47 protein-coding genes (2 of these 47 only partly in view) are annotated in these 57,671 nt (G+C 37.2%); 20 read left to right on the top strand and 27 right to left on the bottom strand.

Translation table 11 applies throughout. The annotated features are described in order from the left end of the window. From BLP81_RS07875 to BLP81_RS07850, 6 genes are all read right to left on the bottom strand, one after another. Nucleotides 1–240 carry the start of an RNA polymerase sigma factor gene (locus BLP81_RS07875; RefSeq protein WP_093367903.1) on the bottom strand. It extends 300 nt beyond the left edge of the window, so only the first 240 of its 540 coding nucleotides appear in the window; its start codon is at nucleotides 238–240; its stop codon lies beyond the left edge, outside the window. Nucleotides 241–248: 8 nt separating this feature from the next. Further along, nucleotides 249–2,078: an ABC transporter ATP-binding protein gene (locus BLP81_RS07870; RefSeq protein WP_093367902.1), complete on the bottom strand. Its 1,830-nt coding sequence runs from the start codon at nucleotides 2,076–2,078 to the stop codon at nucleotides 249–251. 8 nt (nucleotides 2,079–2,086) lie between these two features. Further along, nucleotides 2,087–3,808 (bottom strand): phospho-sugar mutase, encoded by a 1,722-nt coding sequence (locus BLP81_RS07865; protein ID WP_093367901.1) that lies wholly within the window; start codon nucleotides 3,806–3,808, stop codon nucleotides 2,087–2,089. 11 nt (nucleotides 3,809–3,819) lie between these two features. Beyond that, complete coding sequence (locus tag BLP81_RS07860) at nucleotides 3,820–4,770, bottom strand: glycosyltransferase family 2 protein (RefSeq protein ID WP_093367900.1); 951 nt, start codon at nucleotides 4,768–4,770, stop codon at nucleotides 3,820–3,822. A 4-nt stretch (nucleotides 4,771–4,774) separates the two neighbouring features. Beyond that, nucleotides 4,775–5,275 carry a DUF4199 domain-containing protein gene (locus tag BLP81_RS07855; RefSeq protein ID WP_093367899.1) on the bottom strand — a complete coding sequence of 167 codons (501 nt, stop codon included), beginning with the start codon at nucleotides 5,273–5,275 and terminating at the stop codon, nucleotides 4,775–4,777. Nucleotides 5,276–5,346: 71 nt separating this feature from the next. Then, complete coding sequence (locus BLP81_RS07850) at nucleotides 5,347–6,276, bottom strand: DUF302 domain-containing protein (protein WP_093367898.1); 930 nt, start codon at nucleotides 6,274–6,276, stop codon at nucleotides 5,347–5,349. Between the two features lie 117 nt (nucleotides 6,277–6,393). On the opposite strand from BLP81_RS07850, the gene BLP81_RS07845 reads away from it, so the two are divergent. The 3 genes from BLP81_RS07845 to BLP81_RS07835 are packed head-to-tail and all read left to right on the top strand — an operon-like array spanning nucleotide 6,394 to nucleotide 9,891. Next, nucleotides 6,394–6,879 (top strand): acyl-CoA carboxylase biotin carboxyl carrier protein subunit, encoded by a 486-nt coding sequence (locus tag BLP81_RS07845; RefSeq protein ID WP_093367934.1) that lies wholly within the window; start codon nucleotides 6,394–6,396, stop codon nucleotides 6,877–6,879. Nucleotides 6,880–6,890: 11 nt separating this feature from the next. Next, nucleotides 6,891–8,357 (top strand): acetyl-CoA carboxylase biotin carboxylase subunit, encoded by a 1,467-nt coding sequence (gene accC, locus BLP81_RS07840; RefSeq protein ID WP_093367897.1) that lies wholly within the window; start codon nucleotides 6,891–6,893, stop codon nucleotides 8,355–8,357. Continuing rightward, on the top strand, nucleotides 8,350–9,891 hold the full coding sequence (locus tag BLP81_RS07835; protein ID WP_093367896.1) for an acyl-CoA carboxylase subunit beta: 1,542 nt from the start codon (nucleotides 8,350–8,352) through the stop codon (nucleotides 9,889–9,891). The genes accC and BLP81_RS07835 overlap by 8 nt, the downstream gene beginning before the upstream one ends. An 85-nt stretch (nucleotides 9,892–9,976) precedes the next feature. Here the strand turns inward: BLP81_RS07835 and argS are convergent, their stop codons facing one another. Then, a complete protein-coding gene (gene argS, locus BLP81_RS07830) occupies nucleotides 9,977–11,755 on the bottom strand; it encodes an arginine--tRNA ligase (protein ID WP_093367895.1) in 1,779 nt (592 codons plus the stop codon). Nucleotides 11,756–11,844: 89 nt separating this feature from the next. Here argS and BLP81_RS07825 point away from each other — a divergent pair, with 89 nt between their 5' ends. Next, nucleotides 11,845–12,270 (top strand): hypothetical protein, encoded by a 426-nt coding sequence (locus tag BLP81_RS07825; RefSeq protein ID WP_093367894.1) that lies wholly within the window; start codon nucleotides 11,845–11,847, stop codon nucleotides 12,268–12,270. 3 nt (nucleotides 12,271–12,273) lie between these two features. Further along, a complete protein-coding gene (locus BLP81_RS07820; protein ID WP_093367893.1) occupies nucleotides 12,274–13,710 on the top strand; it encodes an SDR family oxidoreductase in 1,437 nt (478 codons plus the stop codon). On the opposite strand, the gene BLP81_RS07815 is transcribed toward BLP81_RS07820, so the two are convergent. Continuing rightward, a complete protein-coding gene (locus BLP81_RS07815) occupies nucleotides 13,703–14,674 on the bottom strand; it encodes a hypothetical protein (protein WP_093367892.1) in 972 nt (323 codons plus the stop codon). The genes BLP81_RS07820 and BLP81_RS07815 overlap by 8 nt on opposite strands. A gap of 82 nt (nucleotides 14,675–14,756) precedes the next feature. Between BLP81_RS07815 and BLP81_RS07810 the strand changes: the two genes are divergently transcribed. Continuing rightward, nucleotides 14,757–15,914, top strand: coding sequence for a cysteine desulfurase family protein (locus BLP81_RS07810; protein WP_093367891.1), 1,158 nt, complete (start codon nucleotides 14,757–14,759; stop codon nucleotides 15,912–15,914). Here the strand turns inward: BLP81_RS07810 and BLP81_RS07805 are convergent. The 5 genes from BLP81_RS07805 to BLP81_RS07785 form a co-directional block, all read right to left on the bottom strand. Then, the gene (locus BLP81_RS07805; protein ID WP_093367890.1) at nucleotides 15,900–18,356 is read right to left on the bottom strand and encodes a TonB-dependent receptor; all 2,457 of its coding nucleotides are present in this window, start codon (nucleotides 18,354–18,356) and stop codon (nucleotides 15,900–15,902) included. The genes BLP81_RS07810 and BLP81_RS07805 overlap by 15 nt on opposite strands. Before the next feature lie 11 nt (nucleotides 18,357–18,367). Continuing rightward, nucleotides 18,368–20,068 carry a M23 family metallopeptidase gene (locus BLP81_RS07800; protein ID WP_093367889.1) on the bottom strand — a complete coding sequence of 567 codons (1,701 nt, stop codon included), beginning with the start codon at nucleotides 20,066–20,068 and terminating at the stop codon, nucleotides 18,368–18,370. Between the two features lie 27 nt (nucleotides 20,069–20,095). Beyond that, nucleotides 20,096–20,887 (bottom strand): TrmH family RNA methyltransferase, encoded by a 792-nt coding sequence (locus tag BLP81_RS07795; RefSeq protein WP_093367888.1) that lies wholly within the window; start codon nucleotides 20,885–20,887, stop codon nucleotides 20,096–20,098. 68 nt (nucleotides 20,888–20,955) lie between these two features. Further along, nucleotides 20,956–22,347, bottom strand: a complete 1,392-nt coding sequence (gene lpdA, locus BLP81_RS07790; RefSeq protein WP_093367887.1) for a dihydrolipoyl dehydrogenase — start codon at nucleotides 22,345–22,347, stop codon at nucleotides 20,956–20,958. Between the two features lie 80 nt (nucleotides 22,348–22,427). Next, nucleotides 22,428–23,093, bottom strand: a complete 666-nt coding sequence (locus BLP81_RS07785; RefSeq protein ID WP_093367886.1) for a ZIP family metal transporter — start codon at nucleotides 23,091–23,093, stop codon at nucleotides 22,428–22,430. A gap of 95 nt (nucleotides 23,094–23,188) precedes the next feature. Between BLP81_RS07785 and BLP81_RS07780 the strand changes: the two genes are divergently transcribed. Continuing rightward, the gene (locus BLP81_RS07780) at nucleotides 23,189–24,343 is read left to right on the top strand and encodes a THUMP domain-containing class I SAM-dependent RNA methyltransferase (RefSeq protein WP_093367885.1); all 1,155 of its coding nucleotides are present in this window, start codon (nucleotides 23,189–23,191) and stop codon (nucleotides 24,341–24,343) included. Between the two features lies 1 nt (nucleotide 24,344). Here BLP81_RS07780 and BLP81_RS07775 read toward each other — a convergent pair whose 3' ends face one another. Genes BLP81_RS07775 through rlmD form a run of 3 tightly spaced genes read right to left on the bottom strand, consistent with a single transcriptional unit; the run spans nucleotide 24,345 to nucleotide 26,969 of the window. Next, on the bottom strand, nucleotides 24,345–25,046 hold the full coding sequence (locus BLP81_RS07775) for a DUF6048 family protein (protein WP_245686431.1): 702 nt from the start codon (nucleotides 25,044–25,046) through the stop codon (nucleotides 24,345–24,347). Between the two features lie 10 nt (nucleotides 25,047–25,056). Further along, nucleotides 25,057–25,557 (bottom strand): DUF6452 family protein, encoded by a 501-nt coding sequence (locus tag BLP81_RS07770; RefSeq protein WP_093367883.1) that lies wholly within the window; start codon nucleotides 25,555–25,557, stop codon nucleotides 25,057–25,059. Further along, entirely contained in the window at nucleotides 25,554–26,969 is a 1,416-nt protein-coding gene (rlmD, locus tag BLP81_RS07765; protein ID WP_093367882.1) for a 23S rRNA (uracil(1939)-C(5))-methyltransferase RlmD, read from the bottom strand. The genes BLP81_RS07770 and rlmD overlap by 4 nt, the downstream gene beginning before the upstream one ends. Before the next feature lie 184 nt (nucleotides 26,970–27,153). Here rlmD and rocD point away from each other — a divergent pair, with 184 nt between their 5' ends. After that, the gene (gene rocD, locus BLP81_RS07760) at nucleotides 27,154–28,458 is read left to right on the top strand and encodes an ornithine--oxo-acid transaminase (RefSeq protein WP_093367881.1); all 1,305 of its coding nucleotides are present in this window, start codon (nucleotides 27,154–27,156) and stop codon (nucleotides 28,456–28,458) included. A 73-nt stretch (nucleotides 28,459–28,531) separates the two neighbouring features. On the opposite strand, the gene BLP81_RS07755 is transcribed toward rocD, so the two are convergent. Then, on the bottom strand, nucleotides 28,532–29,494 hold the full coding sequence (locus BLP81_RS07755; RefSeq protein ID WP_093367880.1) for a transporter: 963 nt from the start codon (nucleotides 29,492–29,494) through the stop codon (nucleotides 28,532–28,534). A 102-nt stretch (nucleotides 29,495–29,596) separates the two neighbouring features. Between BLP81_RS07755 and BLP81_RS07750 the strand changes: the two genes are divergently transcribed. From BLP81_RS07750 to BLP81_RS07735, 4 genes are read left to right on the top strand one after another with little or no spacing between them, the layout of a single operon-like run. After that, nucleotides 29,597–29,842, top strand: coding sequence for a DUF4834 domain-containing protein (locus BLP81_RS07750; protein ID WP_093367879.1), 246 nt, complete (start codon nucleotides 29,597–29,599; stop codon nucleotides 29,840–29,842). A gap of 30 nt (nucleotides 29,843–29,872) precedes the next feature. Next, on the top strand, nucleotides 29,873–32,293 hold the full coding sequence (locus BLP81_RS07745) for a YfhO family protein (RefSeq protein ID WP_093367878.1): 2,421 nt from the start codon (nucleotides 29,873–29,875) through the stop codon (nucleotides 32,291–32,293). 3 nt (nucleotides 32,294–32,296) lie between these two features. Continuing rightward, nucleotides 32,297–33,568, top strand: coding sequence for a glycosyltransferase family protein (locus tag BLP81_RS07740; RefSeq protein WP_093367877.1), 1,272 nt, complete (start codon nucleotides 32,297–32,299; stop codon nucleotides 33,566–33,568). 4 nt (nucleotides 33,569–33,572) lie between these two features. Continuing rightward, nucleotides 33,573–35,039 (top strand): oligosaccharide flippase family protein, encoded by a 1,467-nt coding sequence (locus tag BLP81_RS07735; RefSeq protein ID WP_093367876.1) that lies wholly within the window; start codon nucleotides 33,573–33,575, stop codon nucleotides 35,037–35,039. Between the two features lie 181 nt (nucleotides 35,040–35,220). Here BLP81_RS07735 and uvrA read toward each other — a convergent pair whose 3' ends face one another. Beyond that, the gene (gene uvrA, locus BLP81_RS07730; RefSeq protein ID WP_093367875.1) at nucleotides 35,221–38,013 is read right to left on the bottom strand and encodes an excinuclease ABC subunit UvrA; all 2,793 of its coding nucleotides are present in this window, start codon (nucleotides 38,011–38,013) and stop codon (nucleotides 35,221–35,223) included. 215 nt (nucleotides 38,014–38,228) lie between these two features. Between uvrA and BLP81_RS07725 the strand changes: the two genes are divergently transcribed. Further along, the gene (locus tag BLP81_RS07725) at nucleotides 38,229–38,816 is read left to right on the top strand and encodes an RNA polymerase sigma factor (RefSeq protein WP_093367874.1); all 588 of its coding nucleotides are present in this window, start codon (nucleotides 38,229–38,231) and stop codon (nucleotides 38,814–38,816) included. A gap of 67 nt (nucleotides 38,817–38,883) precedes the next feature. Here BLP81_RS07725 and BLP81_RS13780 read toward each other — a convergent pair whose 3' ends face one another. Beyond that, complete coding sequence (locus BLP81_RS13780; protein WP_262501430.1) at nucleotides 38,884–39,012, bottom strand: hypothetical protein; 129 nt, start codon at nucleotides 39,010–39,012, stop codon at nucleotides 38,884–38,886. A gap of 45 nt (nucleotides 39,013–39,057) precedes the next feature. Further along, entirely contained in the window at nucleotides 39,058–39,726 is a 669-nt protein-coding gene (locus BLP81_RS07720; protein ID WP_093367873.1) for an endonuclease III domain-containing protein, read from the bottom strand. Between the two features lie 30 nt (nucleotides 39,727–39,756). On the opposite strand from BLP81_RS07720, the gene bcp reads away from it, so the two are divergent. Beyond that, nucleotides 39,757–40,206, top strand: a complete 450-nt coding sequence (bcp, locus tag BLP81_RS07715) for a thioredoxin-dependent thiol peroxidase (RefSeq protein ID WP_093367872.1) — start codon at nucleotides 39,757–39,759, stop codon at nucleotides 40,204–40,206. Between the two features lie 123 nt (nucleotides 40,207–40,329). Next, entirely contained in the window at nucleotides 40,330–41,226 is an 897-nt protein-coding gene (gene xerD, locus BLP81_RS07710; RefSeq protein WP_093367933.1) for a site-specific tyrosine recombinase XerD, read from the top strand. Here the strand turns inward: xerD and BLP81_RS07705 are convergent, their stop codons facing one another. Further along, entirely contained in the window at nucleotides 41,227–41,832 is a 606-nt protein-coding gene (locus BLP81_RS07705; RefSeq protein ID WP_093367871.1) for a hypothetical protein, read from the bottom strand. 2 nt (nucleotides 41,833–41,834) lie between these two features. Beyond that, entirely contained in the window at nucleotides 41,835–42,329 is a 495-nt protein-coding gene (locus BLP81_RS07700; protein WP_093367870.1) for an RNA polymerase sigma factor, read from the bottom strand. Nucleotides 42,330–42,420: 91 nt separating this feature from the next. Here BLP81_RS07700 and BLP81_RS07695 point away from each other — a divergent pair, with 91 nt between their 5' ends. After that, the gene (locus BLP81_RS07695) at nucleotides 42,421–43,716 is read left to right on the top strand and encodes an NAD(P)/FAD-dependent oxidoreductase (RefSeq protein WP_093367869.1); all 1,296 of its coding nucleotides are present in this window, start codon (nucleotides 42,421–42,423) and stop codon (nucleotides 43,714–43,716) included. Between the two features lie 71 nt (nucleotides 43,717–43,787). On the opposite strand, the gene BLP81_RS07690 is transcribed toward BLP81_RS07695, so the two are convergent. After that, a complete protein-coding gene (locus BLP81_RS07690; protein ID WP_093367868.1) occupies nucleotides 43,788–44,894 on the bottom strand; it encodes a TlpA disulfide reductase family protein in 1,107 nt (368 codons plus the stop codon). A 147-nt stretch (nucleotides 44,895–45,041) separates the two neighbouring features. On the opposite strand from BLP81_RS07690, the gene BLP81_RS07685 reads away from it, so the two are divergent. Further along, a complete protein-coding gene (locus BLP81_RS07685) occupies nucleotides 45,042–47,420 on the top strand; it encodes a GAF domain-containing protein (protein WP_093367867.1) in 2,379 nt (792 codons plus the stop codon). Between the two features lie 33 nt (nucleotides 47,421–47,453). Here BLP81_RS07685 and BLP81_RS07680 read toward each other — a convergent pair whose 3' ends face one another. Next, nucleotides 47,454–48,635, bottom strand: a complete 1,182-nt coding sequence (locus BLP81_RS07680) for a Pycsar system effector family protein (RefSeq protein ID WP_093367866.1) — start codon at nucleotides 48,633–48,635, stop codon at nucleotides 47,454–47,456. A 39-nt stretch (nucleotides 48,636–48,674) separates the two neighbouring features. Here BLP81_RS07680 and BLP81_RS07675 point away from each other — a divergent pair, with 39 nt between their 5' ends. Further along, nucleotides 48,675–52,403 carry a BamA/TamA family outer membrane protein gene (locus BLP81_RS07675; protein ID WP_093367865.1) on the top strand — a complete coding sequence of 1,243 codons (3,729 nt, stop codon included), beginning with the start codon at nucleotides 48,675–48,677 and terminating at the stop codon, nucleotides 52,401–52,403. Here the strand turns inward: BLP81_RS07675 and BLP81_RS07670 are convergent. Both BLP81_RS07670 and BLP81_RS07665 read right to left on the bottom strand, forming a co-directional pair. Then, nucleotides 52,400–53,143, bottom strand: coding sequence for a C40 family peptidase (locus BLP81_RS07670; protein ID WP_093367864.1), 744 nt, complete (start codon nucleotides 53,141–53,143; stop codon nucleotides 52,400–52,402). The genes BLP81_RS07675 and BLP81_RS07670 overlap by 4 nt on opposite strands. 17 nt (nucleotides 53,144–53,160) lie before the next feature. Then, nucleotides 53,161–54,336, bottom strand: a complete 1,176-nt coding sequence (locus BLP81_RS07665; protein WP_093367863.1) for an acetyl-CoA C-acyltransferase — start codon at nucleotides 54,334–54,336, stop codon at nucleotides 53,161–53,163. A 184-nt stretch (nucleotides 54,337–54,520) separates the two neighbouring features. On the opposite strand from BLP81_RS07665, the gene BLP81_RS07660 reads away from it, so the two are divergent. Both BLP81_RS07660 and cmk read left to right on the top strand, forming a co-directional pair. Continuing rightward, a complete protein-coding gene (locus BLP81_RS07660) occupies nucleotides 54,521–56,563 on the top strand; it encodes an HD family phosphohydrolase (RefSeq protein WP_093367862.1) in 2,043 nt (680 codons plus the stop codon). A 1-nt stretch (nucleotide 56,564) separates the two neighbouring features. Continuing rightward, on the top strand, nucleotides 56,565–57,254 hold the full coding sequence (cmk, locus tag BLP81_RS07655; RefSeq protein ID WP_093367932.1) for a (d)CMP kinase: 690 nt from the start codon (nucleotides 56,565–56,567) through the stop codon (nucleotides 57,252–57,254). Nucleotides 57,255–57,373: 119 nt separating this feature from the next. On the opposite strand, the gene gap is transcribed toward cmk, so the two are convergent. Next, on the bottom strand, nucleotides 57,374–57,671 hold the 3' end of the coding sequence (gene gap / locus BLP81_RS07650) for a type I glyceraldehyde-3-phosphate dehydrogenase (RefSeq protein ID WP_093367861.1). The gene runs 704 nt beyond the window's last position; only the last 298 of its 1,002 coding nucleotides appear in the window; its start codon lies beyond the right edge, outside the window — the gene reads right to left on this strand; the stop codon is at nucleotides 57,374–57,376.

The following is a 57,671-nucleotide window of genomic DNA, read 5'->3' as shown; positions in this document are numbered from 1 at the left end:
CTCGTTGGTGGCTATCCTGTACATCCAGCTGAAAAGTTTGCTATCTCCTTTAAAGGATTTGATGTTTTTAAACACCTTTATAAATGTGTTTTGCAGCACATCATCGGCATCTTCGTGTAGTTTCACTATGGTTCTAATATGCCAATAGAGTCGTACTTTATGTTCAGATATAAGAGCCTGAAAGGCCTCATCAGTTTTGATGCCTTTTTGTAAATTCTCAATGATATCCTCTTCTTTCAATGCTTTTGTTATTCAAAGGATTGCATATCGACAAGCTTTTTGTATATACCCTTGCTTGTCATCAGTTCATCATGTTTTCCCTGTTCTACGATTTCACCCTGGTGTAAAACAAGAATTGTATCCGCATTTCTAATAGTAGACAGTCGGTGAGCGATGACAATAGAGGTTCTGTTTTGCATCATATTTTCCAGTGCTTTTTGAACCAGCTGTTCACTTTCTGTATCCAGTGCTGAAGTAGCTTCATCTAAAATCATAATGGGTGGATTTTTTAATACTGCGCGAGCTATAGAAATTCTCTGCTTCTGACCCCCACTTAATTTACCGCCACTATCGCCAATGTTGCTGTCGATTCCTTTAGGAAATGCATTCACAAAATCATGTGCATTGGCTATTTTGAGGGCCTCAACCAGTTCTTCATCCGAAGCATCCGGCTTTGCGATTTTGAGATTTTCTTTGATGGTGTCATTAAATAAAATTGAATCTTGTGTCACCAAGCCCATCAAGTCTCTTAAGGAATTCTGGGTTATTTGTTTGATGTTGACCCCATCGATTTTAATTTCGCCTTCCTCGATATCATAAAATCGAGTGACTAGATTGGCGATGGTCGATTTTCCGCTTCCGGACTGTCCAACCAATGCAATAGTTTTTCCTTTTTTTACAGTTGCACTAAAATTTTTGAGCACGTATTCTTTTTCATACCTGAAAGAAACCTGCTCAAAGGTCAGTTCTGAAGTAAATGCGTCTTTAGTGACTGCGTCTTCCTTATCCTGGATCGTGTTGTCAGTTTCAAGAATTTCCAATACTCGCTCCGCAGCAGCATTTCCTTTTTTAACATTATAAAGTGCTTTAGAAATGCCCTTAGCAGGAGTCAGGACATTATAAGCTAGACCCATGTAGACGATAAATGTACTCCCGTCCAAAGTTCCATCGATCAAAACCATTCTACCACCGTACCATAATAAAACTGCAATCACACTGATTCCTAAAAACTCACTGGCAGGTGAAGCTAAGTTCTGCCGATTCAAGAGTTTATTGGAAAAGTCATAAAAATTTTGAGTGGAAGCTTTGAATTTTTTGTAGAAAATAGATTCAGCATTAAAGCCTTTGATGATTTTTAACCCCCCCAGGGTTTCTTCCAAAATGGATAAAAACTGGCCTTGTTCTTCCTGGACTTTATCCGATTTTTTTTTGAGGGATTTCCCTATCAAAGAAATAATAAAGCCTGAAATTGGAATAAAAATGAAGACAAAAATGGTCAATTCCCAACTGAGGACAAGCATGGCTCCAATGGTGAATAAAATCGTGAGCGGTTCCCTTACAATCAATTCTAAAATGGATAAAAACGAGTGCTGTATTTCCAAAACATCACTGGTTATCCTGGCAATGGTATCGCCTTTACGCTTTTCAGAATAATGGGAAAGCGGTAATTCTATGGTTTTTTTATAGAGTGCATTTCTTAAGTCTTTCAAAACTCCATTTCTCAAGAACGTGATAAAATACATCGCAATGTAGTTGGAGATGTTTTTGAGAAAAAATAAGATGATAACTAAGCTGATAACAAGTATTAAAGCTAAGGAAGCATCATCCTGAGCATATTCATTCACCTGAAAGGACAGGTAGTCTTTAAAGTAATCTTTAGCTTTGCCTATACCCTTATATACGGGGGGCTCTGTAACTATTTCGGCGTCTTTTCCTTTAAACAGCACATCCAGCATGGGAATAAGCGCTATAAAGGATAAGGCACTGAAGAGGGCATAAAAAGCATTGGCAATAATATTGAGTATGGCGTACTTCTTATAGGGCTTCGCAAAGCGAAGTATTTTTTTAAAATATGTCATAATTTTTTCTAGTCCGTAAGTCCTAAATCAGTTTTTATAGCCTTAATTTTCAAATCCAATTCTTTATCAACGGTTTCAAAGTTTGAAACCTCTTCCAAAGTTGTATTCACACTGATGTAAAATTTGATTTTAGGCTCGGTCCCGCTGGGTCTGGCTGCAACTTTGGTTCCGTTTTCGGTATAGTAAATGAGAACATTGGACTTTGGTATGTCTATCTCGTGAGATTCGTGCGATTGTAAGTTTTTAGCTTTAGAAGTTTGGTAATCTTCTATTAAAACGACCTGTTCACCAGCAATTTCCTTCAGTGGATGCTCTCTCAAATCTATCATTTTCTGTTTGATTTCTTCAGCACCTTCGAGTCCGCGTTTTACCAGGGAGACTAAGTTTTCTTTGAAAAACCCATGCGCTTTATAAATTTTGATGAGCTGTTCATATACAGAAGTTCCCTGAGACTTCAACTCAGCAGCCATTTCGCATACCAGTAAAATTGCCGTATTGGCATCTTTATCTCTTACAAAATCACCTACCATGTAGCCAAAACTCTCTTCACCACCGCCTATATAATCCAATTCCGGATGGTCTTTAATCAGTTTAGCAATCCACTTAAAGCCTGTCAGACTTTCCATGTATTTCACTCCGTAAGCTTCGGTAAGCACTTGCATAAGCGGAGTGGAAACAATGGTTGAGGCCACAAAATGAGAATCTTTAAGGTTTCCGCTTTGCTTCATTTTATCGAGCAAATACCAGGTCATCAGTACCATGGTCTGATTGCCGTTAAGCAGTGTCAATTCGCCTTGCTTATTTCTTACGGCAATGCCAAGCCTGTCCCCATCAGGGTCTGTGCCAATGGCAAGATCACTGTCTTGCTTGTCAGCAAGTTTGATAGCCATTTCTAAAGCTTCCGGCTCTTCCGGGTTGGGAGATTTTACAGTTGGGAACTCCGGATCCGGTTCAGACTGAGCCTCTACCAGCTGGAGATTTTGGTAGCCTGCCTTTTCCAAAAGTGCCGGAACGGTTGTAATCGAGGTTCCATGTAAAGCGGTGAATGTGATGTTTAGATTTTTTTTGACTTCAGCAGAAAGATTAAAATTGACATTTTTCACTGCTTCGTCTAAATAGGCATTTTCAACAGATGCGTCGAGTGTTTTTATCAATTTTGAATTTCCGTTGAAATTGATATCTGTAAAATCTAAACCATTAATTTCCGAAATGATTTCCCTGTCCTGTGGAGGTACAAGTTGTCCTCCATCTTTCCAATAGACTTTGTAGCCATTATATTCTGGCGGATTGTGACTTGCTGTTAACATAATTCCACAGTGGCAGTCCAGATGTCGTACAGAGTAGGATAGGAGCGGAGTCGGTCTTAATTCTGGAAAGATATACACCTGTATTCCGTTGGCAGAAAACACATCGGCAACATGGTGGGCAAAAGCTTTGCTGTTGTGCCTGCAGTCATAGGCTATGACTACTTTAAGTGTTTCATCAGGGAACGCAGATTTCATATAATTTGAAATTCCCTGGGTGTTTTTACCTAAGGTATATTTGTTGATTCGATTGGTGCCAACCCCCATGATTCCACGCATGCCGCCAGTTCCAAAACTCAGGTTCTGGAAAAAGCTTTCCTCCAGAAGTTTTTGGTCGGTATCCATAAGTTTTTGTACCTCTTTTACGGTATCCTTATCAAAAGTATCTGTTAGCCAGGATTTAGCCTTATCTAATATGTTACGCATAATCTTTTAAATTATATTTTTTCAGAAATTGAATACTGTTTTTGTTTATGTTTTGTCCTCAGAAATAATTCCCCCAGAAAACCCGCTAAAAACATTTGCACACCTATAATCATAGATGACAAAGCTATATAAAACCAAGGATTATCTACTACTAGAATATTAGGTAAACCATTCCAAAGCTTGTAAAGTTTGGAAGCGCCAATCCATACCGCAGAAAGAAATCCTACAAAAAACATCAAAACACCGATGGCGCCAAATAAATGCATGGGGCGTTTTCCGAATTTTGAAAAGAACCATAAAGTGACAAGATCCAGAAATCCATTGATGAAGCGTTCTGCGCCAAATTTGGTTTTCCCGTATTTTCTAGCCTGGTGTTGAACGATTTTCTCATCGATTTTTGTAAACCCGGCCTGCTTGGCAAGGACAGGAATATAGCGATGCATTTCTCCGTTGACATTGATATTCTTGACGACATCAAGCTTGTAAGCTTTTAACCCACAATTGAAATCATGTAGTTTTAAGCCGGAAGTCATTCGTGCAGCCTTATTGAAAAGCTTAGAAGGTAAATTTTTAAAAAGCACAGAGTCATATCTCTTTTTTTTCCAGCCTGAAATGAGATCGTAATCTTCCGTTTTGATAAGATGAAATAACTCTGGAATTTCTTCAGGATTGTCTTGGAGATCTGCATCCATAGTAATGACTACATCCCCTTTTGCTTCTATGAAACCGGCGTGTAGGGCTTGAGATTTTCCGTAGTTTTTTCTAAAATTGATACCTCTTACGGTTTCAAATTCAGAAGAGAGTTTTTTTATTATTTCCCAGGAGCCGTCTGTACTTCCGTCGTTGATAAAAATAATTTCATAAGTGAACTTGTTGTTCTGCATCACGTCTCTAATCCAACTATGAAGCTCTTTTAGGGATTCAGATTCATTAAGCAAAGGAATGACAATCGATAAATCCATAGGATCAATTGTTTCGTTTTATCATCCCAACGATAAGACCAACCAAAAAGGTTTTAAAAATAATGGAGATCAGGCCAAATGTGGCAAGCACAAAGGGGGATGTAAAAATACCAGATAAACCTTTTGTCATTTCAGCTTCTTCTTCACTCATTTGTTGTTGCTGGATTTCAGCTTCCATACTGGCTTTCATGTCTGCAATAAATTCGGGTTGAATAAATTCATAATGAATATAGGTATAGAAGGCATAGATTAAACCGCCAATGACTCCAATGGATAAGCCTAATTTAATAGAGGTTGTTAGGTCTATAAGACCCTCATTATCTATTTTATAAAGATGAATGGCATACCAGACAATAGCTACCGTGATGACAAAATTCATAATTGAAATCAAGGTGTTGGACTCATAATTGAATGCATAAAGCAAAACTAAAATGAGAATAGAATAAGCTCCAAAGAGGGAGCCAAATCTCGTAGCGTAAGGTTTTACAGGAATATCTTGATGCATATAGAGGTTTTGTAATCAGCAAATATAAACAATAGCCTACATTTTAAAGGTTTTAATTCCTTCTCTTAGTTTTACTTTTCATCTGAAATGGCTTCAGTAAGCATCTCTTTCAGGTTTTTTGTGATTTTGGCGGGTAAGTCATTTTCAAATTCTTCTTCATGTAATTTTGCCGTAAAGGACACATCATGAAAATGAACTGAAACTTGCTCGTCTTCATTTCCTTGAACAAGTACTTTGAGCGGAAGGTCAATGGAAAAATTAGGATTTTGCTTCATAAGCTGAGTGCCTACTTTTGGATTACCAAACACGAATAAATGAAGAGGCTTAAGCTTAATACTTATTTTTTCAGCATCTTTTGAAAAATCTTTAGATTCAAAAAGTGTTAAATCGTCATTGTTCTCAATCATTTTTCCAATCGAAGTAACGGTCTGCTTATAATCTTTCGAACTTTTTAAAGTAACTATACCATTATAATCTAAAGAATCTATTGGAGAGGTTTGAGTATAAGCTGCCTTGCTGCTTTGCTTTAAAAAGGTTTCCGAAAGAGCCCCAATGCTTCTCAAAGCAGCACTTTTAGGTAAGTTGTAGCGTTTCAAAAAATAATCTTCACTTCTTGCTACAACAAATTTTTCACCATCAACATTGTAAAATCCTATTCTCACAGGAAATTCTAAAGCCGTCAATGGGTTTACTTCAATTATTGGCACACTATATCTTGGATTATCTATGAAAAACACCTGGTTAAAATCTAATTCAAGGTCGATTTTTTTTGCATTTTGTGCGTGATCTATGTCTGTAGAAATTTCCAGAGTACTGTCAGTGTTTACATAGGATTTAAAATCTTTTGCTGCTTCCTTTAAATCGTCCGTTTTGGTGAAAATTAATCCTGGTGAAATTTGTTTATCAATTTTTGAAATATCTTTTTTTTCAGAATTGTCTATGCAGGAAATAATTAAAAAGGATAATATAACTGGAAGTGTAATTTTGAATCTGTAGTGCATTGCTTTTGGTTTTTAACAAATCTACCAAAATAGAAACTATTCGTCTTCGATTTGACCGAATATATAAAGCAGAAGCTTTTAAAATCTTTTATATTTACCATCAAACTATATGAAACCATGAAACATTTGCTAAAAGCCAAAGTAAATGATCTCTATGAGTTTGAATTTGAACAAAAACAAATTCAAAACTTAGATGTTCAGAAAACCACTTCTGGAGCCCATCATTTGCTTGTGAACGATAAGTCGGTAACTTCAGAACTAGTCGATTCCGATTTTTTAAATAGAACATATACGGTTAAAATCAATTCCAATCTCTATCAGGTCCAGATATCAAATGAACTTGATGTTCTAATTAAAGACATGGGACTTTCCTTATCTGCCAACCAGGTCATCAATGAAATCAAAGCGCCAATGCCGGGGATGATTCTGGATGTGATGGTGGAAGTCGGTCAGGAAGTGAATGAAGGCGATAATTTGTTGGTTTTGGAAGCTATGAAGATGGAAAACACCATCATGGCACCAAGAGATGCGGTTATCAAATCCATCACTGTAGAAAAGGGAAAGACTGTCAGTAAAAATGAGGTTTTAATCGACATGGAATAAATCACGTTACAATGAAAAAAATATTAGTTGCAAACCGGGGAGAGATAGCCTTAAGAGTCATGAAAACCATCAAGCAAATGGGAATCAAAACCGTCGCTATTTTTTCCGAAGCAGACAGGAATGCCCCTCACGTCAGATTTGCTGATGAAGCGATTTGCGTAGGTCCGGCGCCTTCCAATCAGTCCTATTTATTAGGGGATAAAATTATTGAAATTGCCAAGTCTCACGATGTAGACGGCATTCATCCCGGATATGGATTTTTAAGTGAAAATGCGGACTTTGCTGAAAAAGTAGAGAAAAACGGCCTGACTTTTATAGGCCCAAAATCCCATGCCATTCGTATTATGGGAGATAAGCTTTCAGCCAAGGAAACTGTAAAAACCTATGATATCCCTATGGTTCCCGGCATAGATGAGGCCATTACAGATGCCCAAAAAGCCAAAGAAATCGCCAAAGAAATAGGGTATCCTATTCTTATCAAAGCCTCTGCCGGGGGTGGAGGAAAAGGCATGCGTGTCGTTGAAGCCGAAAACAAACTGGAAGAGCAAATGAAACGGGCGATCAGTGAAGCAGAATCTGCTTTTGGAAATGGTGCTGTTTTTATTGAAAAATATGTGGGCTCACCCAGGCATATCGAAATTCAGGTTTTGGCAGACACCCATGGCAATGTGCTGCACTTGTTCGAGCGTGAATGCTCGATTCAAAGAAGACACCAAAAGGTGGTCGAGGAAGCGCCTTCTACGATTCTAACCCCCGAGTTGAGGGAAAAGATGGGACAGGCCGCTATCGATGTGGCAAAATCCTGTGATTATGTAGGAGCTGGAACCGTTGAGTTTTTGATGGATGAAAATAAAAACTTTTACTTCCTGGAAATGAATACCCGGCTTCAGGTGGAACATCCTGTTACTGAACTTATTTCCGGTGTTGATTTAGTTGAACAGCAAATTCGAATTGCCAGGGGAGAGGTTCTGCAGATAGAGCAAAAGGATTTAAAAATTAACGGTCACGCTCTGGAATTACGAGTCTATGCCGAAGACCCAACCGATGATTTTCTTCCGAGTGTGGGAACCCTGGAGCGTTACAGGAAGCCAAGTGGTGAGGGAATACGCGTAGATGATGGATTTGAAGAAGGTATGGAAATTCCTATTTATTACGATCCCATGTTGTCCAAACTGATCACTTATGGAGCCAATCGTGAAGCGGCCCTGCAACTCATGCTGGAAGCTATTAAACTTTATGAAGTGAAAGGCGTTGCGACAACTTTACCGTTTGGAAAGTTTGTATTCAATCATGAAGCTTTTCGCTCTGGAAATTTTGATACGCATTTTGTCAAAAAATATTACACACCAGAAATTCTCGAAGAAGAAGTAAAGGAAGAAGCTTATTTAGCTGCATTGATGGCAATGAAGCAGTATCAGGACGATCAAAAAAAATTACGTTTACCGGAAGTTACATCAGAAACTAAAACCCATGAGTAAAAACATAAAAATACTTAGAGACAAACTCGACCAGGCCAAACTTGGCGGAGGGCAAAAACGAATCGATAAGCAACACGAAAAAAAGAAACTAACCGCTAGAGAACGGGTTAATTATCTTCTGGATGAAGGCTCTTTTGAAGAGATAGGAGCTCTGGTGACTCACAGAACCACAGATTTTGGCATGCAGGACCAAATTTATTATGGCGATGGAGTGGTTACGGGTTATGGTACGGTAAACAATAAATTGGTTTATGTGTATGCTCAGGATTTTACGGTCTTTGGTGGAGCACTGTCAGAAACCCATGCCGAAAAAATCTGTAAGGTGATGGATCATGCCCTTAAAGTTGGTGCGCCCATCATTGGACTCAACGATTCTGGTGGAGCAAGAATTCAGGAAGGTGTAAGATCGTTAGGTGGTTATGCTGATATTTTTTACAGAAATGTTCAGGCTTCAGGAGTCGTTCCTCAGATCTCGGCCATCATGGGACCATGTGCAGGAGGTGCTGTATATTCACCGGCTATGACCGATTTTACGTTTATGGTAGAAAACACCAGTTATATGTTTGTGACTGGTCCCAATGTTGTGAAAACAGTTACCAATGAAGAAGTGACTTCAGAAGAGCTTGGCGGAGCAAGCACGCATTCTACCAAGTCTGGTGTGACTCATTTTACTTCTGTAAATGATGTGGAGTGCTTAGAACACATCAAAATTTTACTGAGTTATATTCCACAGAACAATACCGAAACCGCTCAACATCTTCCTATGGATTTTGATGAAGAGCTTCGCGAAAACCTGGATTCACTCATTCCCGATAGTCCCAACAAACCTTATGATATGCATGAGGTGATTACGGGTATTATCGATGAAGATTCCTTTTTTGAAGTTCATAAAAATTATGCAGACAATATTATTGTAGGTTTCTCCAGAATAGGGGGAAGGAGTGTAGGTGTTGTGGCCAATCAGCCTATGAGTTTGGCTGGCGTTCTCGATGTGGATGCTTCTAAAAAAGCAGCCAGATTTGTAAGGTTTTGCGACGCGTTCAATATTCCACTACTTGTTTTGGTCGATGTTCCTGGATTTTTACCTGGTACAGACCAGGAATGGAATGGTATTATTTTACATGGTGCTAAACTGCTCTACGCCTTAAGTGAAGCTACAGTGCCACGAGTTACAGTTATTACAAGAAAAGCTTATGGAGGGGCCTATGATGTGATGAATTCCAAGCATATTGGCGCTGACCTTAATTTTGCATGGCCTACTGCTGAAATTGCAGTGATGGGTGCTAAAGGAGCCTCGGAAATTATTTTTAGAAAAGAAATTCAGGAAGCAGAAGATTCTGAATTGAAATTATCAGAAAAAGAGGCTGAGTATGCAGAAACCTTTGCCAATCCATTTAAAGCAGCACAAAGAGGCTTTATCGATGAAGTGATTATGCCAAGAGATACGCGTAGAAAACTGATCAAAGCTTTTGCCATGCTCGAAAACAAGGAGGTTCAGCGCCCCAAACGAAAACACGGGAATATTCCTTTATAGATTCAACAAAAAAACCTCAGAAATGAGGTTTTTTTTGTTGAATTGAATTTTTATAATCCCGCTCGTGCTTTATTCAAACTTAGAATTACATACGTTGAGGAACATCAATTCCAAGCACTTTGAAGCTTTTCTGAATGACTTCACCAACAAGCCTGGCGAGTTCTACTCTGAATTCAATTTGCTGAGGTTCATCTGCTCCCAGAATTGAAATATTTTGATAAAAGGAATTGAATTCTTTCACCAAGTCATAGACATAATTCGCTACAAGAGCCGGGCTATACTGCTCTGCTGCCTGTTGAATGATCTCTGGAAATTGATTTAATATCTTGATTAAAGCTTTCTCTTTGACATCAAATTCATAAGCGGATAAGTTCAAAGCTGCTTTATCCTGTTCAGCTTTTCTCAATATGGACTGAATTCTGGCGTAAGTATACTGTATAAAAGGTCCGGTATTCCCTTGAAAATCTACAGACTCCTTTGGATCAAACAAGATTCGCTTTTTGGGATCTACTTTCAGGATGTAATACTTTAAAGCTCCCAGACCTATCATTCTGTAGAGTTTAGTTCTCTCTTCCTCATCGTAGCCTTCCAGTTTGCCGAGTTCCTGGGAAATGGTTTTAGCTGTTGAAATCATTTCTTCGATTAAATCGTCAGCGTCTACGACATTTCCTTCCCTGCTTTTCATTTTACCGCTGGGTAAATCGACCATACCATAACTCAAGTGAAAGAGATGATCTGCCCATTCAAAACCTAACTTTTTCAGAATCAGAAATAAAACTTTGAAGTGGTAATCCTGTTCGTTTCCTACCGTGAAGACCATTTCGTCAATCTCATAATCTGAAACCCTTTGTATAGCAGTTCCGATATCCTGTGTCATATAAACGGCTGTGCCATCTGATCTTAAAACGATTTTTTCATCCAGACCTTCTTCAGATAAATCAATCCATACGCTGCCATCTTCTTTTTTAAAGAAAACACCACTCTCCAGTCCGGCATTGATGTGGTCTTTACCTAAAAGGTAAGTTTCACTTTCATAATAATTTTTATCGAAATCCACACCTAGATTATTATAGGTGATTTCAAAACCATCATAAACCCATTGGTTCATGGTTTTCCAGAGTTCAACGACCTCTGTATCTCCGGCTTCCCATTTTTTGAGCATGTTTTGGGCTTCAACAAAAATAGGCGCCTCTTTTTTGGCTTCTTCTACGATTTTACCCTCTTGCACCAGTTCTTCGATTTCAGCTTTGTAAGCTTTATCAAATTCAACATAATACTTCCCAACTAAATGATCTCCTTTGACACCCGATGTTTTTGGTGTTTCGCCATCACCAAATTTTTGCCAGGCGACCATACTTTTACAAATATGAATACCCCGATCATTGATAATTTGAGTTTTATAAACTTGTTTTCCGGCTGCTTTTTGAATTTCAGCCACAGAAAATCCAAGGAGATTATTTCTGACATGGCCTAAGTGTAAAGGCTTGTTGGTGTTTGGGGAAGAATATTCTACCATCACCTTTTGGCTTTCAGTTGTAGCGGCTTTAAAACCGAAATTTTCGTCTTCACGCATGTTTTCAATCAGGTTTGAAAAGTAAGATTCAGCCAGTGATAAATTCAGAAATCCTTTGACCACATTGAATTTTGAAATTTCATCAGACGATTTTATAAGATATTCGCCAATTTGTTCACCCAATTGAACAGGATTGGTTTTGATGTATTTCAAAAGTGGAAAAACCACAAGCGTGAGGTCTCCTTCAAATTCTTTCCTAGTGAGCTGAAATTCAAAGGATTCAACATCTACCTGATGTGTTTCTTTTAAATAATTTGTTATGTGCTTAGAAAGTTTTGTTTCTAGGGTCATGGTAATTGTGTTTCAGTTGCAAAGATAATCTAAAAATTAGAGGGTATTCCCAGAAGAGCGGCTGGAATTAAGTATATTTCAAAGAAAAAATGCTTTTAAACGTATCTTACAATCGACCCAAAATAAAACAGCAGATCAACGAGGAAGTTGGCAAGCCGTTTACATTTATGGAACGCATCAAACTGGGTGGTATAGGATCTGGAAAGTTGAATATTCATTCGTCGAGTATTCAAATCTATAATCTCCTAATCTTAGATAATAATTTGAATATTTGTGGTGTCGAGATGAGACCCAAAGGAATCATCGTCACTTTTCGTTCTTTATTAGAAACCTATGCCCTGGTCATCCCTTACTATAAACTTAAATTATATAAGGGACAAGCTAAGGTTTATTCTATTTATATAGATAATTATTTCGTTAAGGTCGAAGCGAAGGATAAACGGAATCATGAATTTTTAAAAAAAATCTTAAAATATAAATCGGATCATTTTTCCAGCGATTTTGAAAATTACTAACCTATGAAAATACTTCTTACAGGTGCCAACGGATATATAGGGATGCGGGTTTTGCCCATGCTTTTGGATGAAGGTCATGAAGTGGTTTGTGCTGTAAGAAGCGCAGATCGACTCTCTGTCGATAAAGAAACCAAAGCGAAAATAGAAATAATTGAAGTGGACCTGCTGGATGAGGTGAAACCAAACCTTTTTCCAAAAGATATTGACGCTGCTTATTATCTCGTTCATTCTATGACGAGTTCGATGTCCAATTTTTCAAAAAAAGAGCAAACCACTGCAGAGAATTTTAATGCTTACATGAAAGACACCAATGTTGAGCAAGTGATTTTTCTGAGTGGTATCGTCAATGAAGACAATCTTTCGGAACACCTTGAATCTCGAAAAAACGTGGAGTCTATTCTTTATAAAGGAGATTATAATCTGACGGTGGTGAGAGCTGGAATAATCGTAGGTTCCGGAAGTGCCTCCTTTGAGATCCTTAGGGATTTATGTGAGAAATTACCCATTATGATCACCCCGAAGTGGGTAAACACCAAGTGCCAGCCGATTGGAATTCGTGACGTTTTGAAATTCCTTACCGGTGTTTTGGGCAAACAGGAAACCTATAACGATTCGTTTGATATCGGAGGCCCTGATGTGCTTACCTATAAGGAGATGATGAAGAAATATGCAAAAGTCAGAGACTTGAATCTTACGATTATCAATGTACCGGTGATGACTCCCAAACTCTCTTCTTACTGGTTATATTTTGTGACTTCCACATCTTATAAACTGGCGTCGAATCTTGTGGATAGCATGCGGGTCAATGTGGTTGCAAAAGATCACCGACTTCAGGATATACTCAATATAGAGCCTCACACTTATGAAGAAGCTATCCAGATGGCTTTTGTGAAAATTGAGCAAAACCAAGTCATTTCCAGCTGGAAAGATTCAAAAGTAAGCAGTCGTTATTCTCAGAAAGATTTAAATAAATATATAAAAGTGCCTAAATATGGGTGTTTACATGATCGGCAATCTATGAAAGCTGAGGATCCTGAAAAGGCTTTGGAAAAAATATGGGCGATTGGTGGAAAAACGGGTTGGTATTATGCCGACACGCTTTGGAAGATGAGAGGTTATATGGACAAACTCTTTGGAGGAGTTGGCTTGAGAAGAGGAAGAACGAACTCAGATAAAATCAATATTGGTGATTCTCTGGATTTCTGGAGAGTGCTCATGGCAGACAGAGAAGAACGAAGGCTGCTTTTATTTGCAGAAATGAAAATTCCGGGGGAAGCCTGGTTAGAATTTTATATAGACGATGATGATATTGTTCATCAAAACGCCACGTTTAGACCTAGAGGATTGAAAGGAAGATTGTACTGGTACTCTATGCTACCTTTTCACTATTTTATATTCAACGGTATGCTTACACAAATCTGTAAATCCGAAACTATCTAATGGATAAGACTTCATCATCTGTGGTTAAGCTAAAGACACCAAAACCTTGAGAATCCAGTCGAATAGTCTGTTCTGAAGCTGTATTTTTAAGGGTGATGTTATTGAAAACAACAGTGATATCAAAGCGTCTGGAAACTCTATTATCTCTAAAATAATCTACCACTAAAGATTCTGAAACTGTAGCATCCAAATAATTTGGAATCCCATCCTGATCGGTATCATCATTTCTTGGATTTAAATCTGTTTGAGATGGAGGAGTACCATTATCTAAGGCATTCAGATCTTCATAGCGGGTGATCACCCCGTCACCATCGTCATCTGCATCCAGATAGTTGGGGATTCCGTCTCCGTCGGTGTCAGCGTTTATTTCATTGGCAGCGGCGGCATTAAGTTCTGAAATGGTAGGAATATTGTCATTGTCATCATCGATGTCCAGGAAATTTGGAATCCCATCTTCATCTGTATCCAAATTAAAAACAGTTCCGGTAAAATTTCCGCTTTCGTCTACCTGTCTTTCCTCTATATCGGGTATTCCGTCTCCATCTGTATCTACTTCGGGACCAGATACTCTTGTAATGGTAAATTCTACACTCCCGCCCGAAGTGCTTTCGTATTCTTCTAAAACATTGGGCTGGCTGGGTGGAATATCCACACAGAAATACTCGTCGCTATTCACATTGGCATCCAGTCTTCTGAAATTGACTAGGTTTGAATTATTGATAGGAACTGAAATATTATCTGGATTTATAACATCTATGATATTTTCAAGGATATCTTGTTGAAAAGTAAAAGCAATTGCTTCATTCGACTCAGTAACGATGTGTAGCACTTTTCTGTTATTATCAAACTCACAAAGATTTAAACTGGATTCTTCATTGAAATTAAAATCGCTTACAATGATATCTCCATCATCACAAGCTATGAGAGCAAGTAGACTGATAGAAAGTACAACTAGTTTTTTCATTTTCTTAAATCTGAGGTCAAATATAAGATACTAAAGAGATTCCATTAAAATTTAAATTAATTTTGTATAATAATTTTAAGTCATGGAAACAGTTTACTTAGATAATGCCGCAACTACTCAGATAGATGATGAAGTGATTTCAGCGATGCATGAAAGTATGCGATCAAATTTTGGAAATCCTTCTTCTATACATGCCTTTGGCAGAAAAGCCAAGGCGGCAGTTGAGACAGCGAGGAAATCGATAGCCTCTTTACTCAATATCTCTTCGTCTAATATCGTCTTTACCTCTGGTGGGACCGAAGCCGATAATATGGCTATTTCCTGCGCGGTGAGAGACCTTGGAGTGACAAAGATTATTTCCTCCAGAATAGAGCATCACGCTGTCTTAAATTGTGTTGAGTTTTTGGATGCTGAACAAAAAATTGATCTTCAATTTGTAAATTTAGATCAGGATGGTTCTGTGGATTTAGCGCATTTGGAACAGCTTTTATCTGAAAATCCTGATGCTAAAACCCTTGTTTCTTTAATGCATATCAATAATGAAATCGGAAATATCCTGGATATAAAAGCCGTTGGTGAGTTATGTCAGAAACATAAAGCTTATTTCCATAGCGATACTGTTCAGTCCGTAGGTCATTATGAAATGAATCTTTCAGATTTACCTGTTGATTTCATCGCAGTAAGTGCTCATAAATTTCATGGGCCCAAAGGTGTTGGTTTTTTATACGTAAAGAGCAGAAACCATCTTAAGCCATTAATTCACGGAGGGTCTCAGGAGCGTGAGCTTAGAGCAGGAACTGAAAGTGTTCATAATATTGTGGGTTTACAAAAAGCCTTAGAACTGGCTTATACCAATCTAAAAGAAGAATCGGAGTACATCAAATCCTTAAAGGAATACTTCATCAGTTCATTGAAATCCAAAATTCCGGGTATAAGATTCAACGGCCTTTCTGGAGATTTAGACAAAAGCACTTATACCTTAGTAAATGTGAGTATCCCGCTTTCTGCTTCAGAGTCTGATATGATGTTGTTTCAACTGGATCTTAAAGGAATTGCCTGTTCTAAAGGTAGTGCATGTCAAAGTGGTGCTCAGCTGGGTTCTTTTGTTTTAAACGAAGTTTACGGGGAAAAGTTAGATTATCCGGGTATTCGGTTCTCATTTTCAAAATTCACGACCAAAAAAGAATTGGATTATGTCATTTTTGTTTTGAAAGGCTTAGCCGTTTCACAAACGAACTGAAAGTTTTACATTGAAAACTCTGGGACTTAAAAAATTAGGAATGGCATATTGATTTCGAGTAGAAACGTCTCTCACAAAAGTGTTGGTGATGGAATTGAGCCTGTCAAACATGTTGAAAACTTCAAAACCCACATCCACACTTTCAAAATTAGCAAGCCAGTGATTTTTGCTGAAATTGTCACCGGGCTCTTTTAAGGCGTAGAAAAAACCTACATCTACCCGTTGGTAATCCGGTAATCTGGTTTGAAAATCATAAGGATCTTCAAATTGAGGGGAGCCTCCCGGTAAGCCGGTATTATAAACTAAATTGAGGTATAATTTCAGTTTTGGAATATTAGGAATGTAATCTTGAAATAAAGCGGCAAATTTCAGTCGCTGGTCTGTAGGTCTTGAAATATATTCTCGATTACCTTGCCGCTCCTCAGTTTTCAAATAGCCAAAACTGAACCAGCTTTCTGTTCCTGGAACAAATTGACCATTGAGCCTCATATCCAAGCCATAGGCATAAGCTTCTGCATCATTTCTGGCACGATACCGAATTCTTACATTTTCTATGGTATAGGGATTCACGTCGTCTAATTTTTTATAATAAGCTTCAGTAATGAGTTTGAAAGGTCTATTCCAAATCATGAAACTGTAATCGTTCCCAGCTACAATATGAAAGGACTTTTGAGCTTTTACAGTAGGTCGAACAGTTCCTGTAGAATCTCTAAGCGCTCTGTAAAAAGGAGGCTGATGATAAAATCCTCCGGAGAGTCGAAATAGCATATCCTTGTCCCAATTTGGTTTCAAAGAGATTTGAGCCCGTGGACTCCAGATTTGTTGTGTATTGGAGTTGATATTTTTACCGGAGACTCTCCAGGCTTGAGTTCTGAGTCCGGCATTCATCCATAATTTAGAATTTCCTACACGCGTTCTGTAGCTCCATTGCAGGAAAGCAGTAATTCTATCAATTTTTGTAGAATTAAGTGCCCGAATACTTTGATAGGCTACCAGAGGGGCCTCAAATGCTTCATAAGGCTGATCGTTAGCAAAATCGGGAAGAGGAGGACGGATACTAAAACCAGCAGAATCAATGACTTCATACTCTTGCAAACGATCTCTTATGTCTTCATGGATAAAATTTGCGCCGTATTCTAAATGGTGTTCATCGATCTGATAGCTTGCTAAATGTTGAAAATTAAAAATCAGTGCATCTAGATTATTTCTGGCATGTGTAAATTGTGAGCCAGCCCCCTCAGTAAATTCTACTTCACCAAGATTTCCGTCACCAAAATCTGTACTGACACTTCCTAATCTATAGTTGGCAAGTATATCGAAATATTCCTGTTCTTTGGTATGGTAAGCAGAGGCTATAAGCTTTGCCGTGTAGTTATCAGTTGGTTTATAGGTTGCTTTAAAAGCTCCAAAATAAGTTTCGTACCTGTCTTCTTCTTCACCTTCATAAAAAACTAATAAAGCCTTAGGTTCGCTTAAGGTTCCAAAATTGGTTTGTCTAGTTATCGGTTCATAACTGTAGCTATTGATGGCAATATTTCCAAGAAAACTCAATTCAAATTTTGAGTTGAATTGGTAAGTCAAAAAGGTTTGAACGTCTGCAAACCTGGGCTTAAAATTAGCTTCAACATCTTTGGCATTGACAAAAAGTGAATTGTCTCTATATCTCAATCCAAGTATAGCAGATAGTTTTTTATCTTTGGAAATTCCTTCTACTGAAGCACTTCCGCCGAGAAAACTAGCTTCAAAACTCCCTCCAAAACTCACAGGTCTTCTGTATTCAATATCCAAAACCGAAGACATTTTATCACCATACCTTGCTTTGAAGCCTCCTGCAGAAAACTCAACATTTCTAACCAAATCTGTATTCACAAAACTCAAGCCTTCCTGCTGCCCACTTCGTATTAAAAAGGGTCTGTAAATTTGAATATCATTGACATAAACCAGGTTCTCATCATAATTCCCACCTCTCACAGAGTACTGCGTGCTTAGTTCATTGTTCGAATTTACCCCGGGTAAAGTTTTAAGAAGATTTTCTACACCAGCATTTGCACCAGGGATTTTACGGACAGTTTCCGGCGAAAGGGTAGTAACCCCTTCAATCCTAGCTCTTTCTTCATTTTGTAAAAATACTTCACCAATTTGTTCAACATTGGTGTTTAAAACAAAATTGAGTTCTTCTACTTGATTGGGTTTTAAATTCAGCTTGAGTGTTATGGGTTTAAAACCAACATAAGAGATTTTTAATTCTACTGTTTGGTTTGCGGGTATGCTAAGTCTGTAAAACCCGTTTGAATTGGAGACTGTCCCGGTAGATGGCGAACTAATATTCGCAAAAGGAATAGGGGTATTGTCTTCGTCGAAAATAATTCCCTGGACATTTGCCGTTTGAGAGAAAACTCCAATAGAGCAAAAAGCGAAAAGGAATAAGAAAAGATATTTCAAGCTTTTTGGAATTAGTTTTTTCTGAAAAATTCTGCCTCAAATATAGCAGTATTTCCCACCTTATCTGTAACAACGACTTTTAATTCATTTTTAGTATCAGAAATCTTCCCGTCGTTAAAATCATAGACGAGTGTTTTGGTTTTGTAATCGTATTCCATCAGGATAAATTCACCGTTGACAGTTGCTCTGTAACTATCGATTCCTGTGTCTTCATCGTCAATTTCCAGTTTTAAAAACCTGAAATTAGAAACCCACTGCTTGTCTCTGAAGTTTTTAGGCTTTATGCTTGGTGCTTTGGTATCTTCAAACAGCTGATAAGTTCCAAATTCATTCACCTTTGTGGTTAGCCTGTCTTTCTTTTTGTAAGTGCTTACATAATACTTGCTGCCCCAGGGGGTGACCGAAGCTATATAAAACTTGGATTGATCTTCCAGGGAATATTGGCTAACGTCGAAACCCAGTGTGATTGATTTATGGAGTGGAGTGCCGGGCTCGTGTAATTTCACGCTCAAGCCTTGTATATCGATATCCAGAAATCGATCTTCATAAAGCGCATCTTTTGGAATATAAATATCGATTTTGCCTTCTTCAAAAACAGAAGCAGACTTGGCTTTTGCATAATATTCGGTTTCCTTTATACTCTTCTGAATCAGATTCTCCTTAAAATCAGTAGTAAGAGGAACTAAAATGGATTGAGTGTTTCCCATAAAGTCCGAAACTATAATTTCAAAACTTTGATCAAGATTGTCTTTTTGAATGCTTATGATGCCATTGTCATAGACATCTTTATAGAGACTTAAAGGATTGTTGGGCTCCAAGAAAAGTTTCTGAATTCTTCGTTTTTCAGTGGTATAATATTCAAAATCGATGAGGCGATTGATATAGCGGGATTCGTAAAACGAAAATTTGTCGAATGTAGTTTTAAAAATAGGTTTACCATTCAGTTTTGTGACTATGGAATAGACCCCGTTTTTATTGTAAGTTAAGTCTAAAATATCGTATGTATCTATCCCAAAACCGATAGTTCCAAAGGCTTTTAGGGATTCAGTTCTATAACTCCCATCATTCCGCTGTATTAGTTTGAGCTGAACCCGCTCCGTCATTCCATCGACATGAGAAAGTGGACCAAGGGGGTAAGCATGAAGGGCGAATATTTGAGGTTTTTTTGAATCTTTCACTTCCTTAAAGCCGAATAAAAAAGGATTCATTGGCTTAGACTTATAATCACGAATTTCGAAATGCAAATGCGGTCCTCCACTCGAACCGGAATTCCCGCTGTATCCAATAATTTCACCTTGTTTAACTTTTAGGTCTGAAGCCGAAGGAAACAACTCTATTTCATAAGATTCTTTTTGATATTGCGCCTTTTTAACTAAGGCTTCAATTTCTGGTGAAAAGTTATTTAGATGCGCATAAACACTCTGGTAACCATTAGGATGGTAGATATAAAGTGCTTTGCCATAACCACCATGCTGAATTTTGATTCTGCCGACATAGCCTTCTGCTGAGGCTAAAACAGCTAGGCCTGTGACACCTTTTGTTTTGATATCCATACCCGCATGGAAATGATTGGACCTTAGTTCCCCAAAAGTACCGGAGAGTAATAAAGGTATATCTAGAGGTTTTTCAAAATAATTTTTTGGAATATCATTTTGCGCATAGGTTAGAGTGTAGCAAAGTGTCATGATAAAAACTAAAAAATTAAGACGCATATAATGGAAAATTTTAAACAAAATGAATTAAATATTTAATCGTTGCCGTTTAGCTTCAAAAATAAGAATTGCAGCAGAGACAGACACATTGAGTGAGTCTACTTTGCCTTCCATGGGGATTTTTACAATTTTATGAGCTTCAGCTCTCCAGGTTTCAGATAAGCCTTCATGTTCTGTGCCTAGAACTATGGCTGTTGACTCTTTAAAGCTTTCATCGAGATACGAACTGGAATCTTGAAGTGCAGCTGCAAAAATCTGAATATTATTTTTTTTAAGGTAATCAATTATTTCTGAAGTTGTTCCCGTTGCGATAGTATTTGTAAAAATAGTTCCTACACTGGAACGAATAATATTAGGGTTAAAAAGGTCTGTTCTGGGATTAGCAATGATTACAGCATCCAGACATGCGGCATCACAAGTTCTTAACAAGGCGCCTATATTTCCAGGTTTTTCAGGAGCTTCCGCTACTAAAATTAAAGGAGATTTAGTGTCAAATTTTAATTTTTCGAGAGTGAGTTCTGGTGAAGATGCAATCGCCATAATTCCTCCAGTTGAAGATCGGTAAGCAATTTTGTCAAACACGGTTTTGGAAACCTCTAAAACTTCACTATCTAAATTTTCCAGAGAAATCTCGTTGTCAAAAATATCAAGACAAACCAAAACTTGCTTTAAGGTGTAGTTAGCTTCAATGGCAAAACGGAGTTCTTGAGCACCCTCAATGATAAATTCATTATGCTTTTTTCTTAGTTTAGATTTTTTTTGAAGTAGAAGCAAATGCTTGATGAGCGGATTGTTATTGCTTGAAATGTATTTCCTCATAATTAAAAGCTAAAAAAGCTTCTGAAAATTGACTTTCAGAAGCTTTAAATATTTATAAAACCATCATATTATAAATGGATTACTTCGTCATAAGCAGCGGCTGTTGCTTCCATTACAGCCTCACTCATAGTGGGATGTGGGTGAACAGCTTTTAAAACTTCATGGCCAGTAGTTTCCAGTTTTCTGCCTAAAACAGCTTCAGCAATCATATCGGTAACTCCGGCACCAATCATATGACAACCTAACCATTCTCCGTATTTGGCGTCAAAAATAACTTTAACAAAACCATCTTTAGCACCAGAAGCACTTGCTTTTCCAGAAGCTGAGAATGGGAATTTTCCAACTTTTATCTCATATCCTGCTTCTTTTGCCTGCTTTTCTGTCATACCAACACTAGCGATTTCTGGACTAGAATATGTACAGCCTGGAATATTGCTATAATCTAAGGCTTCAACCTTTTCCCCTGCAATTTTTTCTACACAAATAATACCTTCTGCAGAAGCAACATGAGCGAGCGCTGGACCAGGAGTTACATCTCCAATGGCATAATACCCCGGAACATTGGTTTGGTAAAAATCGTTTACAGTAATTTTATCTTTATCGGTTTTGATCCCAACATCTTCCAAGCCAATGTTTTCAATATGCGTTTTGATTCCAACGGCAGATAAAACAATATCAGCTTCGAGAGTTTCTTCCCCTTTTTTGGTCTTAACCTTCGCTTTTACCTTTTTACCGGAAGTATCTACACTTTCTACTGAAGAATTGGTCATGACTTTGATACCTTTCTTCTTGTATATTTTTTCAAACTGTTTGGAAACTTCTTCGTCTTCCAGGGGAACAATATTTGGTAAATATTCTACCAAAGTGACTTTGGTTCCCATATCATTATAAAAACTGGCAAACTCTGAGCCTATGGCGCCAGATCCAACAACAATCATAGATTCCGGCTGCTTGTCCAAGGTCATAGCTTTTCTATAGCCTATCACTTTCTTACCATCCTGGGGTAAATTTGGCAATTCTCTGGAATGCGCTCCAGTGGCAATGATTATATGATCTGCTTCGTATTCGGTGGTTTTATCTTTATCATCTTTTACTGAAACTTTCTTTCCTTTTTTGAGCGTTCCATGGCCCATGATGACATCAATCTTGTTTTTTTTCATCAGGAACTGAACCCCCTTACTCATTCCTTCAGCAATATCTCTACTGCGTTTGACGACTTTAGTAAAATCTTTATCTGGATTATCAACTTTAAGACCGTAATCTTCAGCATGGTTTAAATATTGAAAAACCTGTGCACTTTTTAGTAAAGCTTTTGTAGGAATACATCCCCAGTTAAGGCAAACACCACCCAAGCTTTCTTTTTCAATAACGGCTGTTTTAAGACCAAGCTGAGATGCTCGGATCGCCGTAACATACCCGCCTGGACCACTTCCTAAAACTATAACATCATATTTACTCATAATATTTTTTTTGCTAAGATTTCTAAAAGCGCTAAATTAAGAATAATCCACAAATTCTGCACTTAAAACATCAGTCTTATTTATAGTACCAACGCCAAAACTATCCCAAAAACAATAATTCCAAATTTGTAAATATTGAATTTGTGATCTTTAGAAGATTCAAATAAAATGGTGGTCGACACGTGTAAAAAAATACCGATAACTATGGCGTCCAGGTAAATGCTGATTTCATCGAGTAAACTGGTGTTGTTCTGGACAAAACTTCCCAGAGGCGTCATCAATGCAAACAGGATAAGAAAGACAGCAATTTTGAGTTTAGACAAGTTGGTGTTGAACAAAAATGAGGCTATAATAATGGCGATAGGAACTTTATGGACAATGACGGCATATAGCAAATGCGCGTTGCCATGAAGAGGAATGCCTTCCAAAAAGGCGTGGATCGATAAACTGATAAAGAGTACAAAGGGAAAGCTTTTCTTTTCTTTTGAAAGATGGAAATGCCCGTGTTCTGCACCGCCTGACAAATATTCTAAAATGATTTGAAGCAAAATACCACCTAAAATAAAAACTCCAATTGAACTGACCCCAGAATTATAGATATCGGGTAGAAACTCTAAAACAGTAACCGATAATAAAAACGATCCGCTGAAGGCAAGTAACAGGTTGATTGTTGTTGATTTCCGATGTAGGAAATATGAGATTCCAAAACCTATAAGCACTGCAAGTATGGGTAAAAGTAAATTCATAGGATTGGTTTAATTCTATTTTGAAAACTTAAATCTGGTTCTCAAAAATAAAGGTGCAAAATTAATGTATTTTTGCACTCCAAAATATCTTCTTTATGGAAAATAATTTCAAAATGATTGCGAAGTGTCTTTATGAATTTGAAGACGAACTCGCTAAAGAACTGAGGGAACTTGGAGCTATGGACATCCATAAAGGGGTAAGACACGTCTCCTTTGTCGGGGATCTTGGATTTATGTATAAAGCCAATCTTAGTTTGAGAACAGCAATTAGCATTCTAAAACCCATTTTCAGTTTTAAAATCCGTAATGAAGATGATTTTTATAATAAAATCAATGCCTTTGCCTGGGAAAATCTGATTGATAAAAACGGAACTTTTGCGGTAGAGTCTACTGTGAACTCTGAAATTTTCACCCATTCCAGATATGTTGTTTTTAGAACTAAAGATGCTATTGTAGACAGGTTTAGAGATAAATTTGAGACCAGACCCAATATCGATACCGACAGACCAGACTGCCAGGTGAGTGTTCATATCGACAGGGAAAACTGCGAAATCAGTTTAAACACTTCGGGGGAGCCGCTTTTCAAAAGAGGTTATAAAACGGCGACCAATATTGCTCCAATCAATGAAGTTTTAGCGGCTGGACTGCTTTTGAAATCTGGTTGGTCTGGACAATGCGATTTTCTGGACCCAATGTGTGGCAGTGGAACTTTGCTTATTGAAGCGGCGATGATCGCCTGCAATATTCCACCCAACATAAATCGTGAGCATTTCGCCTTTCAGAAATGGGAAGATTTTGATGAAAACCTGTTTCAGATTATCAAAGACTCAACTTTAAAGAAAGTAAGATCTTTTGACTTCGATATTAAGGGTTACGATAAGGCCCCTTCAGCTATTGAAAAAGCTACTCAAAACATAGAAAATGCAAATCTTTCTGATTTCATCAAGGTGGAGCGTCAGGATTTTTTCGAATCCTTTAAAACTTCAGAGCGTCATTTGCATATGGTGTTCAATCCTCCGTATGGTGTGAGATTGGATGTGGATATTCCTGAATTTTATTCTAAAATTGGAGATACGTTAAAGCGAAATTATCCAGGCACATCTGCTTGGTTTATTGTCGCAGATCTTGAGGCTATAAAACATGTCGGTCTCAGGCCTTCACGAAAAATCAAATTATTTAATGCAAAATTAGAATCCAGATTATTGAATTATCAAATCTATGAAGGTTCCAAAAAAGCAGCAAAGCAGTAGGCTAATTTCTAACTGCTTGTCTTTTTGTTTTTGTATGCAGAGGAATGAGATAGCTTATTGAATAACCCCATCCTGCGCCGATACTCGAATAGTCGAAAGTTCTATGGAACCCGGGAACATATAAATTATCGAAGTTTGGTATAGTTGAAGAACTAAGCATAGTTTTTAGTTGTAGATGAGCACCGAGATAAAAATTACCAAATATATTTACCCTGATCCCGGCCTGTAGCTCTATCCAGCTTGCCGTAAGGTTGCTGAAAGTTCTATCAACATCTCTTATGTCTGGTTGAAAGTAGTTATCTGTAGTATAAATTCTATAACTTTTTAAATTTTGAGAATAGGTGGCAAAACCATAACGCATACCAACATATATCAAATTTTGCATTCCTATCCAGTTATCGTATAAATTATAATTGGCCCCCAGTTTAATATAACTGCCATCTGTCTCGTTAAAAATATTCTCCTCGTTGTAGACCGATTTTTCGTTTCCGAGTTCACCAGCAAGATAAAGGTCTTCAGAAAATCTATAGTCAGCACCAATTTCAATCCCCTGGTACCCGGTTTCCCATAAGCTTTTTCCAATTCTGCTGAGATCCAAACTCACTGTAAGCCCATACTTATCTTTAAAAAAGATAGAATCGGTGATTTGTTCGTATTCTACATCTGTTTTATCCTGTGCGATAGATTCACTAGAAAAAAGCATCAAAAAAAAACTAATAAAAAATATACAGGTGAGTCTCAAATTCATTTTCAATACTATTTTCTCTAACTTGGATATCTCTTATCCAGTTTTCCGGGTTGGTTTCTTTGTTTTGAATCTCTACTCTAAAGTCGATAAAGTTAACTTTAAAACCACATGCTCTATTCACATACAATTCTCTGGTGTCATAAGAAAAAGTGAGTGTATCGGTTAAGCCTCCAGATTCGGATAAAGCATTCAAATTAAAAACATAGGTGGTTTCATTGGCATCTGTTTTAAGAGGGACTGCAATTGAAGATGTTGAATTGAATAAGATAGCTGTGTCATTTTCAATTTCTCTAACTGCTAAATTCCTGACGTTTCTTGGGTTGCTGGGGTTGTTGACGTCAAAAAAATCAATAACCAGTTTAGGGGTGGTTTCCGTACTTTCAGCACAGATATCATCTCTTTCACATGAGGTGAAAATTGAAAGTATAAAAAGAATAACCAAACTGGTGAACAGTGTTTTTTTCATTCTCTCAGTCTTAAGCACACTACATTTTCTACGTGGTGGGTTTGTGGAAACATGTCTACAGCCTGACTTTTTTCTACTTGATAATGCGCATCCATCAGTTGTAAATCCCGGGCTTGAGTTGCGGAGTTACAACTTACATAAACGATTCGTTTTGGTCTAACATTTAATATTTGCTCAACCACTTCCTTATGCATTCCTTCTCTTGGCGGGTCTGTGATAATAACATCAGGTTGACCGTGTTCCGCAATAAATCCTGCGGTAAAAATCTTTTTCATATCCCCGGCAAAAAAAGAAGTATTTTCAATGCCATTCAGTTTGGCATTGGCTTTGGCATCTTCAATGGCTTCTGGAATGGCTTCAATACCTACAACATGCTTTGCTTTTTTGGCAACAAATTGAGCGATAGTTCCTGTTCCTGTATATAAATCGTAAACTAGCTCATCACCGCTTAAATCTGCGAATTCTCTGGTGATTTTATAGAGTTCGTAAGCTTGTTCCGAATTGGTTTGGTAGAATGATTTGGCATTGATCTTAAACTTCAAGCCTTCCATCTCTTCATAAATGAAGTCCCGACCGAAATAGTTAATCACCTCTTGATCGTAGATAGTATCGTTTCCTTTTTCGTTGATGACATATTGAAGAGAAGTAACATCAGGGAATTCTTGAATGATGTAATCCAGTAACAGCTCACGTTTAGCCTTGTTTTCCTGATAAAATTGAATCAGTATCATGAATTCGCCGGTAGAACTGGTTCGAATCATCAAAGTTCTAAGCAGTCCAGTTTGCTCTCTGGGATTGAAAAAATCGAGCTCATTTTCAGTCGCAAAATCTCTTATTTTATTTCTGATGTCATTGCTGGGATCTTCTTGCAAATGACATTTTTCAATATTCAATATTTTATCCCACATGCCTGGAATATGAAATCCCAGTGCATTTTTATCTTGAATATCTATTCCGCTGGATATTTCAGATTCTGTTAACCATCGGCTATTGCTAAATGAAAACTCCATTTTGTTCCTGTAGAAATAAATTTCTTCGCTTCCAAGAATTGGTTTAGTTTCAACAATGTCGATTTTTCCTATACGCTTTAGGTTCTCAAGAACTTCTTTTTCTTTATAAAAAAGCTGATGTTGGTAAGCCATGTTTTGCCATTTACAACCACCACAAACTCCAAAATGTTGACAAACAGGTTCGGTTCGCTTTGGAGATAACTCTACAAAACGAAGAGGCTTTGCCTGATAGTAAGACTTTCTTTTTTTGTAAGTCGTCACGTCCACCACATCACCGGGTACAACCTGGTCAATGATTAAAACCCTGCCATCACTAGCTTTCCCTATTCCTTTCCCTTTACTTCCCGCATCAAGGACTTCTACGTTCTCGAAAGTTTTTTTTGTATTTTTTCTTCTCGCCATGCGGCAAAAATAAAGCAATGTTTGGATAAGAACTTTCAAACCTTCAAAATATTTAATTATCTGTTTAGTATTTTGAAAGCTAGCTACTTATTTATATTGAAACTAAATTGACTTAAGGATTGGTTAATAATTTTTAAAGGGCATTCAAATCCTTATTTTTGTAAAAATCGTTAAAAAATTAGTTATGTCAGTAGATACAATAGATAAAATGAAAGTGGAAGACGTGAAATCCTCACAACAAGCCATCGATCTTGAAGATAAACATGGAGCTCATAATTATCACCCCTTACCAGCAGTTTTGAAGAAAGGAGAGGGCGTTTATGTATGGGATGTTGAAGGAAAAAAATACTATGATTTTCTATCGGCCTATTCTGCAGTAAATCAAGGTCACTGCCATCCAAGGATTGTCGAGGCAATGCATGAACAGTCAAAAACCATCTCCTTAACCTCAAGGGCATTTCACAATAATGTATTAGGTGTATATGAAAAATACGCGACCGAGTACTTTAAGTTTGATAAGCTCCTTCCTATGAATAGTGGAGCAGAGGCTGTGGAAACAGCTATCAAGATCTGTAGAAAGTGGGCTTACGAAGAAAAAGGAATTCCTGAAACTGAAGCTAAAATCATTGTTTTTGAAAATAACTTCCACGGAAGAACAACAACTATTATTTCTTTCAGTAATGATGAAGGCGCTAGAAAAAACTTTGGTCCTTATACGCCAGGATTTATCAAAGTACCTTATAATGATGCTGAAGCTTTAGAAAAAGTTTTAAAAGAAAATAAAAACATTGCCGGGGCTTTAATTGAGCCTATCCAGGGAGAAGCTGGTGTATTCACACCTGATGATGATTTTATTCCTAAAGTAAAATCACTTTGTAATGCATACAATGTGCTTTTTATGGCAGATGAGATCCAGACCGGAATTGCCAGAACGGGTGCTTTGCTAGCGGTTTGCGGTAAATGCGATTGCCAGGGCCATTGTGAGCGTCAAGAAACCTATTCTAGACCAGATGTGCTTATCTTAGGTAAAGCACTTTCTGGAGGAGCTTACCCCGTATCTGCAGTTTTGGCAGATGATGAGGTAATGAAAGTCATACAGCCAGGACAACATGGTTCTACTTTTGGTGGAAATCCTGTAGCTGCGGCTGTAGCGATGGAAGCTTTAGAAGTCGTGAAAGATGAAAAACTTGCACAAAATGCGAGACGTCTTGGCGATCTTTTCAGAAGTGAATTGAATAAATTTATTGAAGATCACAACATCGTCAAACTCGTAAGAGGTAGAGGCTTGCTCAATGCAATAGTTATCAACGATTCTGAAGAAAGCTCAACGGCCTGGGATATTTGTGTAGCCCTCAAAGAAAATGGATTACTAGCTAAACCTACTCACGGTAATATCATTCGCTTTGCCCCACCACTAGTGATTACAGAAGAGCAATTGATGGATTGTGTAAAAATAATAACAAGTACTTTAAAGGATTTTGAAAAGTAAATTGTTTTAAAAATTTGCCTCACCCCAAAGTTTCAATCACCTGATTGAGGCTTCAAGGTGAGGTTTTATTTTTTTAGTGTTTTCTGCGCATTCTTCTTATTTCCCTTTCACGTCTTTCTCTCTCTTCGTTGAATAAATCTTCTTCATTTCTGTCTTTAAAAAGAAATTGGTCGGAATCATGCATATCGACTCTATAGGAAACGCCAATTCCCGCTCTCCAGCGTTCCGGTGTATCTTTGAAATTCATGAGTCCGGAAATATCTACCTGTAAATTTTTATTGACCAAAAAAGCAGCTCCCGCTCTTAAAACTTCATCACTATATAAATCGTTGATATAGGTTTGAAACTCTACAAACACCCCAGTTCTAGAATAAATTGAATGCGTAAGCGTGAAAATTCCAGCATAGGTCGGGAAATCTGATGTAGGCTTGTCTACGATAAAGTTGGAAACTAAAACCCAATTTCTTCCGATGTTGTTTTGAGTAATCAATGCTGCCTTTGGGGAAATGTTAGATTCGCCAGGAAACTTAAAGGGATTTTCACCAAATAAAAGATTCACACCAGCATAAAGAGAAACAGCAGGAATCAAATCTCTCCATTGGGGAAGGTTGTTCTTTTTCCAGCTGTAAAGATTAGGTCCTTCCTTCGCTCTTTTGATAAATGGATCATAAATGAGGTATTTTGCACCTAGCGTATTACGTTGAAAATTGCTAAAATTGCTAGTAGTTTCAGTTCCTCCCCTAAGTAAGGTTTCTTCGGCATTAACGAAACTGCCATCTAAAATCACTTCAAGTTGCTCCATAAATAAGCCAAATCTTACTTGATACTGGAAATCTACTTGTGTGCGATCGGGGATAAGCGAAAAGGTATGATTATCTTTACCGTAAGCTATTCCGGTTTCAAACTGAAGAACATTTGTGCCTACGCTATAAGCTCCAAAGGACTCGCCTGGTCTGTTGGAGTTGATCATATCTGTATACTGTGCCTGAATTCCTAAAGTGGCAAACAAAAATATCCCAAGTAGTTTAAATTTCATAAAAAAAGATTTAGATTCAAATATAAATTAAAATCTGATTTTTTAAGCCTTCCTATCGCATTGCTATAAACTATTGGTATTTTTGTATATCAAAACTTTTTTATGGTATTTCTCAAGACAATTTTAATAATACTTCTGGTTTATTTTGGGGTGAAGCTATTAGCTAAGTATTTTGGGCCTTTGCTGCTGAAGTATATCTTCAGAAAAGTTCAAAAGAACATGCAGAACCAGTTCAATCCTCCTCATCAGGACTCAAAAACAAAAACCCATACATCTGCCAAAACCTCTAAAAGAAAATCAAAGGATACCAAAGTTGGAGAGTACGTAGATTATGAAGAAATTGACTAACTTTCCCATTTTTCAAACCAAAATTCACTGATGAAGTCTATTTTAAAAAACTCCTGGAAACATCTTGTTGTTTTAGTCCTTTTTGTTATTGCCTCCTTAGCTTTTTTCTATCCTGTCCTGAAAGGTAAAACCATTTATCAAAGTGATATTGTTCAGTATACAGGCATGGCAAAGTCTCAAAATGAGTTTAGAGCGACAGAAGGGGAAGAGCCCTACTGGACAAATTCAGCTTTTGGAGGAATGCCAACCTACCAACTCGGGGCAAATTACCCTTATAATTTTATAAAGGAAATAGACCGAACCCTCCGTTTTCTGCCTAGACCAGCCGATTATTTATTTCTCTATTTCGTCGGTATGTATATCTTATTTTTGTGCTTAAGAGTCAATTATAAACTGGCATTTTTGGGCGCTTTAGCCTTTGGCTTTTCTACTTATCTCATTATTATCCTCGGTGTGGGTCACAATGCAAAAGCTCATGCTATCGCTTATTTCCCAATAGTTATTGGGGGGATGCTGCTCGTCTACAGGCAAAAACTGTTTTGGGGAAACGTCTTGTTTTGTATCGGACTTGCTTTTGAACTGATGTCGAATCACTTCCAGATGACCTATTATCTGATGTTGCTTTGTCTGGTAATAGTGACAGTAAATGGCGTTCATGCCTACAAATCAAAAACTTTAAAACCTTATCTGAAAGCATCACTGAGTTTTATTCCAGCGATTATACTGGCTGTTTTGCTCAACATTACCAACTTACTGGCAACCCAGGAATATGCGGAATTTAGTACAAGAGGGGATACAGGCCTTACTATTAATCCCGATGCTACTGAAAAACTAAATTCTGGCCTTGATTATGAGTATATCACAGAATACTCTTACGGTATTTTGGAAACTTTCAATCTCTTTATTCCAAGATTTATGGGGGGATCCAGTAGTGAGTCTCTGGGTAAAGATTCTGAAGTTTATAAAGAAATTATTCAGATGGGAGCCTCTCCGGTTCAAGCTTTAGAGTTCAGTAAAAATTTACCTACCTATTGGGGAGACCAAACCTTTATTGGTGCCCCTGCGTATATCGGGGCAAGTGTGGTCTTTTTATTTGTGTTAGCCTTATATCTTAAAAAAGGAAAGAGAAAATGGTGGTTGGTGGCTGGTTCTATTCTAGCTCTATTGCTATCCTGGGGTGATAATTTTTCACTGCTTACCAAATTTTTTGTTGACTATATACCATTCTACGATAAGTTTAGAGCTGTTTCGTCTATTCAGGTGATTATTGAATTTTGCTTACCTGTTTTAGGTGTTCTTGGACTTTCAAAACTGGTAAGTCATCAAGCCACTAATTCTGAAAAATGGGAGGCGCTAAAAAAAACAACACTGATTCTCGGCGGGCTTAGTGTTTTGTTTTTGCTTTTCAAATCGGTTTTGTTTGACTTTAGCAGTGATAATGACGGTATGTTTTTAAAACAGTATGGAGCCAAGTTTGTAAGGGCGCTTAAAGAAGATAGGAAATCTATGTTCATCGCGGATACTACTCGCTCCCTGATTTTTGTCTTACTTGTAGCAGGAAGCGTTTACTTATATCTTAAAGAAAAAATCAAGAAGCCGGTTTTTTTAGGGCTTATCGGAATTTTTATTTTGATAGATTTAATCGGTGTTGACACGCGCTATGTCAACGAAGACGATTTTGTGGCAGCCTCAGTCATGGAAAAACCTTTCCAGCCAACACAGGCTGATATTGAAATTCAAAATGATCAGTCTCATTTCAGGGTTTATGATTTAACTTCAAATCCGCTTAACTCAGCACGCGCGTCTTATTTTCATAATTCTATCGGAGGCTATCATGCGGCTAAGCCCGGAAGAATCCAGGAATTGTTTGACTTCTATATTTATGAAGGCAAACAAAGTATCTTAAACATGCTTAATGTGAAGTATTTTATTTTTGATGAGGGAGGAAAACCTGTAGTTCAAGAAAATCCAGATCATTTAGGTAATGCCTGGTTTGTAAAAAGGTTAGTTACAGTAGAAAATGCCAATGCGGCTATGTTGGCTTTAGATACCCTCGATCCCGGTAAAACGGCCATTGTGGAAGAAAATCAGTTTCCCCTCTCTGATAAAAAATACGACGTGAATACTTCAGATGCTATCGAACTCACCTCTTACAAAGAAAATGAGCTGATTTATAAGTACGAAGCAGACGGAGAACGCTTGGCCCTATTTTCAGAACTGTATTATCCTAAAGGATGGAAAGTCACTATTGATGGAAAAGAAGCAACACATTTTAGAGCTAATTATGTCCTGAGAGCTATGAAGTTACCAGCAGGAAGCCATCAAATCACTTTTTCATTTGAGCCTGATGTTGTGAGTTATGGTGGTAAAATAACCCTAACCAGTTTCATTATACTCCTATTGATAATCCTGGGCGGATTGGGTTACACTATAAAGCGAAAGCAAATTTAGAAGATGAAAAAAGTTTTGATAATCACATACTACTGGCCACCAGCAGGCGGGCCCGGAGTGCAGCGCTGGCTTCAATTTTCTAAACACTTACCTGAGTTTGGTGTTCAGCCAACTGTTTATAAACCCAAAAATCCAAGTTACCCCATTAAGGATTTTTCTCTTGAAGTAAGTCCAGGTATAAAAGTGATTGAAAAGTCAATTTTTGAACCTTATGCTTTAGCAGGATTACTTTCAAAATCAAACTCGAAAACCATCAGTAGCGGAATTATTAAATCTAAGAAAAAGCAATCCTGGACAGAGCGTTTGATGCTTTATATAAGAGGCAATTTCTTCATTCCAGATGCGAGAGCGTTTTGGGTAAAACCTTCAATTTTATTTTTGAAAGATTATATAAAAAATCATGAAATCGAAACCATCATCACTACAGGTCCACCCCATAGCTTACATCTCATCGGCTTGGGCTTGAAAGACATCTACCCGGACCTTCAATGGATTGCAGACTTCAGAGATCCATGGACAACAATTGGGTATCATTCAGCATTAAAGCTCACCGAAAAATCAAAGCAAAAACATCTGGCTTTAGAGAAGGACGTATTGAATTCAGCAGATCAGTTGATTACTACCAGTTTTCAAACCAAATCTGAATTTGAAGGAAAAACCGATACGCCCATAGAAGTGATCACCAATGGCTATGAAGAAATGTCTGTAGATGCTGAACTCAGCGAAAATTTCACGGTTTCTCATATAGGCTCTCTACTCAATGACAGAAATCCCAAAGTTTTATGGGAAGTTTTAGGAGAATTAATAGACGAAAATCTAGTTTTTAAGGACTTTTTTGAGCTTAAACTTATCGGTAAAATCAGCGAAAGTGTCTTGGAGTCAGCCCGAAGTTACGGGTTGAAAAATTTTATTAGTCAAGTGGGTTATCTCAATCATAAAGATGCTGTTGAAAGCCAGAGAAGTTCACAGCTTTTATTGCTCATTGAAATCGATAAGCCTGAAACTCGAGGGATAATTCCGGGAAAATTATTTGAATACTTAGCTTCCAAGCGTCCTATACTAGCTATAGGGCCAGAAGAATGGGACGTTGATAAAGTTATTCAAGAAACCAATTCTGGAGAATGCTTCACATATAACGAAAAAGTTCGTTTAAAGGCTTATATCGAAAAGTCTTTCGAAGCTTATTTAAACGGGAAATTGAAGTCTAAAACCAAAAATATAGAGCAGTTTAGTCGCAAAAACTTGACTAAAAAATTAGCAGAACTTATTAAATAATTCCATGGGAATCGTCGCCAAGCAATCTATAAAGAATCTCATTTCTACTTATTTTGGATTTGGAATTGGCGCGCTTAATGTCTTGTTTTTATACCCAAAATTTTTAAGTGTAGAGTATTACGGCCTGGTCACTTTTCTTTTATCTGCTGGAAACTTATTCTGGCCCTTTATGGCACTTGGGGTTCATAACACCATCGTTAAATTTTATACGAGTTATCACACCAAAACCGATACCGATAAGCTACTCAATTTTGCTCTGTTTATGCCTTTAGCTTTAGGGCTTCTTATAGGTGTAGCCGGCTTCATTTTTTACGATGCTTTGCTGCAGTATTTCGAAGGTGAAAACGATTTGGTTCAACCCTATATCTGGGGAATTTTTGTCATAGCCATGGCCACAGCCTATTTCGAAGTTTTTTTTGCCTGGGTAAAGGTCCAGTTCAAAAGTGTTTTTGGCACCCTCATGCGTGAAGTTTTTCACAGACTCGCCATTACATTCCTGCTCATCATTCTTTATGCTGAATTGATTAGTGTTCATCTATTCATTTATTTGCTCATCGGAGTTTTTATCTTGAGAACTTTGGTTATGCTAGGGTATGCGTTCAAACTATATCTGCCGAAATTTAGCTTTCAGCTTCCAGGCAGACTAAAGGAATTGATGAATTATTCTCTGCTTATTTTTATTGCAGGTACTGTTGCGGTGGCTTTGTTCGATCTGGATAAAGTTATGATAGAATACTTTATGCCTATTGAAAATGTGTCTATTTACGGGATTGCGATTTATATAGCTACGGTTATTGCCGTGCCTTCCAAAGCTATGCACCAAATTACCAATCCCATTACGGCCAAATATCTCAATCATGGTGAAAGCGAATTGCTGAAAGATCTTTATGTGAGAAGCTCCAACACGCTATTCCTCATCAGTGGATTTGTTTTCATACTCATCATTACCAATGTTCATCAACTTTATGAGATTATTCCGGAACCCTACCGAATAGGGGTAAGTATTGTTTTTTTAATCAGTTTAGTGAAACTTAGCGATAATGTGTTGGGGAATAACAACAGCATTATTTTCAATTCCAAGTATTACAAAACGGTTCTTATTGCTGGAGTGGTGTTGGTTGGGGTTGCTTTTTTACTGAATGTCTGGCTGATACCCATTTATGGTATTTACGGAGCAGCTTATGCTACCTTTATTTCCTTTCTGGCTTACAATATTTTTAAGCTTTCCTTTGTGAGAATTACCTTCGGAATCCATCCTTTCAATAAGAGAAGTCTGTATATATTTTTGGTGATTACAGGGCTTACTCTAAGCTTTTATTTCTGGGATTTTACTACTGAATTTGCGTTGCTCAACATTGTATTGAAATCGATACTGATAAGCATTCTCTACTTCATCATAAGCTTCAAAGGAGCATTATCTAAAGACTTGACAAACTTCTATGCAAAAGTCATTATAAAGAAAAGCCCGTAGCTGCACCTAGATTTCTGGGCTTCGCTTCTTGATTTCAGATATGTCTTATGAATATAAACTGAGGGGCAGTGCCCTGAAATCTTCCTATTCATTTTATTGACATTCGACCAAGTTCAGTTAAGAAGGACACAGATAGTTATTTTAAGCTTAACTGGGTTTGTTAGTTGTTCACGTAAAGAACTTAAACTTTAGATTTCAAAAACTGGCCTGTAAATGAAGTCTCTGTTTTCGAAACTTCTTCCGGGGTACCTTCAGCAACCAGCTGTCCTCCATTGATGCCGCCCCCTAGGCCCAAATCAATGATATGGTCGGCGCATTTGATGAGATCTATATTATGTTCGATGACAATCACGCTATGGCCTTTTTCGATCAGAGCTTCAAAAGATTTCAATAACTTATTGATATCGTGGAAGTGAAGTCCTGTAGTGGGTTCATCAAAAATGAATAAGGTTTTATCAGCATTTTTACCTTTGGTTAAGAAAGAAGCCAGTTTGATTCGCTGAGCTTCACCACCTGATAGGGTAGAGGAACTCTGACCTAAAGTCACATATCCAAGTCCAACGCTTTGTAAAGCCTCGAGCTTATTGGAAATTTTAGTTTCGTTGTGAGAGGAAAAGAATTCCATTGCATCATCGATGGTCATCGTTAGGATATCATCTATATTCTTACCTTCAAATTCTACATCTAAGACCTGTTGTTTAAAACGCTTACCATGACATGCTTCACATTCCAAATGAACATCTGCCATAAACTGCATTTCGATAGTGACTTCACCTTCTCCTTCGCAAACATCACAACGTCCGCCTTCTACATTAAAACTAAAATGCTTGGGCTTGAAATTTCTGATTTTAGAAAGCTTTTGTTTAGCATAGAGATTACGAATATCATCATAAGCTTTGATGTAAGTCACGGGATTGGATCTTGAAGATCTGCCAATTGGATTTTGATCTACATATTCTATATGCTTTATATGTTTGAAATTACCGGAAATCCCATCAAACTGACCAGCTTTGGTGCCGTAGCCACCATTTTGTTTGATCATTGCCGGATATAAGATTTTTTTGACCAGCGTACTTTTTCCGCTTCCTGAAACTCCTGTAATGGCTACAAAACAGTCTAAAGGAACTTTTATTGATATATTTTTGAGATTATGCTCCCGAGCTCCTTTAATCTCAACATAGGATGTTGAGGTTCTCCTTTCCTTCGGGACTTCAATTTTCATTTTACCATTGAGGTATTGTGAGGTTAGTGAATTTGCTTTTAGGATTTGTTTATAAGTACCTTCAGCTACTAGCTCTCCGCCGTGAGTCCCGGCTTCTGGACCAATATCTATGATGTGATCTGCAGCTTTCATAATGTCTTCATCATGTTCTACAACAATAACTGTATTGCCGAGGTCTCTAAGGTCTTTTAAAACCTCAATAAGCCTTTCATTATCTTTAGAGTGGAGACCGATGGAAGGCTCGTCTAAAATATACATCGAGCCCACCAAGCTGCTTCCTAGGGAAGTCGCCAAATTGATGCGTTGGGATTCCCCTCCGGAAAGTGAATTGGATTTTCTATTTAAAGTTAAATAAGTCAGTCCCACATCCATCAAAAATTTGAGTCGGTTATTGACTTCTTTTAATAAGCGCTTCCCGATTTTTTCATCGTGCTGGTCAAGCTTGAGTTCTTTGAAAAAAGTACTGACCTCATCAATAGGTAAATCCACAAGCTGAGTGATATCAATATTATTTATTTTGACATAAGTGGCTTCTTTCTTCAATCGTCGTCCTTTACATTCCGGACAGCGGGTTCTACCCCTGTATCTAGATAATAAAACTCTATTTTGAATTTTATAAGCTTTAGATTTTACGGTTTCAAAAAACTCATTGATGCCTGTAACATATTGATTTCCTTCCCAAATGATATTTTTTTGGTCTTCGGTCAATTCAAAATAAGGCGTGTGTACAGGGAAATCAAATTTATGGGCATGTTTTATAAACTCTTTTTTGTACCAACCCAGGGTCTCACCATTCCAAGGTGCTATTGCGCCTTCATAAACACTTAATCCTGTATTGGGGATCACCAGAGCCTCATCTATGTCTACAATATCTCCGTAACCTTCACATTTCGGACAAGCGCCAACTGGATTATTGAAACTGAATAAATGTACATTTGGCTCGTTAAACAGCATGCCATCCAGCTCAAATTTATTATTGAAGTTGGTGATTTTACCGGTAGAAATGTCTTCAATATTAAGTTCTCCTTTTCCTTCAAAAAAAGCATTCTGAATAGAATCTGCTAAACGGTTGTAGAAATCTTCATCGTCTTTTACCACAATTCGATCTACGACAATGGAAAGCCTACTTTTTTTTGAAATTTTCAGATTTTGGGCTTCGCTTATTTTAACAACCTTATCATCTATTTTAATCCTGCTAAAGCCTTGCTGCTGGAGAATATTTATTTTCTCTTCAACCGTTCGTTTATTTTCTAAAGTAATGGGAGCGAGCAGAAGTAACTTTTTGTTTTCTTCCTGTGATTTAATGAAATCGACAACATCCGTAACCGTATGTTTTTTGACTTGTTTTCCAGAAATAGGTGAAATGGTTTTACCTATTCTGGCATATAGCAATTTTAAGTAATCATAAATCTCGGTCGAAGTTCCTACAGTTGAGCGCGGATTGGTTGAATTTACTTTTTGTTCAATAGCGATTGCAGGAGCAATGCCTTTGATGTAATCTACTTTAGGCTTATCCAGACGACCAAGAAATTGCCTGGCATATGCAGAAAGGCTTTCGACGTAACGTCTTTGGCCTTCTGCATAAAGGGTGTCAAATGCTAAGCTCGATTTTCCAGAGCCTGAAAGCCCTGTGAAGACAACGAGTTTATTTCTGGGAATAACAACATTGATGTTTTTTAAATTGTGGAGTTTTGCTCCTTTTATGATAATAAAGTCTTTGGGATCGATTTTATCTAAATCTGTTTGTTTCATAAATATAAAGCCTGCTACAAATATAAAGATTTGTCAGCCCAATTATAGGTTATACACTGACTCATAATATGTTAAAATTATTGACAGAATGTTGCATATAAACTTATATTTCTATATTAGCCCCACAAAACAAAGCCTATACAACACTTTTACTTAAAACTCATTTAATAACGAAAGTCATTTTTTGAAATTGGCTTTATTTAAGTAAAAGATTTATGAATAGGACTTCAATTTCTTCCGAAGCTTTTCTAGTAAAGCAATATATAGAAGGTGATGAAAAATCACTTTCAATTCTAATCAACAGACATCAACAAAAAATTTTCGGGTTTATTTTTTCTAAAGTATACGATAAGGATCTTGCAGAAGATATTTTTCAGGATACGTTTATTAAAGTTATTCGTACACTTAAGCGGGGTAAATATAATGAAGAAGGAAAGTTTCTGCCTTGGGTCATGAGAATAGCTCATAACCTAGTTATTGACCATTTCAGAAAAAGCAACCGGATGCCAAAATTTGAAGGCAAGGGAGATTTTGATATTCTTGACTTTATGACTGATGGCGATCTGAATGCCGAGAGACAAATCATAAAAGATCAGATCGATGCAGATCTTCATGAACTCATCAAAGAATTACCACAAGACCAGTTGGAAGTACTAGAAATGCGTGTTTTTAAAGAAATGAGTTTTAAAGAAATTGCCTTCAAAACCGATGTTAGTATCAACACTGCATTAGGGAGAATGAGGTATGCATTGATCAATTTAAGAAAGATTATAGAGAAACATCAGGTGGTTTTGACCAATTAAAGAAATACAATAATCCTTATTTATTTGCGTTTTCGTTATATAAAATAAAAAATGATATGGCGAAAATTTACTCAAATGAAGTTTCAGAATTATATTCTAAACCTATGAAGCCTTCAGCAAAAACGATTAAGAGGATTTTGGATTTTTCCAAGGCATTTAGGGTCGTTCGGTATAAAGATTTAGAGTTTGATAGCATGCAGAATTAATTTTTTTTTACTTCCAAAAAAACTGAAAAGCTTCCTTATTTCGATTTGGAAGCCTTTTTCTTGTCGTAAGCTTTGATCACAGATTTTCTTCCTATGGTTTTGGTGATGATGTCTTTTTCCAAATCCCATCCTCTTGCCGGAGAATATTCTCTGCCATACCAGATGATTTGTAAGTGTAAATCATTCCAGACCTCTTCAGGAAATAATCGTTTGGCATCTTTTTCGGTTTGTTGCACATTTTTACCATTGCTAAGATTCCAGCGGTACATCAACCTGTGAATATGGGTATCAACTGGAAATGTAGGGACCCCAAAAGCCTGTGCCAGCACAACCGACGCCGTTTTGTGACCAACCGCAGGGAATTCTTCCAATGCTTCCATATCGTTGGGCACTTTGCCCTTATATTTTTCTATTAGGATTTTAGAAAGACCATGGATTCCTTTGGATTTCATCGGAGATAAGCCCACAGGTTTGATGATTTCCCGAATTTGATCCGGACTCATTTTGACCATATCCCATGGGTTATCAGCCTGCTCGAAAAGCAAAGGTGTAATTTGATTTACTTTGACGTCTGTACTTTGAGCTGAGAGCAAAACAGCGATAAGTAAAGTATAGGGATTTTTATGGTCTAAGGGCACTGGAATGGTGGGGTATAAGTCCTTTAACGTATTTATAACGAAAACTACTTTTTCAGATTTTTTCATTTGCTTTACTTTTAAGCAAAAATAGGAATTATGACAACACTAAAAGTCGGAGATCAAGCTCCAAATTTTGAGGCTAAAGACCAGGATGGGAATGTACATACACTTGAAGACTATAAAGGAAAAAAATTAGTCGTTTTCTTTTATCCAAAAGCAAGTACCCCTGGATGTACTGCCGAGGCATGTAACTTGAGAGATAACTGGGAGACTTTTCAGGCCAAAGGCTATGACATACTTGGTGTGAGTGCAGACTCTGCCAAACGTCAGCAAAATTTCAAAAACAAATACGAGCTACCATTTCCATTGCTTGCAGATGAAGATAAGGAAGTGATCGAGGCTTTTGGTGTATGGGGCCCTAAGAAATTTATGGGCAAAGAATATGATGGAATCCACAGAACAACTTTTGTCATTAACGAAGATGGCGTGATTGAGGACGTTATCTCCAAAGTGAAAACAAAAGCGCACGCCGAACAAATTCTTTAGGAACTCAGTGAAATTTCAGTTGGCCAGCTTTACAGGGAAATATCCTAGTGTATTTTTTTTGGATGCTTTTCATGCGTAATTCGATGGGGTTGATTTACCAGGAAATTAATGTATTTTGGTGTCATGAAATGGGAGCAGGCAATTCAGGATTTCACCTACTATCTGAAAATAGAAAGAGGTCTGGCCGATAATACCATTCAGAATTATCGGCTGGACATTTTAAAACTGACCAATTACCTTTCTGAATTTGAATTGAATATTTCCCCTGTTTATATCGCTGAAGATGATATTCAAGGGTTTATATATAACATTTCAAAACTCCTGAATGAAAGGTCGCAAGCAAGATTGATTTCTGGATTAAAAAGCTTTTTTGATTTTTTGATTTTTGAAGGTTATAGAAAAACCAACCCACTCGAACTCATAGAATCTCCTCGTTTGGGAAGAAAGCTCCCGGATACACTTTCCATTTCTGAAATCGATCAGCTTATCGGTGCTATAGATTTATCTCATTCCCAGGGTCAGCGAAACAAAGCTATCATAGAAACACTCTATGGCTGTGGGCTCCGGGTAAGTGAATTGACTAATCTAAAGCTTTCGCATCTTCATTTTGAAGAAGGATTTATTAAAGTTTTAGGTAAGGGCAATAAGGAGCGTTTGGTGCCTATCAATTCTTACACTCAAAAGTTTATCGAACTTTATAAAGATGAGGTCAGAATTCATCAGGAGCCTAAACCGGGGTTTACGGATGTTTTATTTTTGAATAGACGTGGTGCTCAGTTAACGAGAGCTATGATTTTTACTATCGTAAAACAATTAGCTAAAGAGGCTCATATTCAGAAGAACATAAGTCCTCACACCTTTAGACACTCATTTGCAACCCATCTTTTGGAAAACGGAGCAAATCTGCGTGTTATCCAGCAAATGCTTGGTCATGAAAGCATAACCACCACTGAAATTTATATGCATCTGGACAAAACACATCTAAGGTCGGTCTTAGAGCAATTTCATCCAAGAGCCTGATTATGCCTCAATTTTATTGAGGAGTTTATAATTTTTGTAGAGCCTTTTGGTTAAGATGCCATAAAGGAGCCTGTAAAAAAGAATCAACAGACCTATGATGATAAAGAGTATAAATGTCATGATACTCGCAATTATCCAAAACTCAAAGGTATTAAAGGTGGTTTCAATCAAAATAGCCCTTGTACCACTAATGATAAAAATAATGATAAAGAGGGCAATATTATAACGCACATAGTATTTTACGGCTTGTCTTGTTTTAATGATTTGGCGCATCAGTTTTTTAGCAGAATCGGTCACTTTGATACGCAGGTAATTTTTGCAAAACAAATAAATAAACCCAAAGAGAACAACATAATTCACTACCGTGGTCACTTTCAAAAACCACAAAAACAGTTCACTTTCGATGGTTTCAATATAATCTTCTGAAGAAATCAAAATATCTAAGGCTATCCAGAATACAAATTCTAAAACGCTAATGATAAAGATCCACTTCACGCTTGAAGATGACTTTTTATGCAACAAAGGCATGAGTTCTTCTTGCGTATATTTCGGCAAATCGTCATTTCGTTTTTGCCAGTCTTTTTTAATAAGGTCTAACTCATCCATAATTAAGGATTCAAAATACGTTTTAGTTTAGTTTTCACTCTATTCATTTTCACTCTTGCATTGACCTCAGAAATCCCTAAAGTTTCCGAAATTTCTGTATAAGCCTTATCTTCCAGATAAAGTAGTACAAGGGCTTTATCAATATCGTTTAGTTCTTTTATGGCCGAGTACATTAATTTTAAATTATCATCCAAAGTGCTGTCATAACCTTCAGCAGACATCTTGAAATCAAAATTTTCCCAGGGCATAGTCTGGACTCCCCTTTTTTTCTTTCTGTATAAGGTGATGGCGGTATTTAAGGCCACACGGTACATCCAGGTACTAAATTTTGACTCTTCTCTAAATTTAGGATAAGCTTTCCATAATTGGATGGTTATTTCTTGAAAAAGGTCTTTGTGAGCATCAGCATCATAGGTGTACATCCTGCAAATTTTGTGCGCAATGTTTTGATGTTCCTCAAGAAGTTTTATAAATTTCTTTTCTAATGTTGTGTTCAAAATTTATAGGCTCTGATGGTAAGTCGTTAAAATTATTAAAAGTTACAGACTTGGCTGTAAATTAAATTAATTTAGACGGAAATTAATTTTTATGAATGTTCCAATTACAGATTTACCTCGAGTTGTCATTATAGGTGGAGGTTTTGCGGGGATAAATTTAGTAAAACAGCTTGAGAAAAAGTCTCTTCAAGTGGTGATGCTGGACAAGAGAAATTATCATACTTTTCAACCCTTGCTATACCAGGTGTCTACTTCGGGTCTGGAGCCAGACTCCATAGCTTATCCACTGCGAAAAATTCTCAAGAAAAATAAGAATGCTTATTTCAGAATGGCTGATGTCGAACACATAGACGATAAAAAGCAACTGGTCGAAACCAATATCGGGGAGATCACCTACGATTATCTTGTCATCGCCACGGGTTCTAAAACCAATTTCTTCGGAAACAAAAGCGTTGAGGATAATGCGATCTGGATGAAAACCGTGCCACAGGCTTTAAACTTAAGAAGTTTAATTCTGGAAAATTTAGAAGAGGCCACCATTACAGATGATCCTGAAAAAAGAAAGTCTCTTTTGAATTTTGTAATCGCTGGAGCTGGTCCGACTGGTGTAGAACTCAGTGGAGCTATAGCTGAACTGAGAAGAAATGTGGTTCCTAAGGATTACCAAGATATTGATCCAGAGGAAATTCATATTCATTTGATTGAAGGTTTGGATAAAGTTCTCCCTCCTATGAGTGATACCTCCTCTGCCAATGCTCAGAAATACCTGGAGGAACTTGGCGTGAAAATCCATCTCAATACCTTTGTTGATTCTTATAAGGACCAAATTGTAAAAACCGATAAGGAAGACCTGTCTTTTCATTGTGACACGTTTATATGGAGTGCGGGCGTAACCGGAGCTGCGATAGACGGACTTAAGAATGGAGCTTTAATGGAAAAAACAAATCGCTATAATGTAAATACCTTCAATCAAATAGAAGGTTACGAGAATGTTTTTGCTATCGGTGATATTGCTCTGATGAAAAGCGAAGATTATCCTAAAGGCCATCCCATGGTGGCTCAGCCTGCTATTCAGCAGGGTAAACATCTGGCTAAAAATTTAGTGAGAATTATAAATAAAGAAAGTCTTATGCCTTTTGATTATTATGACAAGGGAACTATGGCCACTGTGGGTAGAAATAAGGCTGTAGTAGATTTAAAAAACATCAAGTTTGGAGGAGCTTTTGCCTGGTTTATATGGATGTTTATTCACCTGTTGTTTTTAGTGGGCTTTAGAAACAGGATTGTAACCTTTTTCAATTGGACCTATAGTTATATCAATTATGACAGAGCTGCAAGGCTTATCGTCAGGCCTTTTAAAGCGGAAAAACTCAAATCACCGGACTAAGTAATCTGAATTAAAAAACGGGCAATTTCAATTGAGAAATTACCCGTTTAATTTGTTTTTTATGACGAAACTTATTGTCCTAAAGCCTCTTTTACTTTTTCTCTGAGGTCGTTTCCTCTTAGATTTTTTCCTATAATGATACCATTTTCATCAATAAGGAAGGCCGCAGGAATAGCTCTTACACCGTATTTCTTAGCGATGGGTTCTTGCCAATATTCAAGGTTTGAAATGTGATTCCAGCCAAGATTATCTTCTTCTATGGCCTTTACCCAGGCATCTTTATGATTAGGCTTGTCTAAAGAAACACCTACAACGGCAAAACCTTTGTCTTTATAGTCTTCGTAAATGCTTACAATATTTGGATTCTCTATTCTACAGGGTTTACACCAAGAAGCCCAGAAATCGATGAGAGTTACTTTTCCCATGGCATCCTCAAGCGCCAATTCTTTGCCTTCCGGAGTTGGCCCGGAAAATTTTGGCGCTTCGGCCCCTAGGTCTGTTGCACCAATTTTGGCAATATTTTGTCCTAACACTCTTCCAAGAGGCGTATCTTTTACTTCAGCATCAAACTTATCATAAAGAGATTTCATTTTATTAAGGGGGATAGCTTTGGAATTCATGACGTCAGATAGAGCCATCATAGCTACAATAGAATTTGGATGGTTCTCGATAAACTCTAAAGTTGCTTGTCTAGATTTTTCATCTACAGCTTCCATATCAAGCTGCAAGTCTAGTAAAACAACTTCATCACCGCTTTGAGATGCTTCTTGATATTTGTTTCTAAGAGACTCTCGTTCTTTCGCATAACTAGAAATCATTTCGATGTACTCTTTCAAAAGCTTATTGTGTTCTCCAGCTTCAATTTCTGAATCTCTCAAATTGGCTTTGTCAGCTTTAATTTTGATTTGCTTTGCATCATTGATGAAAATCATATTTCCATTCACGCCTTCAACCTGAATAAGATTGATATTTTGATTGGCAGGCTCTAATTCAAACTCAAAAGAATTGTTTTGAACCTGGGTTGTATCTAATGGAATAGGTATATTTTGGGGACCTAGTTGAGTCAGATACACAGAGGTGCCGTCTGTAACATCATTAATAGTAGCTTCCAGTTTTGGTGTAGATGAATCACAACTCATTAAAACAATAAGAAGGGATAGGCTAAAAATTATTTTCATTTGTTCATTATTTGATTTGTAAAAATAATATACTCAATTAGAGTAAAGCTTCAACTTCAGAAGAAATTAGCTTTATTTGGTAAAAGTATCTTAAGTTAAAAGTTTAAAGATGTTTTTATAAATACTATTGTAAAAGTATATTCAATTATGGATCATTACAAAGATATATATCCTTTTCAGATCAAACTGAGTTTTCAAAAAATACGAGATAACTTTCAGAAGCGATTGTTAACTGAAAGTAATTCTATTTCTAGAAATTATATACAAGGCATTCTCGATTATTCAGAATCTTATCCTGAACTTTTCAATGGAATTGAGAATTATGAAAACCTGAAACCCTACGAAGAACAGATCAAGATGCTTCTGGACGATCTTTTTCCAGATATTTTAACTTATAACGAAATCAAGGTGGCGACAGTTCCTTTCCGGAATAAAATGTTTCGAAAAACCAAACGCTTTGAATCTATACTAAATTCGGTGTCCGATAAAAGCTTTGAATTTCTTCCTCGTAATTTCAACATAGAGAAAGACTATATTCTAGCCTGTATTATCATACTGAATACGTATTATAAGTACACTATTGATTTTTTCAGACCAGAGTATTACGATATACCCGATGCTGATGGTAATCTTAGGAATTATAGATTGTTTGTTAATGCAGATTTTGTGGAGTTGTTTCCTACGAAAAATGCTCCAGAAATCACAGACGCTGATGTGGATCAATTACTCAACAGACAAAACGATATTGATTTTTGGAAAGAAAAATTTCCTCCAGATTCCTGGATCTTTAAAGGCTTTACCATTTTAAATCTCACAGATGTAACTATTGATAACAGCATTTCTGAAATAAAAACCCTACTTCTTAACAGCAATATTTTTTCAGACTCCAGGGCTATATCGCTTAAGATGGTGAATATCTTAAAATCGATTTTCAGTTTACCAAAACTGGAATTTGGTTTTGCACTTTTTAATGAGGAAACTGAAAAATTTCAACAAAGCCATTCCAATTATATCGATAGTTTTATATTGAATTCTATATCAGATAATGGCTGTAAAGAAGCTTTTTGCCATGGGGCGTACGCAGCCATCGTAAATCAGCATAAATACTTCAGCATTACAGATGTAGATGCTTATGCCCAAAAAAATAAGTCCAATAAATTTGCAAATTACCTTCAAGCTAAAGGCATAAAATCTGCTATTCTGGCTCCGGTAACCAAAAACGATAAACTTCTTGCTATCTTAGAACTGGTGAGTTACTCCAAAAATGATTTAAACAACATCAACGCTACCAAGTTAGATGATATCGTTCCTTATATCGCAGAAACTGTTCAAAGTTATAAGCAGGAGAGACAAAACAGAATAAAAGCGATAATTCAAAGCGAATACACGTCTATTCATCCAAGTGTAGAATGGAAATTTGAAGAAGAGGCAGAAAAACTTTTTGCGGAGTCAGCCCCTGATAAAAATAATGAGTTAAAAGAAATCAGATTTCATAAGGTTCATCCTCTTTTTGGCCAGATTGATATAGCAGATTCTTCTACAGAACGAAATTCTGCCATCCAAAATGACCTCATTTATCAATTAAATGAGGTTTTGAATATCGTGAATTCAGCTTTAGAAATTCAAGCTTTGCCAGTGTTTGAACAACTTAGCTATAGAATTACAGATGCCCTTTCGCATTTAACTGAAGGAATCACCGCTTCGACTGAAGAAAAAACCGACAAGTTACTGAAACAGGATGCTCAGCCCGTTTTAGAATACATCCTGAAGACTATTCCTTCGTGTCATGCCATGGTTGAGCAATACATGGAAAAATCGAGCGCCGGAGCCAAGGCATTTCATAAAAACAGAGATGTGTTTGATGAAACCGTTTCGAGTATCAACTCCAGTTTAGCTAGCTTTATTGACATGAAACAAGTGGAAGCTCAAAAGTTATTCCCGCATTATTTTGATCGCTATAAAACCGATGGCGTGGAGCATAATATGTACATCGGTCAGTCTATTGCAAAAGACCTTACGTTTAGTAAAGTTGTTCTGGAGAACTTGAGATTATGGCAACTTTCGGTCATGTGTGAAATGGAAAATAAATTTTATAAAATTCAGGAAGTAAAGCATATTAAGCTGAGTTCCAGATCGCTTATTCTTGCCTTCAATAATACCTTGACCATACATTATAGAATGGATGAGAAACACTTTGATGTAGACGGGTCTTACAATGCACGCTACGAAATCATTAAAAAAAGAATTGATAAGGCTTACATTAAAAATTCTGAAGAACGAATTACGTCCAGGGGAAAACTGACGATCGTGTATTCACAGCTGGAAACTCAGGAAGAATACCTCAAATACATCACTTATCTGCAAAGGAAACAATATTTGAATGCAGAGGTTGAGCTACTGGATGTTGAAGATTTACAGGGGGTTTCCGGCCTAAAAGCTATTCGCGTTGGAATTTTATATCATAATGGTAACACCCCGGATACAGGAATCACTTATGAAAATTTGATAGAATCTATGCATGAATGATTTTTATTAAGCTTTAAATGGTCAAAGCCGCTGTTAAATCATGTAAAAGGCAATAAAAAAGCTGATGACCGAAATAATAATGCCAGCCATAAAAATGGTATAAGTCAATCTTAAAAGTCTGTATTTCCTTTCCAGGACTTTCCCAAGCATATAAAGATCTTTAACAAGGGCTTCGTAAACGTAATCTTTATCTTTCATTATCTCTTTTACTCCCCACAAATAATTGTCGAAACTCATTTTATGAAAATTTCCAAAGAACAGGATATTGACATCTCTTTTTTCAACCTGGCCTTTGGTGAACTCGCCAGAAGTCACATTGGGTCTGGTAGATAAGATAGAAAGGATGATAGCGGCAACACTGAAACAAATTAAAATTAAGGTAGGAATCATCAGGTGTTCATTGCTGGGATTGTCAAGCTTAGGGATGATATTTGCTAAAGCCAAAGAGATTATGATGGCATTTACAGATAATAGAATATTAGCTTTTGTGTCTGCGATATCACTTAGCTTGAGATGGTTTCTTAAGGTAACGCGAAAAAGGGTTTGAACGCTCCTCTCCGGATTATCGTTTTTGTACTGGGCTTTAAACTTGGCTTTTAATTTTTCTTTTTCTTTTTTCCTTTTCTTTTTTTCTTTGCTTTCAATCAATTCAACAAGATGTTCCTGTTTTTTCGGACTCCAATTTTTAATGGCGTAATCTGTATAATACCGATGCTGAAGAGAAAGCACTTTTATATTTATTTCTCTCCATTCCTCAACAGAATATTCTTGCCCTTTTAAATTTAACTCCTGCCTCAGCAGCTCACTTACGTCCTTAAAATTTTCCTTTGCAAAATGAGAACAATCGGCGTCCTTGAGGATCTTTTCAATTTCAGAAGTGGGAGTAGCCTCCATTTTTGTTGAACTTATAGCATCCTCAACAGAGGCGATGCTGTCTTCGGAGAGGTTTTGCTTGCTTAAAAACTCTCTTGCAATGTGTTTGCTGTGTTCCTCGTGATTGACTTCAGAAACAGTGTAGCCGGTATCATGTAGCCAGGCAGCTAGCAGCAAAAGCAGTTTATCATTTTCATTCAGGTTTTCCTGTTCAGCTAAATACTGAGCGCTATCCACAACCCTTTTGGTATGATTGAAATTGTGGTACACATATTCGTTAGATAACTTATCTTTGAATAACTGCAATACGAACGTTTCAGTTTTTGAAATGAGTTCTGTCATTTTGCCTAAATTTTATCGACTAGTTCCAAAATCGTTTTGATGAAAATAAAATTACCCCTAATCGCAATTAGTTTCCTTTTACTTTCGTGTGCAACATACGAAGTTAACTATAAAAATCAAGAAAAATTTCAATCCGCCTCCTATCCAAAAGATAAAATAGTATCACAGCGTTTTTATCTGATAGGGGATACGGGGAATGATAAAATACAGCGCGTTCCTCCGGGACTCTCAGCTTTCAAATCCTTTGCAAAATCAGTGGATACCAAAACGGATAAAGTGATTATTCTTGGGGATAATATCTATCCTGCAGGGCTCCCCAGTACAGGTAAGGATGGACGTAAGCAAGCCGAATCCATAATCGATAAACAGACGGCTAATCTGAAATTTTTTGAAGGGGATATTCATTTTATTCCTGGAAATCACGATTGGTATTCTGAGGGAATAGTATCCTTGAAAAACCAGAAAGCGCGTATTAAAGAGAATTTATCAGACCAAGATAAATCCTGGTTACCAAAGCCTGGCTGCGGAATGTCTTTTGTTGATATCTCAGATGAAGTGCATTTAATTATCCTGGACTCACAATGGATATTGGCTAACTGGGATAAACATCCACTCATCAACAGGGACTGTGATGAGATCAAGACTCCGGATCAATTCTATGAAGAATTTGAAAGTGAACTGAAGAAAAATCAAAATAAAACCACCCTTGTGGCTTTACACCATCCCCTGTATACCAATGGAGTGCATGGTGGGACTTATGAATTTTCAAAACATGTATTCCCTTCCGACAAAAAAATTCCACTGCCGGGCTTGGCATCCTTAGCCAATCTCATTCGAGTTTCTGGTGGTGTATCTATACAAGACACACAGAATAACCAGTACCAGTCTATGGTCGATAAAATTTCAGCAATAGCCAGTCGATGGAACAGGGTGATTTTCGCCTCAGGTCATGAACATAGCCTGCAGTATATCGAGCATGATCTAATCAAGCAAATCGTTTCTGGCTCCGGTTCCAAAAAGTCTTATGCAAAGCTTGGCAGCGATGGTCTGTTTGCCTACCCCGGATACGGCTTTGCAGTCCTGGATGTTTTTGAGGATGGCTCATCCTGGGTGCAATTTTATTCAGCAGATGAAAATAGTCCCGCGCTTATTTTTCAACAAGAAATATATAAGGGCGAAGAAACCTTTGATTTAGACCAACTTTCAGAAGATTTCAACTCCACTTACACGGGTTCTATTTATGATGATTTTGATTCGGAGCGAACCGGTTTTTATGAGAGTGTCTGGGGGCAACACTATCGGGGTTTATACACCAGGAAAATCACTGTTCCTGTAATGGATATTGATACGGCCTACGGGGGGTTAAGGCCGATGCGAGTGGGAGGGGGAATGCAGACCAATTCGTTAAGACTCGAAGACAGCCTTGGCCGGCAATATAACATCAGGCAAATCAAGAAGGATCCCATCAGGCTTTTGCAAGAATCTGTCTACCCCGACAAAAATCTTACCGATGAATTTGATGAAACGGTCATCGAAGAAGTCCTTTTAGATTTTATGACGGCTGCGCATCCCTATGGCTTTTTGGTTGTACCCGATTTATCTGAAGCTATTGGCGTTTATCACACCAATCCAAAGTTGGTTTATATTCCAAAACAAAAGGGACTCGGGAAGTTCAACCGGGTTCATGGTGATGAAATTTATATGATTGAGGAAAGACCAGAAGATCACTGGATAGGAACGGAAGGTATTTTTGGCAATCCCAATCATGATATCGTGAGTACGGCAGATATGATCGGTAGACTGCGCAGAGATGAAAAATACAGTTTGGATGAATCCAGTTATTTGAGAGCCAGACTATTTGATATGCTTTTGGGAGACTGGGACAGGCATGAGGACCAATGGCGCTGGTCTGAGTTTGAAGAAGAAAATGGAGACCGCTACTTTAGACCTATACCAAGAGACAGAGATCAGGTGTTTGCCAATTTTGATGGCGGATTTTTTGAGGTGTTGAGTACAGTCACCTCTTTTCCTAAGATATATCATCCTTATGAAGACGATATTGAGCATTTGAAATGGTTTAACAATTCAGGTTTGAGTTTGGACAGAATGATCATTAGAAATGCAACTGCGGAGGACTGGAGAAAAGAAGCAGCTTACATCCAAAAGAATCTGACGGAAGAGGTGATTGATAAGGCTTTCGCTAATTTACCACCCGAGATTGAAAGCGAAAAGACCAAAAGACTCAGATCAACCTTCAAAAGAAGGCTAAAGTCTATCGATGATTTTGCAGATGAATATTTTAAAATATTAAATGAAATTCCGGTATTAATAGCCACAGATAAAGATGATTTTATCGATGTTTACAGAGAACAAGGTGGTAAGACACGAGTCGTTATTTCAAGAAATATAAAAGGTGAACGCGCTTATGAAATCGTAGATAAAGTTTTTACTGAAGAAATAACTAAAGAAATCTGGATTTACGGTTTGGATGACGAAGATGAATTTACAACTGCAGGGGATCATCCAGCACCAATAAAAGTAAGGCTTATTGGAGGCCATAGCAAGGATTCCTATACCATCAAATCCGGAAAAAACGTTTTAGTCTACGATCATAAATCTTTAAAAAATACAATAAATGAAAATAAAAGAGGAAGAATTGTCAGAACAGATGATTATGTAGTCAATACATTTGATAAAGATAGAAAAGTAAGCCAAATCAATACTTTTTTACCGCGTTTGGGTTACAATCCCGATGATGGCTTGCTCTTTGGTTTGCAGTTGTCCTATGCTTACAAGGGTTTTCGGTTAAACCCTTTTACTTATAAGCATGATATAAAAGCAGGACTTTATACTGCCACTGGGGGTTTTGATTTTGGTTATGAAGGAGAGTTTGCTAATGTCCTGGGCAATTATAATTTGTTTACGACCTTAACTTATACAAGTCCTAATTACGCCAGAAACTTTTATGGTTTTGGAAATGGCACAGCATCTTTTGAAAATGATTTTGACAGGAATTTCAATAGAGTTAAAATAAGAAGGGTAGAATTTGAATTAGGACTTAGAAGGGCATCCAAATACGGAAGTATTTTCGAACATAAACTCTCTTATCAGTATTACAAGGTAGAAAGGACCGATGGCAGATTTATCGATGTCATTGGTGATGAGTTGATCAGGCAAGATCCGGATTTTTTTGATCAAAAGAACTTTGTATCCTACCAGTCTTCTTATCAGTATAGAAGTTTTGATGATATCTTGAACCCCAAGCGTGGAATGGATTTTAAAGTTGAGCTCGGTGGAACTCTGAATACAGCAGATGTCGATCAGCATTTCATTTTCTTACATCCGCATTTGGAATTTTATAATGCACTTTCTCAGGATAAAAAATGGGTTTTGAGAACAAAAGCGGCCTCTCAGCTAATTTTTAATGAGGACTACGAATTTTATCAGGGTGCAATTTTAGGATCCAGAAACGAATTAAGAGGCTACAGAAGAGATAGATTTATCGGAAGACAAAGTTTTGTGAGTAGTGTAGACTTAAGGTATAGTTTTGAGGCTATACATACAAAAGTAGCTCCTCTTCAGTTTGGAGTTTTTGGAGGTTTTGATGTAGGCAGGGTCTGGTCTGAAATGCCGGAACCTGGCAAATGGCATAATGACTATGGAGTTGGATTTTGGTTAAATGCAGCAGATGTATTTGCCGGAACCTTAAACTTTTTCCACAGTGAAGACGGATTTTTATTTTCCTTTGGATTTGGAGCAACCTTTTAAACAATGGTTTTAATCACTCTCAAATTATGGGAATATCGCCCGGTATCTACATTGAAAATGCCTGAATGGTCTATTCTGTCTATGCGGACGTGACCATGGGCATGAATGATGTAGTTGTCTTTCATCATAATACCCACATGTATAATTTTACCATCTTCATTATCAAAAAAAGCAAGGTCACCCGGCTCACTTTCTTCGATAAAAGAAAGCGCCTGACCTTGTTTGGCTTGTTCAGAAGCATCCCGAAATAAGGGGATACCGCTTATTTTATAAACCATTTGAGCAAAACCACTGCAATCTATTCCAAATGGTGATTTTCCGCCCCATAAGTAAGGAGAATTGAGGTAAAGCATGGCCGTCTCTACCAAATCATGTTTAGAAAAACCCTGATTGGTGGCACCATCAAACTGATGATCTAAAAAGCTTGTGGCCTGTAATGAAGATCCTATGCAAACGGGCATAAGCTGACTCGTAGTAGTGGTCATTAAACTCAATAAATCTGTTGAATACGTATGCTCATCATTAAGAATCTTAAACTTATTTGCATCAATTTCAAAGGCTTGTTTTTTGTCTAGCCAGCCTTCATAACCATCAAAAGCTATACGAATTTTAATCCATTTGGATTGGGTTTCAATAACTTCAAAATGATCACCATAAAGTAACTGAGTGACCATTTCTGAGGTGTCGTTTGCTTCTGCTCTCACAGGAACAACGCTTAGTGGACAAATTCCGTATAGCATTTTAAAGGATTAAAAAATTAACGTTCCAAGATCATTGCAGAAGCACCTCCACCACCGTTACAAATAGCTGCTGCACCAAGTTTTGCGTTATTTTGCTTCATAATATGAATGAGTGTGATGAGAATTCTCACCCCGGAACAACCTAAGGGATGTCCCAAAGAGACAGCACCTCCATGCACATTTACTTTTTTCTCATCCAATCCCATGAGTCTGGTATTTGCGATACCTACTACTGAAAAAGCCTCATTAAATTCGAAAAAGTCAATATCCTCTTTAGTCACATTTGCTTTTTTAAGCGCCAGAGGAAGGGCTTTAGCTGGAGCAGTTGTAAAGCGTTTTGGCTCTTTGGCAGCATCAGCATAACTTTTTATAGTTGCCAGTACTTCCAATCCGAGTTCTTTAGCTTTTTCCTTAGTCATAAGGATTACGGCTCCTGCACCATCATTTATAGTAGAGGCATTGGCTGCCGTTGAAGTGCCTTCTTTGGTGAACGCTGGTCTTAATTTACCAATTTTTTCAATTTTGATATTTTTAAACTCTTCATCTTCATTCATCAGAATAGGTTCTCCACGTCTCTGAGGAATTTCTACAGGGACTACTTCATCATTAAATTTTCCAGCTTCCCAGGCTGCTTTGCTTTTTCTGTAAGATTCTTTAGCAAATTCATCCTGTTCTTCTCGGGAAATGTTGTGCTCTGAGGCGCAAAGATCTGCACAAACCCCCATGGCATTATGATCATAGGCATCCACAAGTCCATCGCGTTGTAAACCATCAACCATCTGAGCAGGACCAAATTTTTGGCCATTTCTCAAATGAAGATAATGAGGAATCATGCTCATGTTTTCCATACCACCTGCCACGATGATTTCAGCATCACCAGCTGCTATAGCCTGTGCAGCCTGCATGACAGCTTTCATCCCACTGGCGCAAACTTTATTGATGGTAGTACAAGGCACAGTATCTGGAATACCAGCACCCATAGCGGCTTGTCTGGCTGGAGCCTGACCGTTATTGGCTTGTACTACGTTTCCCATTAAGACTTCATCTACTAGTTCCGGTTTTAAATTAATTTTTGAAAGTGCTCCTTTGATGGCAATTTCACCTAATTTGGTAGCAGGAATGGTGGATAAGCTTCCTAAAAAACTACCAATAGGTGTTCTTGCTGCACTTACTATAACGATATCTTTAGACATAATAATTTAAATTTTAATTTCAGCGAATTTAATAATTTAAACCCAATCACATTTAATTTAAGGAGACCTTAAATTATTTTTGTGACATAATATTTATTTCTTCTGAAATAGTTCAAGGCAAAACAAATGAGCACAGATAGAGACTTAGACCATATAATTTTATAAATTTGGGCAATCTTAAGTCATGAAAAACCTTTTAGACAACTTATACAGGAATCAATCTATAATCTTTAAGTTTTTTCTTTTAGCATTAAGTGTATTTCTTATTGTTTATTTCTTTCCGACGGGGGGGCAATTTAAATATGAGATTGTCAAAGGAAAGCCATGGCAATATGAAAACCTCTACGCTCCTTTCGATTTTGCTGTCCTGAAATCCGATGAAGAAGTTTCAGCCGAGAAGTCAAAAATTAAAAAAACTCATATTCCTTACTTTGAATTTGATGTGGCCACGGCGAAAAAAGTAAAAAACACCTGGAAAGATAAGCTTGAGCTTTCACAGGATTCTTTGCTGCAAAACAATCCACAGGTCTCTGATTTTATTTCGGAAACCATCGATGAAGTTTATCAAAATGGAATTCGAATTCAAGATGATGGTGAAAACAATTATAGTATTGTTTTTCTAATAAAGGATAAGCAAGTAGAAGAGGTTCCTTATGAAGACCTGCTTACTCAGGAAGATTTAAAACCATTTCTTATTTCAGAAATTGAGGAATCAAATTTAACTGAATACAGAAATTCTTTACTGGAAATTTTCTTTGATGTTTTAGAAGTGAATGTGAAATATGATGAGGAACTCAATCAAAAACAAATCAAGTCCAAATTTGATCAAATATCATACACCAGAGGTCGGGTAACAAAAGGCAGTAAGATCATAGCCAAGGGAGAAATCATAGAAGGTGAAAAGCTGAGAATGCTTAAATCCCTTAAGCATGAGTATGAATCTCAAAGCCTGGAATCCTCAGCTTACGTGATAGTAATTACCGGTTATACTTGTTTAGTGGGGCTATCCCTTTTAATGCTCTTATTATTTATTAGGCAATATCGACCGGATATATTTGACAATAATAATAAAATCACTTTCATCTTTTTCAACATTTTATTTCTTGTTTTTCTCACTTTATTAGTGTTGAGTCTCGATAATGATTATATCTATGTCGTGCCACTTTGTATTTTACCACTTACACTTAAGGCGTTCTTTGATGCTCGACTCGGTTTATTTACACATATGATTACGGTTTTGATTCTTGGTCTTGTGGTTCCAGACAGTTATGAGTATATGTTCCTTCAAATCATAGCCGGTATTGTTACTATTTTGACAGTTTCAGAATTATATAAAAGAGCAAACCTGTTTATTTCCGTAGTTCAAATTACACTGGTTTATATTTTCGCCTATTTTGCCTTCAATATGATAAAAGAAGGTAGTATTGCCGACATCAATTACAACAATTTTATTTACTTTTTACTGAGTGGTCTGGGACTCTTATTTGTTCAGCCTTTAATCTATGCTTACGAAAAGATTTTCGGGCTAATTTCAGATTTATCACTGCTTGAGCTTTCCGATACCAATTCAAAATTGCTCAAAGAACTGGCAAACATTGCTCCCGGAACTTTTCACCACTCCTTGAACGTAGCTAATCTTGCTGAAGCAGCCGCCAATGAAATTGGTGCCAATTCCTTATTGATAAGAGTTGGAGCTTTGTATCATGACATTGGGAAAATGAAAAATCCAATATATTTCACAGAAAACCAATCGACATCGGTTTCCCCTCACGATGAACTTTCCCCTAAAGAAAGTGCTGAAATTATTATTAACCACAGACTTGAGGGAATAGAAATCGCAAAGCGAAGAAATCTTCCAGATCGCATTATAGATTTTATAAGAACTCATCACGGAACTACAACAGTTTATTACTTCTATGCCAAACAAAAAGAAGAGGAAGACTTAGAAGTCAATGAAAAAGATTTCAGGTATCCCGGACCAATTCCTTTCAGTAAAGAGACTGCTATTCTTATGATGTGCGATGCTGTTGAAGCAGCCAGTAAATCATTGAAAGAACCCAACACAAAATTAATCGATGATTTTGTAGAAAAAATTATCAATAAGCAAATTCAGGAAGATCAATTCATCAATGCCAATATTACCTTCAAAGAAATTCAGTCTATCAAAAAGATTTTGAAATCTAAACTGAACAATATCTATCACCTCAGAATTGAATACCCAGATTAATATGAAACCCATTGTTATTGCCATAGATGGCCATTCCTCTACAGGGAAAAGCACAGTTGCCAAAAAACTAGCCAAGGAACTTAAATATAAATATGTGGATACTGGGGCCATGTATAGAGCGGTAACGCTTTTTGCCATGAGAAATAACTGGCTTCAAAACGGTGAAGTAAATGAATCAAAACTGGTTGAGAATTTATCTTCTATAGAAATCAATTTTGAATATAATCCAGAGGCAGGTACCAATGATGTGATTCTAAATGGTGAAAATGTGGAGGATGAAATTAGAGCCATGGAGGTATCAGAAAACGTAAGTTCTGTAGCGAAAATTGATGAAGTCAGAAAGAAACTGGTACAGATTCAAAAACAATTGGGGGATGATAAAGGAGTTGTTATGGATGGTAGAGATATTGGGACAGTTGTATTCCCTGAAGCTGAACTTAAAATATTTATGACTGCAAGTGCAGACATCAGAGCACAGAGACGTTATAAGGAACTTAAAGAAAAAGGTGAGGACCTAACTTTTGAAGAGGTTCTAAAAAACGTCAGGCACAGAGATGAGGTAGATTCCAACCGTGAAAACTCACCGCTAGTTAAAGCCAAAGATGCTATCAAAATTGATAACAGCCATATGTCACAGGAAGAACAGTTTGAAACAATTTTGAATCTGGCAAAGGAAAGAATTGAAGCTTGATGCACCTCCAAAATTTGATAATTCCCCTGCTTAGTTAAATAACTCCCCTGTTAGTAAAAACAGGATTTACTTGCCGGACGTTCATTAATAACTCAAATCTTTCAGATTCGCTTAACATCTTAATGCATCTTCAGAATCAAGTCCATTAAGCGATTGCTATAGCCTCTTTCGTTATCATACCAGCCTATCAGCTTAATCAGATTCCCGCCGATTACAGAGGTCATTTCAGCATCGAAGACACAGGAATATGGATTTCCAACGATGTCAATACTCACTAAAGGAATTTCAGAATATTGTAAAATATCTTTTAAGTGTGTTTCAGATGCTTTTTTGAATAAAGCATTGACTTCTTCAATGCTAGTTGATTTTCTAACATTCAGCGTCATATCAGTCAATGAGCCGTTGGGAACAGGAACT

Source organism: Psychroflexus sediminis (assembly GCF_900099815.1).
Taxonomy (GTDB): Bacteria; Bacteroidota; Bacteroidia; order Flavobacteriales; family Flavobacteriaceae; genus Psychroflexus; species Psychroflexus sediminis.
Note: the sequence above shows the minus strand (reverse complement) of the source record. Positions and strands in the feature narration are given on the sequence as shown.

What these genes read in the sequence shown, in the direction of transcription:
- BLP81_RS07870 (WP_093367902.1), bottom strand. Translation starts at nt 2,078, where the DNA reads ATGACATATTTTAAAAAAATACTTCGCTTTGCGAAGCCCTATAAGAAG.
- BLP81_RS07865 (WP_093367901.1), bottom strand. Translation starts at nt 3,808, where the DNA reads ATGCGTAACATATTAGATAAGGCTAAATCCTGGCTAACAGATACTTTT.
- BLP81_RS07860 (WP_093367900.1), bottom strand. Translation starts at nt 4,770, where the DNA reads ATGGATTTATCGATTGTCATTCCTTTGCTTAATGAATCTGAATCCCTA.
- BLP81_RS07855 (WP_093367899.1), bottom strand. Translation starts at nt 5,275, where the DNA reads ATGCATCAAGATATTCCTGTAAAACCTTACGCTACGAGATTTGGCTCC.
- BLP81_RS07850 (WP_093367898.1), bottom strand. Translation starts at nt 6,276, where the DNA reads ATGCACTACAGATTCAAAATTACACTTCCAGTTATATTATCCTTTTTA.
- BLP81_RS07845 (WP_093367934.1), top strand. Translation starts at nt 6,394, where the DNA reads ATGAAACATTTGCTAAAAGCCAAAGTAAATGATCTCTATGAGTTTGAA.
- accC (WP_093367897.1), top strand. Translation starts at nt 6,891, where the DNA reads ATGAAAAAAATATTAGTTGCAAACCGGGGAGAGATAGCCTTAAGAGTC.
- BLP81_RS07835 (WP_093367896.1), top strand. Translation starts at nt 8,350, where the DNA reads ATGAGTAAAAACATAAAAATACTTAGAGACAAACTCGACCAGGCCAAA.
- argS (WP_093367895.1), bottom strand. Translation starts at nt 11,755, where the DNA reads ATGACCCTAGAAACAAAACTTTCTAAGCACATAACAAATTATTTAAAA.
- BLP81_RS07825 (WP_093367894.1), top strand. Translation starts at nt 11,845, where the DNA reads ATGCTTTTAAACGTATCTTACAATCGACCCAAAATAAAACAGCAGATC.
- BLP81_RS07820 (WP_093367893.1), top strand. Translation starts at nt 12,274, where the DNA reads ATGAAAATACTTCTTACAGGTGCCAACGGATATATAGGGATGCGGGTT.
- BLP81_RS07815 (WP_093367892.1), bottom strand. Translation starts at nt 14,674, where the DNA reads ATGAAAAAACTAGTTGTACTTTCTATCAGTCTACTTGCTCTCATAGCT.
- BLP81_RS07810 (WP_093367891.1), top strand. Translation starts at nt 14,757, where the DNA reads ATGGAAACAGTTTACTTAGATAATGCCGCAACTACTCAGATAGATGAT.
- BLP81_RS07800 (WP_093367889.1), bottom strand. Translation starts at nt 20,068, where the DNA reads ATGCGTCTTAATTTTTTAGTTTTTATCATGACACTTTGCTACACTCTA.
- BLP81_RS07795 (WP_093367888.1), bottom strand. Translation starts at nt 20,887, where the DNA reads ATGAGGAAATACATTTCAAGCAATAACAATCCGCTCATCAAGCATTTG.
- lpdA (WP_093367887.1), bottom strand. Translation starts at nt 22,347, where the DNA reads ATGAGTAAATATGATGTTATAGTTTTAGGAAGTGGTCCAGGCGGGTAT.
- BLP81_RS07785 (WP_093367886.1), bottom strand. Translation starts at nt 23,093, where the DNA reads ATGAATTTACTTTTACCCATACTTGCAGTGCTTATAGGTTTTGGAATC.
- BLP81_RS07780 (WP_093367885.1), top strand. Translation starts at nt 23,189, where the DNA reads ATGGAAAATAATTTCAAAATGATTGCGAAGTGTCTTTATGAATTTGAA.
- BLP81_RS07775 (WP_245686431.1), bottom strand. Translation starts at nt 25,046, where the DNA reads ATGCTTTTTTCTAGTGAATCTATCGCACAGGATAAAACAGATGTAGAA.
- BLP81_RS07770 (WP_093367883.1), bottom strand. Translation starts at nt 25,557, where the DNA reads ATGAAAAAAACACTGTTCACCAGTTTGGTTATTCTTTTTATACTTTCA.
- rlmD (WP_093367882.1), bottom strand. Translation starts at nt 26,969, where the DNA reads ATGGCGAGAAGAAAAAATACAAAAAAAACTTTCGAGAACGTAGAAGTC.
- rocD (WP_093367881.1), top strand. Translation starts at nt 27,154, where the DNA reads ATGTCAGTAGATACAATAGATAAAATGAAAGTGGAAGACGTGAAATCC.
- BLP81_RS07755 (WP_093367880.1), bottom strand. Translation starts at nt 29,494, where the DNA reads ATGAAATTTAAACTACTTGGGATATTTTTGTTTGCCACTTTAGGAATT.
- BLP81_RS07750 (WP_093367879.1), top strand. Translation starts at nt 29,597, where the DNA reads ATGGTATTTCTCAAGACAATTTTAATAATACTTCTGGTTTATTTTGGG.
- BLP81_RS07745 (WP_093367878.1), top strand. Translation starts at nt 29,873, where the DNA reads ATGAAGTCTATTTTAAAAAACTCCTGGAAACATCTTGTTGTTTTAGTC.
- BLP81_RS07740 (WP_093367877.1), top strand. Translation starts at nt 32,297, where the DNA reads ATGAAAAAAGTTTTGATAATCACATACTACTGGCCACCAGCAGGCGGG.
- BLP81_RS07735 (WP_093367876.1), top strand. Translation starts at nt 33,573, where the DNA reads ATGGGAATCGTCGCCAAGCAATCTATAAAGAATCTCATTTCTACTTAT.
- uvrA (WP_093367875.1), bottom strand. Translation starts at nt 38,013, where the DNA reads ATGAAACAAACAGATTTAGATAAAATCGATCCCAAAGACTTTATTATC.
- BLP81_RS07725 (WP_093367874.1), top strand. Translation starts at nt 38,229, where the DNA reads ATGAATAGGACTTCAATTTCTTCCGAAGCTTTTCTAGTAAAGCAATAT.
- BLP81_RS13780 (WP_262501430.1), bottom strand. Translation starts at nt 39,012, where the DNA reads ATGCTATCAAACTCTAAATCTTTATACCGAACGACCCTAAATGCCTTG.
- BLP81_RS07720 (WP_093367873.1), bottom strand. Translation starts at nt 39,726, where the DNA reads ATGAAAAAATCTGAAAAAGTAGTTTTCGTTATAAATACGTTAAAGGAC.
- bcp (WP_093367872.1), top strand. Translation starts at nt 39,757, where the DNA reads ATGACAACACTAAAAGTCGGAGATCAAGCTCCAAATTTTGAGGCTAAA.
- xerD (WP_093367933.1), top strand. Translation starts at nt 40,330, where the DNA reads ATGAAATGGGAGCAGGCAATTCAGGATTTCACCTACTATCTGAAAATA.
- BLP81_RS07705 (WP_093367871.1), bottom strand. Translation starts at nt 41,832, where the DNA reads ATGGATGAGTTAGACCTTATTAAAAAAGACTGGCAAAAACGAAATGAC.
- BLP81_RS07695 (WP_093367869.1), top strand. Translation starts at nt 42,421, where the DNA reads ATGAATGTTCCAATTACAGATTTACCTCGAGTTGTCATTATAGGTGGA.
- BLP81_RS07690 (WP_093367868.1), bottom strand. Translation starts at nt 44,894, where the DNA reads ATGAAAATAATTTTTAGCCTATCCCTTCTTATTGTTTTAATGAGTTGT.
- BLP81_RS07685 (WP_093367867.1), top strand. Translation starts at nt 45,042, where the DNA reads ATGGATCATTACAAAGATATATATCCTTTTCAGATCAAACTGAGTTTT.
- BLP81_RS07680 (WP_093367866.1), bottom strand. Translation starts at nt 48,635, where the DNA reads ATGACAGAACTCATTTCAAAAACTGAAACGTTCGTATTGCAGTTATTC.
- BLP81_RS07675 (WP_093367865.1), top strand. Translation starts at nt 48,675, where the DNA reads ATGAAAATAAAATTACCCCTAATCGCAATTAGTTTCCTTTTACTTTCG.
- BLP81_RS07670 (WP_093367864.1), bottom strand. Translation starts at nt 53,143, where the DNA reads ATGCTATACGGAATTTGTCCACTAAGCGTTGTTCCTGTGAGAGCAGAA.
- BLP81_RS07665 (WP_093367863.1), bottom strand. Translation starts at nt 54,336, where the DNA reads ATGTCTAAAGATATCGTTATAGTAAGTGCAGCAAGAACACCTATTGGT.
- BLP81_RS07660 (WP_093367862.1), top strand. Translation starts at nt 54,521, where the DNA reads ATGAAAAACCTTTTAGACAACTTATACAGGAATCAATCTATAATCTTT.
- cmk (WP_093367932.1), top strand. Translation starts at nt 56,565, where the DNA reads ATGAAACCCATTGTTATTGCCATAGATGGCCATTCCTCTACAGGGAAA.